Origin of the sequence: Aeromonas veronii (genome assembly GCF_040215105.1) — a bacterium.
GTDB classification, from domain to species: domain Bacteria; phylum Pseudomonadota; class Gammaproteobacteria; order Enterobacterales; family Aeromonadaceae; genus Aeromonas; species Aeromonas veronii_G.
The window spans coordinates 340,172-397,303 of the sequence record NZ_CP157875.1 but is presented as its reverse complement, the minus strand read 5'-3'; the positions used below and the strand labels follow the sequence as shown (position 1 = coordinate 397,303).

Here is a 57,132-nt window from a genome sequence, read left to right as displayed (position 1 = left end):
AGCGCGCCGTGTGGGACTCCTTGCAGCGACTCATCTCCTCCGGCGTGCCGGTGACCAGGATGCGGCCACCGCCAGAGCCCCCTTCCGGCCCCAGATCGACGATCCAGTCTGCGGTTTTTATCACGTCCAGATTGTGCTCGATGATGACGATGGTATTGCCTCTGTCCCGCAACTGGTGCAGCACCTTGAGCAGCTGCTGGATGTCGTGGAAGTGCAGGCCCGTGGTCGGCTCATCCAGGATGTAGAGGGTCTGGCCGGTGTCCCGCTTGGAAAGCTCCCGCGCCAGCTTGACCCGCTGCGCCTCGCCGCCCGAGAGCGTGGTGGCCGACTGGCCGAGGCGGATGTAGGAGAGGCCCACATCCATCAGGGTTTGCAGCTTGCGCGCCACCGCTGGTACCGGGTCGAAGAACTCGCGCGCGTCTTCCACCGTCATCTCCAGGATCTCGTGGATGTTCTTGCCCTTGTACTTCACCTCCAGAGTCTCGCGGTTGTAGCGCTTGCCCTTGCAGACATCGCAGGGCACATACACATCCGGCAGGAAGTGCATCTCCACCTTGATGACCCCGTCCCCCTGGCAGGCCTCGCAGCGCCCTCCCTTCACGTTGAAGGAGAAACGGCCCGGCTGATAGCCGCGGGAGCGCGCCTCCTGGGTGCCGGAGAGCAGCTCGCGGATGGGGGTGAACAGGCCGGTATAGGTCGCCGGGTTGGATCTCGGAGTACGGCCGATGGGGCTCTGATCGATGTCCACCACCTTGTCCAGATGTTCCAGCCCTTCCACGCTGCGATAAGGCGCCGGGGTCGACTCGGTGGCCTTGTTCAACTCCCGATGGGCGATGCGGAACAGGGTGTCGTTGATCAGGGTCGACTTGCCGGAACCGGAAACGCCGGTGACGCAGGTCATCACCCCGATGGGCAGATCCAGGTTGACGTTGCGCAGGTTGTTGCCGCTCGCCCCCTTCAATTTCAACCACTTGCCGGTGAGCGGGGTGCGCTCGGCAGGGATGGCGATCTGCTTGCGACCGGACAGGTAGTCACCGGTCAGGGACTCGGGATTCGCAATGATCTCTGCCGGCGTCCCCTGCGCGACAATGGCGCCGCCGTGCACCCCGGCGCCGGGGCCGATGTCGAGCACGTGGTCGGCGAGGCGAATGGCGTCCTCGTCGTGCTCCACCACGATCACCGTATTGCCGAGGTCGCGCAGATGGGTCAGGGTCTTGAGCAACCGCTCGTTGTCGCGCTGGTGCAGGCCGATGGAGGGCTCATCCAGCACATACATGACCCCCACCAGACCGGCGCCGATCTGGCTCGCCAGCCGGATCCGCTGGGCCTCACCGCCGGACAGCGTTTCGGCGCTGCGGGAGAGGCTCAGATAGTTGAGGCCCACGTTAACCAGGAAGCCGAGTCGCTCGACGATCTCTTTCAAGATCTTCTCGGCGATCTGGGCGCGCTGGCCGGTGAGGTTGATACCGGCAAAGAACGCCAGGGCATCGCCGATGGATTGCTCGGCGATGGCGGGCAGGTTGCGGTTGTCCACGAACACGTGGCGCGCTTCTTCCCGCAGCCGGCTACCACCGCAGCTGGTGCAGGACTTGTTGGCAATGTACTTGGAGAGCTCTTCCCGCACCGAGTTGGACTCGGTTTCCCGGTAGCGGCGCTCCATGTTGTGCAGGATCCCCTCGAACGGGTGCTTGCGCACCACCACATCACCGCGATCGTTCATGTAGCGGAACTCGATCTCGGCCTTGCCGGAACCCCGCAGGATCACCTCCTGGGTCTTGAGGGGCAGATCCTCCCAGGGGCTTTCCAGATCGAACTTGTAGTGTTCGGCGAGGGATTTGAGCATCTGGAAGTAGTAGAAGCTGCGCTTGTCCCAGCCTCGGATGGCGCCACCAGCCAGACTCTGGCCCGGATCGCTGATCACCTTGGCGGGATCGAAATATTGCTGTACCCCGAGGCCGTCACAGGTGGGGCAGGCGCCGGCCGGGTTGTTGAAGGAGAAGATCCGCGGCTCCAGCTCCGACATGGAGTAGCCACACTCTGGGCAGGCGAAGTTGGCGGAGAAGGTCATGGGTTCCACCCCTTCTTCACCGTCCATGGGGGCCACCAGCACGATGCCGCCGGAGAGCGTCAGCGCCGTCTCGAAGGATTCGGCCAGACGCAGAGCCAGGTCGTCGCGCACCTTGAAGCGGTCCACTACCACCTCGATGGTGTGCTTCTTGTGCAGCTCCAGGGTGGGGGGATCGGAGAGATCGCACACCTCGCCGTCGATGCGGGCACGGATGTAACCCTGGGCCGCCAGGTTCTCCAGCAGCTTGGTGTGCTCCCCCTTGCGGTTACGCACCACGGGGGCCAGCAACATCAGCTTGCTGCCTTCCGGCTGGGCCAGTACCTGATCCACCATCTGACTGATGGTCTGGGCGGTGAGCGGGATGGCGTGGGTCGGACAGCGGGGTTCACCTACCCGCGCAAACAGCAGACGCAGATAGTCGTAGATCTCGGTGATGGTGCCCACGGTGGATCGCGGGTTATGGGAGGTGGATTTCTGCTCGATGGAGATGGCTGGGGAGAGCCCCTCGATATGATCCACGTCCGGCTTCTCCATCAGGGAGAGGAACTGGCGGGCATAGGCGGAGAGAGACTCCACGTAACGGCGCTGCCCCTCGGCATAGAGAGTATCGAACGCCAGCGAAGACTTGCCGGATCCGGACAGACCCGTCACCACGATCAACTTGTCGCGGGGCAGGATCAGGTTGATGTTCTTGAGATTGTGGGTGCGGGCACCCCGAATCACGATTTTTTCCATCTTCTTGCACGCTCGATACACAAACCAGAGCGAACCAGTATGGCATAGAGACTACTGGATGAATAGACAGTTAGCAGCGGAAATCATGGGGTCGACCCGCACTGGAAGGGTCGCTCTGTTTCACTCAGCAATCGCTCCTCCTGCCACAGTTGCAGCCTGAACCTGACGTGATACGGGCAGCTCAAGCCGAGGGTCAGTCGCCCCAGTCCATGGGGGCGATCCGCCGCCAGCACGAGCCGTCCTCGTTGCTGTTGATGGCTCTGTCCGGCCCCGCTCTGGCTCCAGAGATCCAGTCGATAATAGAGGGTTTGCCCCTGCTGGCTCAGTAGCATGGGTGCCAGCGAGAGGCCATGTTTGTCCTGCAAGGCATTGAGAGTGACCTCGGGGGCCGGACCTTGCAGCGCGGCCTGCGCCGGCATCAGGGCACAGAGGCAGAGCAGGGCGCCCGCCCATCCGGCATGCCACCTCCGGCGCCGACCCACCCCCAACGAGAAAGGGGCCCGCAGGCCCCCGGATGCACACAGACTCATCAATTGCCGCCCTGATAGACATAGGCCGTGTTGTTGCTGCCATACACATCGACCTGGGCCGTGTTGTAGCTGGCGGTCTGGACCACGTCGACCAGGTTGCCACCACCATTCATGCCGGCGTTGACATAGACATCGGCTACATGGTGGTTGCCGGTCTGTCTGACGGTCAGCTCATTGTCGCTACCCAGGTAGGATTCGACGGAGGCGTTGTTCAGCTCGCCAGTCTGGGTCACGGTAACGGTCGACCCGGAGTGGGACGCATCGGCATAGGCCCAGTTGTCGTTGCCGGTCTGGGTCACGATCAGCTCGTTGTCCGAGCCCCAGGTCCAGGCGCCCTTGCCTTCCCCGTCACGGGCGGCCGCCACCTGGTTGCGATCCCCGGTCTGAACGATGGCGATCTGGTTGTTGCTGCCCGCTTCCTGCACCGCATTGGCGTAGTTGTCGTTACCCTGCTGATCGATGGCCACAACCCCATCCGTACTGCTCGCCAGCTGTTTGACCACAGCCTCGTTGCCCTCGCCCAGCTGATCCACCCGCGCCTGGTTGCCCGCGCCGCGCTGCTCGGTATTGGCCTCGTTGCCGTCCCCAACCTGAATGATGCTGGCCTGCTCGCCCAGACCGTTCTGATAGGTAATCGCCCGGTTGTCATCGCCCGACTGCAGGACGGTCAGCACGTCATCCTGTCCCGCCTGGTTGCTCTGGATGTCGTTGCGGTTGCCGGTCTGGGTCAGGGTTGCACTCTCGCCAATCCCGCCCTGAATGGCCGTCAGGGTATTGCCTTCACCGGCCGCCGAGCCGGATTGCGCCGTCTTCACATAGCCGTCGACGCCGCTCTGGGTGACATAGGCCTTGTTGTCGAGGTCACGCTGATCGACCACGGCCTCGTTGCCGCTGCCAGACTGGGTCACCTTGGCCAGGGTGCCTTCCGGGTAGGTGTAGCCATAGCTGCCAGTGGCCTGGGTGACGGTCGCCTTGTTCAGGTTGCCGCTCTGACTCACCTGGGCTTCCGCCCCGTCGGCGATCTGCTGGGAGACCCGGGCCTCATGGTCATTGCCGGTCTGGCTGATATTGGCAATGGCTTTATCGGACCAGTAGTTGTCGATATTGGCATCGTTGTTGTTGCCCACCTGGCTCACGATGGAGCTGGCACCATCACCGTTGTCCTGCTTCACATCGGCGACGTTGTGATTGCCGACCTGATTCACCGAGGCATGGGAGCCTTCGTTGAACACCTGCTGGGTCACGGTGGCGACGTTGAAGTTGCCCGTGCTCGCCACCTCGGCGAGGGATCCGGCGGTGCTGGACTCCTGCGTCACCAGGGCATCGTTGCCCGCGCCGGTCTGGGCCACCTTGGCGTCAGACTGGCTGGTGTTCTTCTGGACGGTTTTCGCCTGGTTGTCAGCCCCGATCTGGCTGATGCTGGCCTCGTTGTGGTTGCTGTTGTCGATCTGCTCGACCGTGGCCAGGTTGTTGCTGCCGGACTGGGCAACCGTAGCCTGGTTGTTGGCGGAAGCGGCCCAGACACTGGAAGTCGCCAGTAATACGGCAGAGGCGATAATGGTACGTTTGAACATGATTTCCCTCTCGTGCTTTGCGGTGAGCCGAAGCTCAGTTGGTTTGAACGATTTTCACTTGCTGGTTGGCGCCCGCCTGAATGACGGTGGCCGACAGACTGGTGCCGTTCTGCTCTATGCTGGCCAGGTTGCCATCACCGAGCTGCACGGCCCGCGCCCGATTGTCATATCCGCTCTGGCTGATCCAGGCCTGGTTATCCACTCCTTGCTGCCATAGCCAGATCTGGTTGCCGATGCCCGCCTGATACAGCTCGGCGCTGTTGCCCACGCCAAGCTGCACGGCCTCGACCCAGTGCTGATCGCCGACCTGATCCAGACTCAGGGACTGCTGTGAGCCCCGTTGCACCAGACGCAGCCGGTTGTCATTGCCCTGCTGGCCGAGTTGCAGCTCGTTGTCCGATCCGAGTTGCCAAAGCTGTGCCTGATTGGCGTCCCCACGCTGAACCAGCTCGAGCTCATTGCCCGTGTCGAGTTCATTCAGCGACGCCAGATCCTGCGCCAGCACGGGCAGGCCGAGCAGACTCAGGGTCAACAGGAAGCGTTGCAGGTATTTCATCATTGATTACCTTTTTGGAGTGCCGAACCAGTATCACCAGCCCCCTGAAAGGCGGCTATCAGGCACAAAGCTGATTCGAGAATGATTCTCAAGCGTTCACTTTCTGAGCAGAAAGTGTGAGCTCATGCTGAGTCCGTTGATGGGGCGGGTAGGGTTGCGGCCAAGAGGTATCGGGCATAAAAAAACAGACCCCTGAAGGTCTGTCATTCTCACGTCGACTTGCGCAGCGCACGCCGCGCATCCGGATCACAGGATGGGGGCGCTGTCTTGCAGATAGCCCTGCAGGATGGGGTTTTCCAGATCGCGATTGTCGGCAAGCTGCCAGAGGTTGTCTCGCACCCCGTTGGCGATGAGCCGGATCACCGCCGATTCGATGGCGGACATGACGCACATCTGTACCGGTTCATTGGTACTGAAGCCCGCCTCCGCCTCCAGCAGCCGCTTGTACTCGACGAAGCGGAACACCCCGGCCTGCACCTGCTGGGAGAGGATGGTCTTGGAGGTGGTCACGCTGTTGAGGATGCGGCCGGAGCGGATATCCACCGCCCTCAGGTTGACCGTGACCTGATCGACCCTGTACTCCCCGCTGGCACCGATGCCAAAGTACTTGGCCCCCGCCCCGCCGGTCCGCACATTGCTGTCATAGGCCACGATGCCCCCTTCGATCAGGATATTGGCCGCCACCAGCGAGGGAAGCTGCTGCTGGTTGTTGCCGGGCACGTTGGGCTTGTTCTGGGTAGCGCGCACTATCTTGCGCTCGGTCAGCAGGTTCTGCAGCCCTTCCCGCTCCAGCGGCACGAACCACTGGGAATCCCACAACGCCGTGCTCAGCATGGCGACACCGCCCTGGGTCACGGCCGTGGAGAAGTTGGAGGCGGGCGCCGGCAGGTATTGGCCGGTCTGGTCGCGAAAATCGTAGACCGCCGCCACTATCTTGCCCTTGGGCTTGGGCAGGCTGATGAGCTCCTTGTAGGAGATGGATCTTGGCATCAGGGTCGCCTTCTCCTCCGGCTCCGGGGAGCCGATATGGGTGGCACACCCCCCGAGGAGCAAGCTGGCGAGCACGGGCAAGGCCGCGCATAACTGTATCCTTGTCATGGCATCCTCAGTCGGCTATCAGGCCGTTGACTTCGATCAGGGTGGTTTCGTTCGTTGCCCTGTCCGTGATGGAGATGGCCAGGGTGCCATCCTGATCCAGCACATTGATCGCGAACTCGTCGGTGACCAGGCTGCCGCTTTGACTGCCATCCCTGCCGATATCGGCAAGCAGCTGACTCACCAGCCGCGACTGCAGGTTGGAGGTGAGCCTGTCCAGAGCCGAGGTTCCCCCCGAGCTGCTGCCGGCAGACGGGTCCTTGTAGTCGTTCTGGGCATTCGCCGTGCCCAGCAGATGGGCACTGTTGAGGGGGTTGCCACCAAAACTGGGGTTGATGGGCTTATACACAAGCTCCGAGGCAGAGGCCGTCATGCCGACCGTCAACGCCAGGAGCAGCAGGCGTGAGCACATATGTCATGTCCTTATAGTTCATCGTGTTCCAGATCGAAGGTATCCATGAACAGCATGGCCACCTTCTGCTGCTGTAAAACCGTCTTTACCTGCCCCCAGGCCTGCTGTGCGCTCTCTTCTCCCTGGCTACGCACCGGTGAGAGGCTAGTGCGAAACAGCACCTTGCGATTGGCGGTGATCCAGATAAGGCTGCCCCAGCGTGCCGTCGGCCGCTCGTGTATGGTGAGGTTATCCCGTCCGGCAGGATCTTCATCCTCTCGAAGCCGGCTGAAGTGGCGATAAAAACTCTGGCCAAAGCGTGTGAAAGTGCGATCTATCACCAACCCCCCGATCTCGATGCGATCGTTCTCCTGCTCGGGTTGCAGGGATTCCAGCGGGGCGTTGGCATCCTTGATCCCCCCTTCGCTGGCCAGCGCGGCACCGGACAGCAGCCAGAGGCACAGCCCCCAGGCCCGCATCAGTGGGAGCTCGTCATGTCGAGGTACTCTTTGGCCCAGCTCACCGCCTGCAGCCGGTTCTTGACGTTCAACTTCTTGAAGACGTTATAAAGGTGGGACTTGATGGTGTGCTCACTGACAAACAGGCTGTCGGCGATCTCGGTGTTGGAGGCTCCCGTCATCAGATAGCGGATGATCTCGCGCTCGCGCACCGTCAACAGGCTCTGGCTGCGCTGGGTCGGCTCGATCCCTTGACGGTAATAGCTGACCAGCTCGCACATCAGATGACGGGGGATCCAGAACTCCCCCTGCATCACCTTCTTGATGCCGGCGACCAGCCGATCCAGAGGATCCTGACGAAAGAAGAGACCGCTGGTGTTGGGCCACATCAGCAGCAGATCCCGGTCCGTGTTGGTCGGCGCATTGAGCAACACGGTATGGGCCGAATCGAAGGCGGCGATGTCCCGATGCCAGCCAAACTGCTGGCTTGACTTGAGGTAGTCCAGATCGACCAGAAACAGGCTGCAGTTCGTGATGGTCAGCAGTTGATCCGGATGGCTGATGAGGCATATGGGCTGACCCAGTTGAGCCATCAGATAGCTCGTAAAGGTACTTGCCTGAACGTTGCCTTCGGTCACGAGTACCAGCGGAGTCTCGGTCTTCATGGGGCTCTTCCTTGAACTGTGTGCCTGTCGGCTTGAATCGTCGTTTCATACGCCAGCTATGGTCGCAAGAGAGTAACAAGTCGAAGTTTTTACACAGCATTAAAAAAGCATTAGGCCTCGTTCGAACCGCAATAAAATCGTTTTTTTATCAGGCAATACAGTGAACTAGGAGATCCCCCCTATTTGGGGGGGCAAATGAGACATGATTGCACGAACTGTGATCACTCTCCTGATCCCCATAAAAATACCAGGACGTGAGCCAGCCCCCATGACCGCACTTGCCGGGATCGCGGCAACTGCGATAGCGTATTCCCATCCGCCAGGGCCCTGATTCAAACCGCTCCTGCGGCGCTAAAGATGTGCGAACCCGCACATCAACTGTTACTATGGCGAGCTAATCCGTAGGTCGATGACAGGGCCAGGCCCCATCAGCGACCCGCTGGCAATCCCGCGTCAGACAAGACGATGATGGACTTGTACGGCAGCAATATTGTGAGTGAACCCAGACCAGTCAGCTGGTCGGCATATAAAGGTGGAAGAGAGATTATGGCCAGTCGAGGCATCAACAAAGTCATTCTGATCGGTAACCTGGGGCAGGATCCTGAAGTGCGCTACATGCCGAGTGGCGGTGCCGTGACCAACATCACCATAGCCACCTCCGAGACCTGGCGTGACAAGCAGACCGGTGAGCAGAAAGAACGCACCGAGTGGCACCGCGTCGTGTTCATGGGTAAACTGGCCGAGGTCGCGGGTGAATACCTGAAGAAGGGTTCCCAGGTTTATGTCGAAGGCAAGCTGCAGACTCGCAAGTGGCAGGATCAGAGCGGCCAGGAGCGCTACACCACCGAAGTGCTGGTCGACAGCTTCACCGGCGTGATGCAGATGCTGGGTGGTCGCCCGCAAGGCGGTCAGGGCATGGGTGGTCAGCAATCCCAGGGCAACTGGGGCCAGCCACAGCAGACTCCCCAGCAGAACATGCAGCGCCCTGCCGCCGCACCGCAGCAGAACATGCAACAGCAACAGGGTGGCTATGGCCGTCCGCAGCAACAGCCGCAGTCCGCGCCGCCGGTCTACAACGAGCCGCCGATGGACTTCGACGACGACATTCCGTTCTAGGACACACAGGCCCTGACAATTCAGGGCCTTTTTTTGTCCGCTTCTGACGCAGCCAGCGTCCTGTTCTGCACGTTGGAGGGCTGCGCCTCTCCGTCTGGGCGTCATTGCCGTCTCTTGTGGCTACCATGAGGAAAAATCCCATCCGAGATCCCCGATGACCCGGTTCAACCATCTGCTGTACGGCATCCTGCTGCTTTATATGAGCCCGCTGCTGGCCGAACCATTGCGCGTTGGGGTCAGCTTTGCCATTCCCCCTTATGTGATACAGGAACAAGGCCGGGGCATAGAGCTGGATCTGCTGACGACCGCCTTCGCCGGCAGCGGCTATGAACCCAGGTTCATCTATTTACCGCTGGAGCGTACCTTTCGCATGCTGGCAGAAGGCAAGCTGGATGCCGTCATCAATGTCAGACCCGGCATGCTGACGCGAGTGCATCTCTCCCAACCGGTGATCACCTTTTACAACCGGGTGTTTACGCTGGACGAGGTCTCTGTGCGAACCCTGTCAGACCTGACCACCCTGAGGGTCAGCGCCTTTCAGCGAGCGCAGCAGATCCTGGGGGAGGAGTTTGCCCGCATCAGCACACTGAATGCGCGGTATGAAGAAGTGGCACGGCAAGAGAGTCAGGTGCAGAAGCTGCTGCTGGGGCGCACGGATGCGGTGATCCTGGAGCAGCGGGTGTTCTACTACTATCTGGCCCAACTCAATCGGGACAGGCGCAACCAGGGACTCTATCACCCCGGACGGGTACGCCAGCACGATCTGTTTCCTCCCACCCACTACCACTTCGCCTTTCGCGAGGCGGCGCAGCAACAGTGGTTCGATCGCCAGCTGGCCAGGATGAGGGAGGATGGTCGTTATGCCCGGATCTTCGCCACCTATGGCGCATCACCGAACGCTGAAAACATAAAAGCCAGCCCATGACAGGCTGGCTTGATACTGGCTCCAAAGGAACAACAGTGTAGGAGCGTTACTTCATCGCACCGCCATTTTTCAGATCGGCTTTCTGCCGCTTGGCTTCGCGTTTCTCTTTCAGTGACATCTGCGGTTTTTTCTTGGCATCTTTGCCGTGATGCTGTTCTTTGTTACTCATCATCAGACTCCAAAAATGTTACCCAGACAGTTGGAACCAGGGTTCCAGCATGCCATCCGAATCATAGACTTCAGTACGCTTGCAGTGACGATCCTGGATCGCACTCACCTCAGCATACCCCCAACCTCCCGACCGGATCCAGCCTCACGGCATGAGCTCGCAGGGCAGCCACCCAGCTGGTCATCTGCAACCCGTCAGACGCTGTCGGCATATTCATTTTTATGATGGAAATGGCGATTCCAGAAGAGATGCTTCACCCGACTGTGCTAGGGTGAACCATCCCTGCCAGAGGAGTGCCCCATGAAGAAACTCGAGATGAAGGATCTCACCGAGGCCGAAAAGGCCGAGATCACCTTGTTGCTGCAAAAAGCCCAGGCTAACGCGGATCACACCCTGAGCAACGGGGAGCGCAACAAGATCCGCGAAGAGGGGCGCCAGAAAATCGAGGCCGATCGCAACAAGGCCGCCAAGGCAGCCTCGGCCCAGGCAAGAGAGAAGGCCAAGGCACGGGCCAAGGAGCAATCGACGTCTGAAACTTTCAGTTGGTCAGACTCCGTCAGCAACAAATATCGAAGCAAACGCTAACCCCGCATGGCCTGTCCAGATAGGAATATGGCAATCTGGATATCAACTATCCTGCCACCGGAATGGCGGCCAGAAGCCGCCCCGATTCATGCGGTTGAACCCGGTTTTCGCCACATAAACCACTCCAAAGCGGACGAAGGCAGGCAGTTAACGCCGAGATAAAGATTGCCATGACGAGGTGTGCGTGTTCTAATCGATTCGATGGTTCGGTAGTTCAGACCTGATTATGTTAGGCAGTCATTTTAAAGCAGTGATTGGTGCATGAGCTCTTCATAGAAGATTCACGCCAAATAATTATCCTTCTTTAGTGCTCCCCATACGTATTGCTGACGAAAAATCATGGATTGCCACACCAGGTGGCGTTTCAATATCACTATTCAAGGAAATTATCATGTCCAACAAAATGACTGGTACCGTTAAGTTCTTCAACGCTGAGAAAGGTTTTGGCTTCATCTCCCCGGCTGACGGCAGCAAAGACGTGTTCGTACACTTCTCCGCCATCCAGTCCAACGGTTTCAAAACCCTGGAAGAAGGTCAGCGCGTTGAGTTCACCATCGAGCAAGGCCAGAAAGGCCCGGCTGCTGCCAACGTAGTTGGTCTGTAATTCAAGCCAGGAAGCCTTGCCGTTCATCGACAAGACCTTCTGCAAGAATTGAAAAAACCCGCTTCGGCGGGTTTTTTGTTGCCCGTTTCCTTACGCTTTTTCTCCCCGTCACCGCAACCAGAGCCCGCCCGGCTCAGCCCCTCTCCCCTATTTTCATCTGTCCCTTCCCTGAATTCCCACAACAATTAAATGATATTGATTATCATTTACATGCATTGAATGGATCTCTACAATGCCGCCGACGGATTAATTAGTTATCCGTTTGACGCTTATTTTTTGCGGCACACCGACCGCGGCGTCACCCTGCGGCACCGCCAAGAGCGCCGTTGTCTCTCACTCAAGAGTTCAGGCCAAGATGATAAAGATCCCCCCTCACAAGCTGACGCCTCTCCTGCTCGTCTCACTCGCCCCCCCTGCCTATGCGGACGAGCCGGAGGTCATGGTCGTGACCGCTTCCGGCTTCCAGCAGAAGATCGAGGACACGGCGGCGTCCATCTCCGTGGTGACCCGCGAGCAACTGGAGAAACGCGCTTATCGCGATGTCACCGATGCCTTGAAAGACGTGCCCGGTGTGGTGATCACCGGCGGTGGCAGCAGCAGCGACATCAGCATTCGCGGTATGGGGTCGAAATACACCCTGATGCTGGTCGACGGCAAACGGGTCGACAGCCGGGGCACCCGTCCCAACAGCGACGGCCCCGGCATCGAACAGGGCTGGCTGCCCCCGCTGCAGGCCATCGACCGCATCGAAGTGGTGCGCGGCCCCATGTCGTCCCGTTATGGCTCGGATGCCATGGGCGGGGTCATCAACGTCATCACCCGCAAGACCAGCGACATGAGCGCCTGGCAAGGCTCCCTGCATGCCGACTCCACCTTCCAGGAAAACAAGGCGTCAGGCGATATCTTCCAGACCGATGGCTACACCGCGGGCAACCTGGTGGACGGCTTGCTGGGGATGCGCCTGAACGGTCAACTCTCCCATCGGGGCGAGGATCAGTTCCAGAACGGTTTCGCCGAGCAGGAGACGAAGAGCGGCACCGCCGTGTTCAGCCTCACGCCGGATGAACACAACGGCTTCGACGTCGAACTCAGCCGCACCCTGCAGGACAGGGACAGAACCCCGGGCAACTCCCTGTCGGCCACGTCCAAGCCAAGCCTCAATACCTACGAGCGCACCAACTACGCCATCACCCACAACGGTCAATACGAATTTGGCGCCTCCAGCAGCTACCTGCAGCGGGAGGAGAACACCAATCCCGGCCGCCAGATGAAGATGATCAACAGCATTGCCGATACCCACACCCAGTTCATCCTGGGGGATCACTATCTGAGCGTGGGGGGCCAGTATCGCTATGAGGATCTGCAGGATCAGGGCAATCAGCTCAAGGCAGGCAATCGTGCTGATCAGCTGACACGCTGGAGCTGGGCCCTCTTCGTGGAGGATGAATGGTCTCTGACGGAATCCTTCGCCCTGACCGGCGGCGTTCGCATGGACAGGGACGAGAACTACGGCAGCCACTGGAGCCCGCGCCTGTACGGGGTCTGGCATCCCGCCGAGTTCTGGACCCTCAAGGGGGGCGTCTCCACCGGCTACCGCTCGCCGGATCTGCGCATGTCCGCCGCCAACTGGGGTCAGGCCAGCGGCGGTGGCACCCAGGATGGGATCATCATCGGCAACCCGGAGCTCAAGCCTGAAACCAGCGTCAGCGAAGAGATAGCCCTGCTATGGGATGGGCGTGAAGGGCTCAGCGCCAGCCTGACCCTGTTCAACACCGACTTTGAAGACATGCTCACCGAGATCCGCCGCTGTTCCAGCAAGAGCGACCCGGTCTGTACCTTCAACGGCCATACCTACGACTTCATCAGCGATCGCATCAACGTCGACAAAGCCAATATGCGCGGGGTGGAGAGCACGGCCAACTGGGCCATCAACCAGGACTGGTCCCTGGCCACCAGCTACACCTACACCCAGTCCGAGCAGAAGAGCGGCCCCATGGAAGGCCAGCCGCTGAACCAGATGCCACGCCACATGTTCAACGGCTCGGTCGACTGGCAGACCACCGACGAGGTCAGCCTCTGGTCCAGAGTCAACTTCCGCAGCAAGACCTCTGATTACCTGAGTCGCACCCGGATGGCCGAAGGCACCCCCTCCTACACCTTCTTCGACACCGGCCTGGTCTACAAGGCCAATGCGCAGCTCAATGTCACCGCCGGTGTCTACAACCTGTTCGACAAGACGGTAGACTATGGCAGCTACGGCACCGTGCTGGACGGGCGCCGCTACAACCTGGGCATGACCTTCCTGTTCTGACCAAGGGCTCACGATGCCATCGACAAGAAGGGCGCCATCGGCGCCCTTCTTCATTCACTCTTTTTCACAGTGGCAGGCTGATCCTCGCCTCCAGCCCCCCGCAGTCCCGGTTGTGCAGGGTCAGCTCCCCGCCGTGCTGATGCACCAGGGTGCGGGCGATGGCAAGCCCCAGCCCCACGCTGCCGGACTCCGTATTGCGGGCCCCGTCGAGGCGCACGAAGGGCTTGAACACCTCCTCCAGCTGACCCGGCTCTATGCCGGGCCCCCGATCGCAGACCCGGATCAGCAGTTCGCCATCGGTGCGCTCCAGGGAAACTTCGGCGCTGCCCGCATACTTGATGGCATTGCCGATGAGGTTTTGCAGCACCCGGCGCAGGGTGTTCGCACGGCAGGCATAGACCTCCTTGCCCTGTGCCAGGCAGGTGACCGGCTGGCCGGTATCCGCATAGTCGTCGCACAGGCTCTCCAGCAGGCTGACCAGATCCAGCTCCCGGGTCGCCTCCTGCAAGCCCTCCTCACGGGCGAAGCTGAGGGTGGCCGCCAGCATCTGCTCCATCTGTTGCAGGGTCTGCTGGAAGCGATCCTTGTCTTCCCCATCCGCCAGAAACTCGCTGCGCAGGCGCAGGCTGGTGATGGGGGTGCGCAGGTCGTGGGAGATGGCCGCCAGCATGCGGGTCCTGTCCTGCACGAAGCGATCGAGCCGGGTATGCATGCGGTTGAACGCCTGGATGGATTCACGGATCTCCGTCGGCCCGGCCTCCCGCAGGGGCTCTATGTCCTCCCCGCGTCCCAGCCGATCCGCGTTGGCCGCCAACTGCTTGAGCGGCTGGGTGGCACGGCGGAACAGCCAGATCATCAGGCCGATCACCAGGCTCGCCACCAGCAGCAGGTTGAGGGTGGTCTGCCAGGACCAGCTGGCCGACTCCTTGTCCACCAGGGAGCTGAACTGCAGCCAGCCCCCGTTTGGCAACTGGATGGAGCCATAGAGCCGCATGTCCTGGGGCGGCGGCATGCCGGCGCGATCCTTCATCATGCGGTTGTGGTGGCGCCAGGCCTGGCTGCGCTGGAACTCCTGCTTGAGCTCGGCACTGATCTCCACCGCCAGGTGGGGCGGGTAATCCAGCTTGGAGCGCACCAGCCGCTCGAAGCGGGGGCTGCGGTTGTCCGGCTGCAGCGGTTCATCGGAGAGGCGCAGCAACAGGGTCTCGCTGCGGCTCGCCTTGAGGATCTCGTGATAGAGAGAGGGAGGGGAGAGCGTCAGCAGGCGCACCACGGAGACGATGCGCTGCATGGCGTTGCGGCTGTTGACGTAGCCGAGCGCCTCCTCCCGATCCGTGCGGTAGATCTGGATGCTGAGCAGCTGGATCAACACCAGCCCGGCCAGGGCCACCAGCACTATCTGGCCGGTCAGCCCCTTGGGCCACAGCTTGGCAAAGAGTCGCTTGAAGGCAGTCACCGGCTCACTCCTGGGTCACGTCGGCGGCGAACAGGTAGCCACCACCCCAGATGGTCTTGATGAGTTCCGGGTTCTTGGGATCCCGCTCCAGCTTGCGCCGCAGCCGGCTCACCAGGGTATCGATGGCGCGATCGAAGGCCACCGCCTCCCGGCCACGGGCCAGATCCAGCAGTTGATCCCGGCTCAGCACCCGCTGGGGGCGCTCGAGGAAGACCTTCAGCAGATCGAATTCGGCGGTGGAGAGGCTCATCCCCACCCCTTCCTCATCCACCAGCTCCCGGCGATGGATGTCCAGCAGCCAGCGATCGAAGCGCAGATCCCGGGTCAGGGTCTCGGGCAGGGATTGGGGCTCGGCCTGGGTACGGCGCATCACCGCCTTGATCCGGGCCAGCAGCTCGCGGGGATTGAAGGGCTTGGCGAGGTAGTCGTCGGCCCCCATCTCCAGCCCGATGATGCGGTCGGTCTCCTCCCCCATGGCGGTGAGCATGATGATGGGCAGGCTGGATTTGACGCGCAGCTCGCGGCACAGGGTCAGGCCATCCTCCCCCGGCATCATCAGATCCAGCACCAGCAGGTCGAATTCCCGTTCCTCCAGCAGGCGTTTCATCTCCTTGCCATCGCGGGCACAGCTGACCCGCATCCCGTGCTGTTCCAGAAAGCGCTTGAGCAGATCGCGGATCTCGCTGTGGTCGTCCACCACCAGAATATGAGGGCTGCCTTGGTTCATCACTGTCTCTCCCGTTATCGAGCTGGGACGATTATACGAAAATCGGTCTTGGGGGTTATGTCAAAGTGTGCCAACGTGCCTGGATGCCACACTCTGCTACAAAATAGGCTTCAACTGGCAAATTTCAGACACTTCCTCGGTGTTTACTGAGTACCAAGGCGAACGAGCCGAATCCCGCATTCATCCGAAAGGAGTTACCTATGAAAAAGCTGACCAAGACCCTGTTGACCGCCACCCTGATCCTCGGCCTGCCGCTCGGCGCCTATGCCGCCAGTGAAGCCGTGAGCACGGCGCAGCCCGGTGCCCCCATGGCCGATTGTGCCATGAAGGATGGCAAGCATCATGGCGGTCGCCACGACAAGATGGCCCGCATGAAGAACATGACCCCGGAGCAGATCCAGGCCCACCTGCAGCAGCGCTACGACAAGATTGAAGATCCGGCCAAGAAGGCCGAGTTCGTCAAGAATCTGGAGCTGCGCGCCGACGGCATGACCAAGCATGCCGAAGTGATGAAGCAGTTTGCCGAAGCGAACAAGTAAGCGCTCCGACAACCCAAAGAGGGTGGCCATGGCCACCCTCTTTGTCATGGTGCCAAGGCAGAGCCCTGGCCATCGATAACAACAAGGGGCCCATGGTCCCTTGTTGTCTGGCTTATGCCTTGGCCTTGTCCGCCAGGCTCACCGTCTTGGCGGTCTCGCCGTCGAACTGGATGAGCACGTGCTTGTTCTCTATCTCGGTATCCTTGAACAGCACCTTGCTGGTCTCGGCCAGGGTGGGAGAGATCTTGTTCAGGGCAGTCAGGTCATAACGCCACACTTCCCGCCCCTCGACGGTCTCGGTGCTGGCCGGCGCCCCCAGCTTTGCCTTGATGGCATCCTTGCTGGAGCCCCCTTCCTTGATCTCCAGCGCCCGTTTGACCGCGGCATTGGCGGCGTCATCCATGGCCGTACCGGCCATCTCTTTGGCACTGTTGGTGAGGCTGCTGGTCATGGTATCGGTCAGGGAGTCCATCAGGCCGGCGTGGGCCATCAACGGCAGGGCGGTCAGGGCAATCAGGAGGCACTTCTTCATCAAGATATATCTCACAGGTATGAAAAGAGCGCGCATCAGACCAGTGAGCCGGGTTGGCGTCAAGCAGAGAGCGAGATCAAGCCGCATTCGGGGGAAGAGAGGCCCATGGCAGCCCCTCGGCCCGGCCCATGTCTAGCCACAGAGCTGGTCCTTGCCCGCCAGCTTGGCCCGGTAGAGCGCCCTGTCCACCCTCGCCATCAGCTGGGCCACCGCCTCCTCGGGCTGAGACTCCACCAGCCCGAAGCTCAGGGTGATGGGGTCCCGCTCCATCACCCGCAGATGCCCGAGTCGCAGGCGCAGCTTCTCGGCCACCAGCAGGGCATCCGCCAGCCGGGTGTTGGGCAGGATCAGCATGAACTCATCGCCTCCCCAGCGGGCGAGCAGATCGATCTCGCGGATCCCGCCCCGGGTCGCCTTGACGATGTCGATGAGGGTCTTGTCGCCCACCCCGTGACCATGGCTGTCATTGATCTGCTTGAAGTCATCCACATCCATGGCGATCACGGAAAAGGGCTCCTGGAAGCGCCGCGCCCGCTCGTGTTCCAGCCGGATCGCCTGTTCCAGCCGATACCGGCTGGCGGCACCGGTCAGCACATCCGTCTCCGCCAGGCGGCGGTTCTCCTCCACCTGATGCTGCAGCGCCCGGTTGAGGCACTCCAGCTCGGCCGTGCGCTCGGCGACCTGTTGCTCCAGGCTGCGGTTGTGCAGCTCCAGCCGCACATAGAGCTCGCGCTGGGCGTGAATATCGCGATGGGCCCCGATCATCCGGGCCACGGAACCATCGGGGTTGCGCGCTATGATGCGGCCGCTGTCCTCTATCCAGCGGTACTCCCCATTGCGGCAGCGACAACGGTACTCGGCCCTGTAGTCGGAGGCCTTGCCGTTCAGGCAGTCATCGAAACAGGCCATGACGTGGGCCAGATCGTCGGGGTGGATCACGCTCTCCCAGGTGAATACCGTGTTCTCCAGGGAGTGGGGATCGTAACCCAGCATCAGATACCAGCCGGCATTGCGGTAAACGAACCCCGTGTTGGCATTCCAGTCCCAGATCCCTTCGCTGATCACCTCGAGGATGCCGTGCACCACTGCCTCATTGAGATCGGAGATCCTGATCCCGTCCGTCTCTTGTTCCATCGCAGCTCATCCTTGTCCTCTCGCGGCCCGCATCCTCTTGCGGGCCTGGCATTGAGTGTAGAAGCCACTTCTGCGGCAATCCCTATTGACCTTCTTTTGATAGGGGAATGGCTCATCAATAGCCCCATTTGAGCTGAATTTATATCGTTCAGGTCGCCCGCCAGCAAGGGAAGTCGGCGGGATGCGCCCTGCTTGCACTCGGAAACACGTATAAGCGGCAAACGGGCGACGTGATCAGGGCAGTGGAAAGCACTGTTTATCTTATTTTTCACAAATAAAAACCGGGCAAAAACCCGGTTTAACATACTTATTTCACTGCCACGAATTCACTGGTTGGTCGCGGGTTCCAGCTTGATCTGGACGTTGTCAAAGCCCAGCGCGGAGAGCTCGCCGGCATCCAGGGGGATCTCCAGGCGCAGCCCGCCAGCCTGGCTGTCGACACTGCGGGCACGGCGCACCTTGCTGTCACCCCCGATGGGAACGGGCGCACCGATCTCGATATTGCCGGCAAACTGGCTCTCGGCGTGGAAGTCACCCGTGATGCTGGCGCGCACCGGACGCAGCACCCTGGCCAGGGCATGCTTCATGGTATCGGCACCGTTCTGCTGTATGGTCCAGTTCCAGTCCCACCACTTCACCTCACCCGGGATGTAACGCTTGTCCCACTGGTAGCGGATGCTGCTCGCCTTGTCCTTGAACGGGCCCATGACGAAGCTGTGGTTCCAGGTCGGGCGGTTGTCCGGATGGGTGTGCCAGGCGTTGCCGCCCCAGCGCAGGAAGCCGTTCAGGGCGAGATCGTAGCTGACGTCCGCCTTGAACTCGTAGGGGTAGGAGATGTTCGCCTTGTAGAGCTCGATCTTCACCGGGATCCTGGAGTGGGCGGGCACGGTCGGGCGCGCCGACTGGGACAGAGAGGTGGTGGTCGCGCCCCCGTTCTGGGAGGCCCAGGACTGGCTCGCGGCGATCTCGATGGAGAGCTCAGTCTCCCCCACCAGGGGCCACTTGAACTTGTTCTTGGTGGAGACCTTCTCGCTCAGACCGTAGGTGTTGGTCTTGGACCAGTTGGTGGCCGTGTCGTAGCGCAGGGTCACGTCATAGCCGGACTGGGGGGTGTCGCTGTCGTTGACGGCCCACCCTACGACCGTCTTGATCAGGGTGCGATCGGACTGGGTCACCTCGCCGTGACTGAAGCTCTCGGGATCCAGGGTGTAGGCGAAGTTGCTGACCCGGATGCTGGTTTTCTCGCCGCAGCGATAGCCGTCGCAACCGCCGCTGTTGTTGCCGCGGATGAGCCAGCTGTCGCCATCCTGGCTCACGTCCATGTCCTCACCCACATAGGGGCTGTGGTCACCCCCCACCCAGGCATAGCCGAGATAATGGGCGAGGTAGCTGGCGGGTTTGATGAAATTGGCACTGTCATGCACCAGCCGCCATTGTACGTCCACCTCATCACCGTCTGGAATATTCAGCGCGGGCAATACGGGTATTTCACTGGTGACCGGATTGGTTGGATAACACCAGGTATCAGATGCGCTCCCGGGTTTTATTTCACCATTGTAGCCTGACCCCATAATAACCCAATTATTGGCCAGCCCGCTGATCTGCCATTGCCCCATCATGGCCACAATATTATTGCGGACACTCTGTGCTTCTTCCCGATTTACCGGGCGGTAATTATCCCCGCATACCCCGGCTCCGAGTGAAAAGAGGCGCAACTGATCAGGGTAGATGGGCTCAGCCCCATAGGCCTGGCTCATCAGCAGCGTCGAGATGGTCAACGCCAAACCGCTTGTTTTTAATTTATCCATAGCTCCCCCAATATTTAATGTTTGGCATGCAAATTACTTTTCTTGCTGCATGCAAGAGGGAAAATATCAGCGAAGAACAAAGCCAATTGCGATCGAGTCCACAGTTTGATTTATATAAATCGTGAATCCGGCAATTAACATTGCGCTTATTTAATAATGACAAGCTTGATATCAGAGCTATTACTTTATTATTTATTTTATGAATTTCGTGGTGTTTAAGTTTTTAATTACCGACGAGCCATGTGTGCTAGTTAATACGATTAAATAATACCCATCATATCTGAATATTATTTAGCCCTATTCAGGATCTTCTTCCGGGTTGGGGATCAATATGTCCGTCAGGTGCCCCTCTTCGTCACGGGTCAGCACCAGTTTGCGTCCCGATTGCAGATCCGCCGGGCTGCCATTCTGCCAGCGCGTGTTCCCATCGAACACCAGCACTCCCAGCTCCTGCAGCAACAGGGTCTGCCCCGCGGCGGCCAGCAGCCTGTCCTCTGCCCGTGACCACTGACTGCTCTGGGCCAGGGTCGGCGCCGAGGTGAGCAAGCGGATCTGCTCGGCGACGCCGTGGCGACTCTCGATGGCGAGACGCATGCCCGGCTGGAGGTCATCCGGCCCGTCGATCCCCACCAAATCGGCGCTGCCGAGTTCCAGCTCGGCCCCCTGAAACTGCAGGCGAATGCCATCGTTATGTTCCAGTTCCACCAGCCAGAGCTCGGGCTCCATGGCCAGGGCGCCGAAGGGCAGCAGACAGAGGATCAGTGGAGCGTTTGTCATGGGGACCTCGGGGTCGTGGCGACGCGAGGTTTAACTATGGGCCGGATCCGCTCTTTTTTCCGGCCCGCGGCCAAGGTGGCTCAATCTTCTTCCTGGCAACGACTCAGTCGCATGCCGTCAAACTTGCACTCCAGCTCCAGCCAGCGTCCTTCAAAAGGGGCCAGGCTGCCGTCCGAGGCGGCATAGCCCCAGACCCGCCCCTGCGCCACCGGCCCCTCCAGATCCATCTCGTCATCCTCTTCCAGCTCCTCCACTTTGTGGATCAGGCGGCGATCCCCTCGCATCTCCCCTTCCAGCTCGACCCAGGTTCCGCCGAGATCGTCCTCGTCCAGACCGTCCTTGAAGCGGGTATCTTCATCGATGACAAAGGGGATGCCGTTGACCATCAGCTGGCCAAGCTGCCAGCTGGTGCGGCCGATCAATTTGAACTCAGCCGCATGCGCCGCCCCAAAGGGCAGCAAAATCAATAGCAAGAGCGCGCAGAGGGGCTTCGTCATCGGGGATCCTCGGGGTTACACTGGCACACAGCATGCCTCATCCGGTGTGAAGCGGCCGTGAAATCGCGGCCACAACCAGGAGATCAGAACATGAAAATACTGGTGGTGGAAGACAATCCCCAGGTGGCGGAGACCATCATGGACTACCTGGAGCTCGCGGGGCACCAGCTGGACTGTGCCTACCACGGCCAGGCCGCCCTGCAGCTGCTGGCGGAGCAGCGCTTCGATGTCATCATCATGGACGTCATGATGCCGCGCCTCGACGGCCTGCGCACCGTGGAGCAGCTGAGGGCCGATGGCATCCCGACCCCGGTGCTGTTTCTCACCGCCCGCGACAGCCTGGACGACAAGCTGGCGGGCTTTCGCGCCGGCGGCGACGACTACCTGGTCAAGCCCTTCGCCATGGAGGAGCTGGAAGTCAGGTTGCAGGCTCTGGCCCTGCGCGGACCCAGAGGAGACATGGGAACCCTCAGCTTCGGCGAGCTGACGGTGGATCCTGCCAGCGGCCGTGCCCACCGCGCCGGGGTGGAGCTCAGGCTCGGCAAGATCCCGTTCCAGATCCTCAGCCTGCTGGTGAAACGGGCCCCCCAGCTGGTCACCCGTCAGGAGGTACTGAACACCGTCTGGGGAGATGAGGAGCCGGACTCCGACGCCCTGCGCAGCCACATCTATGCCCTGCGCAACGCCCTCGACAAGCCCTTTCCCACCCCCATGCTGGAAACCCTGCACGGTCAGGGCTACCGGCTGACCGCCTCGTCATGAACCGTGGCCACGAGGAGAGCGCCAGCAAGCTGCCCAGCCTGCGCAAACGGCTGATCCTGATACTGGGGGGGGCCGGGCTCCTGCTGCTGACCACCCTCAGCCTGCTGATGGTGGCGGCGGAGAGCAAGATGGAGGAGCTGAGCCTGCGCCACTGGCTGGAGGCCGAGGTCACCCGCTATGGCGATGACTGGCTGCGGCTGGGAGAGCTGGCCCCCGCCCCCAGCCCGCGCCAGTTCTCCAGCTACTGGACCCAGGCCGGGCGCCTTCCCGCCTGGCTGAGGCCCTACCAGACCCCGGGCTTTTATGAGCATCAGCTCGGCGAGGAGGACAAGCACTTCCTGGTGCGACCTCACCCCTCCGGCCAGGGCCTGCTCTACCTGGTCTTCAACGACGACGCCGACGACTACCTGGATCCTTACGAAGACAGGCTGCACCTGATCACCCGACTGATCGGCCTCACCCTGCTGCTCGGTTGCGTCGCCTTCGGCATCTGGCTGGTGCGTCACATCACCCGGCCGCTGGAGCGCTTGCGTCAGCGGGTTGCCCACCTCACCCCGGATCGGGCCGACTTCGTGCCGGACGCCCCCTGGCAGGAGCTGAGAGAAATCGAACAGGCGCTGCTGGCCGGCAAGCAGGAGGTCGCCGCCGTGTTCGCCAGGGAGCAGGAGTTCAGCCGCTTCGCGAGCCACGAGCTGCGCACCCCCAACATGGTGATCCAGGGCTCGGCGGCCCTGCTCGGCAAGGTCAGCGACCTGCCCGCCCCGGCGGCCCGGGCGGCGGGGCGCATCCGCACCGCCAGCGACGAGATGGCCCTGCTCACCGAAACCTTCCTGCTGCTGGGTCGCAAGGAGGCGGTGGAACGCCCGCCCCAGCTGGTCGCCCCGCTGATCCGCCGGGAGCTGGCCCGTCTCGCGCCTCTGCTGCAGCGGGAGAGCGTCGAGATCCGGCTCAATCTGGACGAACAGAGCGAGGTACAGGCCCCCCTCTCCCTGCTCGCCATCGCGCTCAGCAACCTGCTCAAGAATGCCCTCAGCTACGCCGACGGTCACATCGAGATTACCCTGAACCGGCAGACCCTCACCATCAGCAACCCCACGGCGGCGGCGCCGGATCAGATCCTGGGCTATGGCTGCGGCCTCACCATCATCCAGCGCATCTGCGAGAAGCTGGACTGGCACATCATCACCCGGCTGGAAGAGGGGGTGTTCAGCGCCAAGCTGGAGATGGGTCAGGGAGCCGTGATTGATGACGACTCGTCCCAAGCCGATGGGGCCGAGTCAGGCTTGTAACCGCCCCCTCATCCCCGGCCCTTCTCCCCGTTTCTTCAAAAAAGCGGGGGAAGGGCGCAAAACACCTGACTCACCTCTAGGTCCCCTCTCCCTTTGGGAGGGGCCAGGGTGAGGGGAGTGCGTCTCAACGGGGCGAGCAGAAACGACAAGGCGCCCTAAGGCGCCTTGTCATCTCCAACCATCGGCTTTGCCGTCACTCCGCCGGCTTGTGCTTGCGGCTCGCCTTGAGCTCCAGATACTCGATGATCTTGCCCGCCACATCCTTGCCGGAGGCGGCTTCCACCCCTTGCAGACCGGGAGAGGAGTTCACCTCCAGCACCAGAGGGCCGCGGGCGCTGCGAAGGATGTCCACCCCGGCCACGTCCAGCCCCATGATCTTGGCGGCCTGCACCGCGGTCGCCCGCTCCTCGGGGCTGATCTTGATCGCCTCGGCGGTGCCGCCACGGTGCAGGTTGGAGCGAAACTCACCGGGCTGGGCCTGGCGGCGCATGGCGGCCACCACCTTGCCGTTGACAACCAGGCAGCGGATGTCGGCACCGTTGGCCTCGCGGATATACTCCTGCACCAGGATGTTGTTGTTGGTCTGGATGAAGGCCTCGATCACGCTCTCGGCGGCCTTCTGGGTTTCGCACAGCACCACACCTATGCCCTGGGTTCCTTCCAGCAGCTTCACCACCAGGGGGGCGCCGCCCACCATGGTGATGAGATCCGGCACGTCATGGGTGCTGTGGGCATAACCGGTGATGGGCAGGCCGATGCCATGGCGGGAGAGCAGCTGCATGGCGCGCAGCTTGTCCCGGGAGCGGGAGATGGCCACCGAGCTGTTCAGGGCCATGGTGTTCATCATCTCGAACTGGCGCAGCACGGCGGTGCCGTAGAAGGTGATGCTGGCACCGATGCGCGGGATCACGGCGTCATAGCCCGCCAGTTCCCGGCCCTCGTAGTGGATGGAGGGGCTGTGGGAGGCGATGTTCATGTAGCAGCGCAGGGTGTCGAGCACTTCAACCTGATGACCACGGGCCCGGGCCACCTCGACCAGGCGGCGGGTGGAGTAGTTGTTGGGCTCACGGGATAAAATGGCAATATTCATGGAAATGGCAGACCTGATAATCGGACTGGAGAGTATAAGGTGCCATGAACGACTGGCAACGCCAATCCTTTCCCCTCACCATGCGCCGTTCTGCAAGAAGGGCCCAGGACAAAGAGCGCCGTCTTGCAAATGCCCTCTAAAGCCGTTTCAGTGCGGGCCGCGCAACTGCTGTTGCAGGCCGAGCAGCAGCCCCACCTCCTGCAGGCGGCGGGCGGTGACCCCGCCCCATCCCCCGACAGGGATTGGCGCCAGCAGGGTCTGGGCAATGCAGTGACGATAGAGGGATCCCTCCAACTGCCAACGTTGCTCCATCCCGTTTTCATGATGATGCAGCCAGGCCAGATTGCCGCTTCGCAGCAGCTCGATCACCCGGCCATCCTTGAGTGTCAGGCGTAATCCCTTCTTCTCCACACCAGGCCCCGCGTACTTGTCGAGCCAGAGGGTGACAGGCACCCCGGCCGCTTCCCCGCGCAGGCAGGCCCGTCCCTCCGCCGTACTCAGATCGCCCCGTGCGATGGGTCGTCCCAGCCGATCGCAGACCCCTTCCACCACCAGGTGCAGGCTGTCATCACCGCCGAGGGCCACCAGCAGTTCGTGGATCATAGCCAGTACATGGGTGCCGATATCGAGGATGACCCCATCCGGATGGCGGAAGGTCCGCTGATCCGGCTCGCCGGTGGCGAAGTTGAGGGCGAAGGGATGACCCTGTGCATCGATGCCGCAAGGCTCCAGCAAAAAGCCTTCCACTTCAGCCACATCCTTGAGGGTCGCGGGCCGAACGGCCGCCCCCTGAGGCTGCCAGCCGGCATCCAGTCCCTCGCCGAGCAGTTGCTGCGCGGCGCGGCGGGCCATCCAGTGATCCAGCGCCAGCACCCGACCCGCCACGGCGGGATCCGCCAGCAGGGCCAGCAGGCGCTCGTGCTGGGCCAGGCTGGCCACCACGGGTTTCTCGACAAGGATCAAGGGGATGGCGCTCGCCAGCGCTTGCTCCAGCACCGGCAGGTGCAGCAAAGAAGGGGTCGCGATGACCAGCCGATCCAGGGGCAGAGCCAGCAAGGCTGCCAGACTCGGGGCTGAGATCACTCCCGGCAGCGTCTGAGCCGGGTCAAACCCCCATATTTCAGCATCTTCTGCCAATGCAACGAGGGCAGGCAGATAGGCCGTCTGTACCACGGCCCCCAGGCCGACAAATCCAATCTTCATCATTACCTCGATACAGGGTCCGCAGACCCTGTCGATCAATGCAGGTTAGGCCCCAGCCAGCGCTCGGCTTCCACCAGGGTCATGCCCTTGCGCACGGCGTAGTCTTCCACCTGATCCTGCTGGATCTGCGCCACCGCGAAGTATTTGCTGTCGGGATGGGAGAAGTACCAGCCCGACACCGCCGCCCCCGGCCACATGGCATAGGACTCGGTGAGCTTCATGCCGATGGCCTGCTCCACCCCCAGCAGCTCCCAGATGCTCCCCTTCTCCGTGTGCTCGGGGCAGGCCGGGTAACCCGGCGCGGGGCGTATGCCCTGATAATTTTCGCGGATCAGCTCCTCGTTGGAGAGCGCCTCGTCCGCGGCATAGCCCCAGTGCACTTTGCGCACCTGCTCGTGCAGGTACTCGGCGAAGGCCTCGGCCAGACGGTCGCACACCGCCTGGATCAGGATGGCGTTGTAGTCGTCGTGCTCCGCTTTATAGGCGTTGGCGATGGCCTCTTCACCGATGCCGCCGGTGACGGCGAAGGCACCGATCCAGTCCGGTTTGCCGCTCTCTTTCGGTGCCACATAGTCCGCCAGACAGTAGTTCGGGAAACCCTGCTTCTCGCTCTGCTGGCGCAGGTGGTGCAGCACCTTGCGCACCTGGGTGCGCGACTCGTCGGTGTAGACCTCGATGCTGTCCCCCACGGCGTTGGCGGGGAAGAGGCCGACGATGCCGGCGCAGCGCACGCTGTGATCCTGCTCGAGTTTATCCAGCATGGCGTTGGCATCGGCAAACAGTTTGGTCGCCTCCTCGCCGATGATTTCATCTTCCAGGATGCGTGGATACTTGCCTGCCAGCTCCCAGCTCAGGAAGAACGGCGTCCAGTCGATGTAGGGACGCAGCACCGAAATGGACACGTTCTCGAATTTCTGCACCCCGGGCTCGCGGGGCGCGGGGGGCTCATAGCCGACCCAGTCCAGCTGATGACGGTTGGCGCGGGCATGGGCCAGACTGACCGGTTTGGAGCGGGGCTGCTTGCGGGCATGCTGCTCGCGGGCAATTTCGTACTCCTTGTCGATGCGGGCGACGAAAGCGGGCTTGAGCTCAGGGCTCAGCAGGCTCTGGGCCACCCCCACGGCGCGCGAGGCGTTCGACACATAGACCACGGGCTCCTTGTAGTTCTGCTCTATCTTGACCGCGGTATGAGCCTTGGAGGTGGTGGCGCCACCGATGAGCAGGGGCAGCTTGAAGCCCTGACGCTCCATCTCCTTGGCCACGTGCACCATCTCGTCCAGCGACGGGGTGATGAGGCCGGACAGGCCGATGATGTCGGCGTTCACCTCGCGAGCCGTCTTGAGGATGGTCTCGCAGGAGACCATGACCCCGAGATCCACGATCTCGAAGTTGTTGCACTGCAGCACCACCCCGACGATGTTCTTGCCGATGTCGTGCACATCCCCCTTCACGGTGGCGAGTACGATTTTGCCGTTGCTGTAGCCCCCCTGCTTCTCCGCCTCTATGTAGGGCTGCAGATAGGCCACCGCCCGCTTCATCACCCGGGCGGACTTCACCACCTGGGGCAGGAACATCTTGCCCGCGCCGAACAGGTCGCCGACCACGTTCATGCCGTCCATCAGGGGCCCCTCGATGACGTGCAGCGGCCGCTCGGCTCCGGCCCGCGCCTCTTCGGTATCCTCTTCGATGAAGTCGGTGAGTCCCTTGACCAGGGCGTGCTCGAGCCGCTTGCCCACGGGCCAGCTGCGCCACTCCTGATCCCGCGGATCCTCCGCCTGGGCACCGGCACCGCGATACTTCTCGGCGATGGCCAGCAGCGCCTCGGTGGCATCGGGGTTGAGGTTGAGCACCACGGCCTCGACCTTCTCTTTCAACTCAGCCGGGATGTCCTCATAGATGGCGAGCTGACCGGCGTTGACGATGCCCATGTCCATGCCGTTCTGGATGGCGTGGTAGAGGAAGACGGCGTGGATGGCTTCACGCACCGGCTCGTTGCCCCGGAAGGAGAAGGAGACGTTGGAGACGCCGCCGGAGATCATGGCGTGGGGCAGGTTGTCCTTGATGTCCTTCACCGCTTCGATGAAGTCCACCGCGTAGTTGTTGTGCTCGTCAATGCCGGTCGCCACCGCGAAGATGTTGGGGTCGAAGATGATGTCTTCCGGCGGGAAGCCCACCTGATCCACCAGGATGCGATAGGCGCGCTGGCAGATCTCGAACTTGCGGGCGCGGGTGTCCGCCTGGCCCACCTCGTCGAAGGCCATGACGATGACGGCGGCGCCGTAGCGACGCAGCAGCTTCGCCTGCTGGATGAATTTCTCCTCCCCCTCCTTCATGGAGATGGAGTTGACCACGGGCTTGCCCTGCACGCACTTGAGGCCGGCTTCCAGCACCTCCCACTTGGAGGAGTCGATCATCACCGGCACCCGGGCGATGTCCGGCTCGCCGGCGATGAGGTTGAGGAAACGCACCATGGCCGCCTCGGCGTCCAGCATGCCCTCGTCCATGTTGATGTCGATGATCTGGGCGCCGCTCTCCACCTGCTGCTTGGCCACATCCAGGGCCTCGTCATAGAGCCCCTCCTTGATGAGGCGCTTGAACCGCGCCGAGCCGGTGACGTTAGTGCGCTCCCCCACGTTCACGAACATGGATTCCGCCGTGATGATGAGGGGTTCGAGACCGGACAACCGGCAGGCCACCGGGATCTCTGGCAAGGCGCGGGGCTTGATGCCCGCCACGGCGTCCGCCATGGCGCGAATATGGGTCGGGGTGGTGCCGCAGCAGCCCCCCACCAGATTGAGGAAGCCGCTCGAAGCCCACTCGCGGATGTGTTCCGCCATCTCGACCGCGTCGAGATCGTACTCGCCAAACGCGTTGGGCAGGCCGGCGTTGGGGTGGGCGCTCACGCAGGATTCGCTGATGCGGGAGAGCTCTTCTACGTACTGGCGCAACTCGTCCGGACCGAGCGCACAGTTGAGGCCAAACGAGATGGGTTTGACGTGGCGCAGGGAATGGTAGAAGGCTTCCGTGGTCTGGCCGGACAGGGTGCGACCCGAGGCGTCCGTGATGGTGCCGGAGATCATCACCGGCAGGGCATGGCCCAGCGCCTCGAACACCCCTTCCACCGCGAAGGCGGCGGCCTTGGCGTTGAGGGTATCGAAAATGGTCTCGATAAGGATGATGTCGGCGCCCCCTTCGATGAGGGCGTGGGTCGATTCGGTGTAGGCGGCCACCAGCTCGTCATAGGTGACGTTGCGCTTGCCGGGATCGTTGACGTCCGGCGAGATGGAGGCGGTGCGGTTGGTGGGGCCCAGCACACCGGCCACGAAGCGCGGCTTGTGCGGCTCTTTCGCCGTCCACTCGTCCGCCACGGCCCGGGCCAGCCTGGCGGCTTCCCGGTTGATCTCGGCGGAGAGCTCTTCCATCTCGTAATCGGCCATGGCGATACGGGTGGCGTTGAAGGTATTGGTTTCGAGGATGTCGGCCCCGGCGGCACAGTATTGATCGTGGATCTCGCGGATCACCGCGGGCTTGCTCAGCACCAGCAGATCGTTGTTGCCCTTGATGTCCGTATGCCAGTCGGCGAAGCGCTCACCCCGGTAATCCGATTCACCGAGCTTGTAGCCCTGGATCATGGTGCCCATGGCCCCGTCGATGATCAGGATCCGTTCCCTGAGGCAGGCTTCCAGCTTCTTTTTTATGTTCGACACCACTCGTTCCTCTCACATCCATGCAACTACGTGGCCTCCATCCTAACAGCAAAAAAATCAAATGGAAATCTAGCCGTCTATCTGTCCGTAACCGACCACCATATACTCACAAATGGGTAATGAGTAAGATGTGTCCCGAGAGTACCCTATGCCCGTCCTTAATAGGGATACGTGCTTGCTGTCTACTAAAACGAGAAAAAATAACTATGAGCGTCTACTACACACTCTGTTTCTTGGCAGCGTTGGCGATCTTCATCGCCTTTGCCAACCAGTATGTTGTGAAGATCCAGACCACCATCGCCATCACCGCAGGATCCATGCTGATCTCCGCCCTGATGGTGCTGTTTGGTAAGTTGGGTTGGTTCAATCTGGAACCTCTGGCCGTCAAGACCATGGAGAGCATTGACTTCCAGAACTTCCTGCTGAAAGGGATCCTGGGCTTCCTGCTGTTCGCGGGCGGGCTCGGCATCAATCTGAAGGCGTTGCGCAGCCAGAAGTGGGAGATCACCATTCTCTCCATCATCGCGACCCTGCTCTCCACCTTCATCATCGGCTACGGCTTCTGGTTCATCTCCAGCCTGCTGGGCTGGGACGTCCCGCTGATCTACTGCATGCTGTTCGGTGCCCTGATCTCCCCCACCGACCCCATCGCCGTGCTGGCCATCGTCAAGAAGATGAAGGCGCCACCCCAGATCGCCATCCAGATCGAGGGGGAGTCCCTGTTCAACGACGGCGTCGGCCTCGTCATCTTCGCCACCGTCTTTGCCGTGGCCTTCGGTGGCGTCGAACCGACCTTCACCAGCGTGGCCGGTCTGTTCCTGCATGAAGCCCTCGGCGGCATCCTGTTCGGCGCCGTGCTGGGCCTCATCGCCCACGTGATGATCAGCGCCACCGACGACGGCTCCCTCGAGCTGCTGCTGACCCTGTGCATCCCGACCGCCGGCTTCGCCTTCGCCAACATGATCGGCGTCTCCGGCGCCCTGGCCATGGTGGTGACCGGCATCATGATCGGCAACTGGACCCGCCACTCCGGCTTCTCCGAGCAGAGCCGCCACCACCTGGATCACTTCTGGGAGTTGATGGATCAGTTCCTCAACGCCCTGCTGTTCCTGCTGATCGGTCTGGCGCTGGTGCTTCTGGATCTGGCCTGGCGTGACTGGATCCTGCTGGTCATCGCGGTGCCGCTCTGTCTGGCCGCCCGCTTCATCAGCGTGTCCCTGCCTTATGTGGCCTTCCGTCGCTTCCGCAGCTACAACACCTTCTCCATCCGCATCCTGACCTGGGGTGGCCTGCGCGGTGGCCTGGCCATGGCCATGGCCCTGGCGCTGCCCTCCGGCGTCATGATATTGCCGGAACACGGGGTCGACCTGCGGGAGGTCATCCTGGTGATGACCTACTCGGTGGTGATGTTCTCCATCGTGGTGCAGGGGATGACCATCACCCCCATGATCACCGCGGCCAAGAAGGCGAGCGGCGGCTACTAAGCTTGCCTCAAGCCATGATGGCCAACAGAGAGGGCTCCCGGTGGGAGCCCTTTTTCGTCTGATGCGGCAGTGAAAAAAGCGGGGGTGAAATGATGGCACCAAATATTTGTTTGCTTTTCAGGCAAATCGAGGAGAGAATGCGCGCCGGCTAGTTAATCAGCCCTGATTATGTTCGCAATGCTTCACCGTTAGATGAATCCTGCCAGTACACACATAACCTCCCTCTGATTTACTCGCCTCGAAAACCGTCAGGCTGTCTGCCTGCGTTGCCCGGTTTTCACGGCGCAGACCCGATCTGCCCACTTCCAAGTAGCATCATGCATCCGCGTGATCCTTGGCGCATTTCCTTGAAAAGTGCAGACGCCCCTGACAGGGCTGGGTATTCCTGCGTGGATCTGACCACGCCCATTGACCTGACATTTGCAAAAACAAGGAGCAAACACCTAATTGATATAGAGAAATACCATGATGAAAGCAGTACAAACACACAAACCCCTGCGTCGTAGCAAGCCCGTCAACCTGCCCCCGCAAGAGCAGGATTATGATGCCTTCCTGATCCAGTTCAGCACCCGTTTCAGCGGTGGCTTCGCCATCTCCTGTGACGGCATCCCCGGCGAGTTCTCCATCGAGGATCTCAACTGATCAGCACTGCCCCATGGCAGACCCGATGCAAACAGGCCGCAACTCACGGCGGCCTCCCTTGCCTCACGATAAAACGCACGGCTCCTTGTCCGATGCTTCCAGCAGCAGGCACTCCTCCTCACTGTCACCCAGTTTGACCAGCTTGCCCTGAGTGAGCCCCAACTTGGCCAGCAGCGCGACCGAACGCTCGTTGCCCGGAGTGACGATGGCGATGACCCGCTCGATGCCGAGGCGCTCACGCCCATCCCGGATCGCGGCCTGCGCCGCCTCAACCCCGTATCCCAGGCCACGGTAAGCCGGCAGGAAGGCGTAGCCGATGTCTTCGCACGGCAGGGTATCGCGCTTGATGAGACCGCAGATGCCTATCCTGGCGCCATCTTCCCGTCGGCTGACCAGATAGAGACCGTGCCCATACCGGGCATAGCTGACCGCCGGCCCCTGCTGGATATACTCTTCGGCATCGCTCAGGGTGCGCACGCCCCGATCGCCTATCCAGCGGTGGAAGTCGCCATCGTTGAGCAGTTCGAGGATGAAGGGGGCATCGGTGAGATTGAGCTCGCGCAGGGCGAGGCGCTCGGAGAGAATCATGGCAAGGCTCTTCTAGTCGGAAAACGGGAACGGGAGAAGCCAACAAGACTGCCCCCACCCTTTCCCCTTGGCAAGGGGGGCGGGTAAAAAGTGCCGCCTGACGCGGATACTTGGCACCGCGCTACCTAGGCCCGGGCCGGATGCGGCTATAATGCCCGCCCAATGACACTCCTACCCTTCGACTCAGGAACAAGACATGACAGAGAACACCGAATTTTTCGACGAACAGACCCTGCTGGAAATGGTGGATAACCAGCTCGCCGACGGCAACCCCCTGCAGGTGAAGGCGACCCTGATGCGTCTGGTGATGAAAGGCACCCCGCGGGAAGAGGCACTGCAATACATTGCCTGCGCCCTCGGCGCCGAGCTGATGGCGATGGAGGCGGATCAAGGCCCCTTCAACCTGACCCGCTACGCCGAATTCCTCGACAGCCTGCCCGAGATGCCCTGGGCCGAGTAAGGCCATCCGTTAGGCAAGGCACGCCCGCAGCCATTATCATTACTGCCACGACCAATCACGGGAGCAGGCAGACATGCGCTGGCAAAATCGTCGGGAGAGCAACAACGTAGAAGACAGGCGTCAGGATGGGGGCGGCAGCGGAGGTGGCGGCCTGCCCATCGGCGGCAAGGGACGCCTCATCCTGGTGGTCGTAGTGATGATCGCCGGTTACTATGGGGTGGATCTCAGCCCCCTGCTCAACGATCCCGCGCCGCAAACCCAGGCGCCGCGCCAGAATGTGTCTCAAACGGCCAACGATCCTCTGGCCAAATTCACCTCCGTCATGCTCGCCTCCACCGAGGATGCCTGGAGCGAGATCTTCACCCAGAGCGGCAGCCAGTATCAGCCCCCCAAGCTGGTGCTCTATCGCGGCGCCACCCGCACCGGCTGCGGTCAGGGTCAGTCGGTGATGGGCCCCTTCTACTGCCCGGCGGACAAGTCCGTCTACATCGATCTCTCCTTCTATCAGGACATGCGCGACAAGCTCGGGGCCGACGGTGACTTCGCCCAGGGCTATGTGGTCGCCCACGAGGTGGGCCATCACGTCCAGAACCTGCTCGGCATCTCCACCAAGGTGCGCCAGCAGCAACAGGGACTGAGCCAGGTCGCCCAGAACCGACTCTCGGTCAAGCTGGAGCTGCAGGCCGACTGCTTCGCCGGGGTCTGGGGCCACTACATGGAGCGGGAGCAGGTGCTGGAACACGGGGATATCGAAGAGGCCCTCAACGCCGCCCAGGCCATCGGCGACGACAGGTTGCAGCAGCAGGGACAGGGCCGGGTGGTGCCGGACAGCTTCACCCATGGCAGCTCGGCCCAACGTCTGGCCTGGTTCAAGAAGGGCTTCGACAGCGGCAAACCCGCCAGTTGCGATACCTTCGCCGCCCGCTAGCCACCGGCTGACGCCAACAAAAACGCCGACCCTGGGGTCGGCGTTTTGTTATCAGCCGTTTTATCTGGCTAGCTGACATCACCCTTGTCATTCATCTCGCCTGGTGGCCCGCAGGCAGCAGATCCGTAAAGACGAATCCGTCTCTTACCACGGTTTCCCCTGTCTCGATGGCCAGCGGCCGCGAGAACATGGGACCGTCATAGGCCAGGGTGTGAAACTCCCCGTTCTCGCCGCACGGATCCACCCCCTCCGGGAGGGCCGCCAGCAGAGCCTCGTCGAACTCGTGCCCCCCCAGGCTCATCTCCAGCCGCTTGGGGTCGAGGGTGCTGATCCGCGCCTTCAGCCCGGCCGCCATCATCTCTCCCGCCAGGGTGCGAGTATCGCTGCCCCAGAGCGGGAACAATGCCGAGATCCCGGTCCCCTCTAGCTGACGCTCCCGATAGGCGCGCACATCCTCGAGGAAGAGATCCCCGAACGCCATGTGCCGAATCCCCCGCGCCACCACCCCTTCAATGAAACCGGTCATGATGCGGCCGTAATCCTCGTTGCTGCAGGGCCAGGGTAGGTCGATGGTCTCTATCGGCAGTCCCACACACTCGGCCTGCTGCATCAGCAGCTGCTTGCGCACCCCGTGCATGGCGACCCGCTCGAACGCCTGATTGAGGGTGGTGAACAGCCCCACCACCTCGATGGCCGGGTCCTGGCGCAGCCGATGCAGTGCCCAGGCGCTGTCCTTGCCGCTGCTCCAGGAGAGCAGCACCTTGGTCTTCGTCATTCTCTATCCAACCCTCGTAGATGGGAGCCACGCAACCATCGCCGCCGCCACGGATCCGGGATCCACGGCCAGCCTATCTCCGGCCCGCTTGTGAGCTCGGTGTTGCAAGACTGTGTTGCGAATTGTGCGATTTACATTGCAGGATACAAAAGCATACCCTCGTGGGTGAGCGTATCCCCGCAGACGATGGGGAACAATAACTAAAAAAACGATGGGAAACATAAGGATATGACTACAGTCACCACACCGCGTGAGCATAATCGCCCCCTCAACCGACAGGATTACAAGACCCTGAGCCTGGCGGCCCTCGGCGGCGCCCTCGAGTTTTACGATTTTATCATCTTCGTCTTCTTCGCCGTGGTCATCGGCGCGCTGTTCTTCCCGGCCGATATCCCCGAGTGGCTGCGCCAGTTCCAGACCTTCGGCATCTTCGCCGCCGGTTATCTGGCCCGCCCCCTTGGCGGCATCATCATGGCCCACTTCGGCGATCTCATCGGCCGCAAGCGCATGTTCACCCTGAGCATCATCATGATGGCCCTGCCCACCCTGCTGATCGGCCTGCTGCCCACCTATGCGACCCTCGGCATCGCCGCTCCCCTGCTGCTGCTGCTGCTGCGGATCCTGCAAGGGGCCGCCATCGGTGGCGAGGTGCCGGGTGCCTGGGTGTTCGTGGCCGAACACGTGCCCGCCAAACGGGTCGGCGTCGCCTGCGGCACCCTCACCGCGGGGCTGACCGCCGGCATCCTGCTCGGCTCCCTGGTCGCCACCGCCATCAACCGCGGCATGAGCCCGGTCGAGGTGAGCGAGTGGGGCTGGCGCCTGGCCTTCGTGCTCGGCGGTGTCTTTGGCATCGTCGCCATGTATCTGCGCCGCTGGCTGCACGAGACCCCGGTGTTTGCCGAGATGCAGGCCAACAAGGCGCTGGCCGAGGAGCTGCCTCTCAAGACGGTGCTCCGTGAACACAAGGGCAGCGTCATCGTCTCCATGCTGCTGACCTGGCTGCTCTCCGCCGGCATCGTGGTGGTGATCCTGATGACCCCGACCTATCTGCAGAAGGCGCATGGCATCACCCCGACCGACGCCCTGACCGCCAACTCCCTGGCGATCCTGGCCCTGACCCTGGGTTGCATCTGCTATGGCCGCCTCATTGATGCCATCGGCAGCGGACCCACCTTCATGCTGGGCTCCCTGCTGCTGGCTGCCACGACCTATGCGTTCTATCACGGTCTGGCGGCGGGCATGGATCAGCTGATCCCCCTCTACGTCCTGGTCGGCTTCGCCGTCGGCATCGTCGGGGCCGTACCCTATGTGATGGTCAACGCCTTCCCGGCCGTGGTGCGCTTCTCCGGGTTGTCCTTCTCCTACAACGTGGCCTACGCCATCTTCGGCGGCCTGACCCCCATGCTGGTGACCCTGTGGATGAAGGAGGACATGCTGGCACCATCACACTATGTGGTCAGTCTGGCTGCCCTTGGCTTCGTTCTCGGCCTGATCTTCTGGCTCCGCCAGCGTAGCCAGCATCAGACCCGGCCACAGATAGCCTGAGCAACCCCAGGCCAGACGCGTCGCACTGGCCTGCCAGTTGCTGAGCCCTGATCCGATTCAGACAGCGAGCCCCGGTTTTCGGGGCTCGCTGTTATGCCTCCGTTCAGGCAGGCTCAGTAGAGTAACCTACCTCTTTCGCCAGAGCCGTGTCTGGCTCCCGTTTCAGCCAACTAACTTGAGGTGCAAGATGTTCTTCCAGGTCGTATTCATCGCCTTGCTGGCACTGCTGCCCATGGTCAACCCGCCCACCACCGCCACCCTGCTGCTGGGCCTGAGCAAAGGCATGTCACGCGAACATGTCCGGCGCCAGATCAATCTGGCCGCCCTCTATCTGTTCGCAACCCTCTGCGTCAGCTTCTTCATCGGCTCCTCCATCCTGGATCTGTTTGGTATCTCCATCCCCGGCCTGCGCCTGGCCGGTGGCCTCATCATCGCCTTCATCGGTTTTCGCATGCTGTTCCCGGTGCCGACGCAGGCTGCCGAGAATGACATCAACCAGAGCATCGCCTTCGTGCCCCTGACCATGCCCAGCATGTGCGGTCCCGGCACCATGGCGCTGGTGATCAGCGGCGCCGCCCAGATCGCCGAGCTGCCGGCTGACTACAACCGCTTCGTCATCTACTCCGGCATGGTCACCGCCTTCGCCCTGATGAGCCTGTTGAGCTGGGGTGTGCTCAAGCTGGCGGACCCGGTATGCAAGCTCCTCGGTGCCACCGGCATCGACGCCATGACCCGCATCATGGGCTTCCTGCTGGTGTGCATGGGCATGCAGTTCTGCATCAACGGCGTCAAGGAAGTGGCGCAGGACCCCGTGTTCCACGGCGCCCCGGCGGCCCAGGTCCAGCACCATATCCCCACCGGCGACAGACACATTGAACCCGGCCAGGTTGCCCCCAAATCCTGAACCCCATGAGGGCGCGGCAACCTTGCCGGATAGTTTGTTTTTTGTACATGACGGGTTCAGCTTGTGAAGCCTAGAGTGGTATTGCCCGATTAATGACCACCTGGGAGAGATGAGATGGATAACCTGCTGACCGAGATCCGTGGCTACAGTCTGTTTCATGAGTACCTGAACGTGGTGGGCGTCACCAGCCCCAACCCCGCGCAGATCGCACAGGACTGGGAGTACAAGAGCGCCAACCGGTTGATCGCCAGGATCAGCAAGGATCCTCAAGGCAATACCCATTACTACATCGACGCTCGCGCCATCTCGGTCAACTGACCCGACTCTGTCCAGCCCCGGCCTTCGCCGGGGCTTTTTATTGCCCGCCACGGCCCCCAACAAAAACCCCGGCCAAGGCCGGGGTTTGCAGGCAAGTCTGTCGACGGCGGACTTACTGGGTGCCGCCCACGGTCAGGCTGTCGAGTCTCAGGGTCGGCTGGCCGACCCCGACCGGGACGCTCTGCCCCTCCTTGCCGCAGATGCCGACACCGCGATCCAGTTGCAGATCCCGACCCACCATGGAGACCTGGCTCATGGCCTCCGGGCCGTTGCCGATGAGGGTAGCCCCCTTGATGGGAGCACCAATCTTGCCATCCTCGATGAGGTAGGCCTCGGAGGCGGAGAAGACGAACTTGCCGGAGGTGATGTCCACCTGACCGCCACCGAAATTGGGGGCATAGATCCCCTTCTTCACCGAGGCGATGATCTCCGCCGGATCGTACTGACCCGCCAGCATGTAGGTGTTGGTCATACGTGGCATCGGCAGGGCGGCATAGGATTCACGGCGGCCGTTGCCGGTCAGCGGCACCCCCATCAGCCGGGCATTCTGCTTGTCTTGCAGGTAACCCTTGAGGATCCCGTTTTCGATCAACACGTTGTAGCCACCCGGCGTCCCTTCGTCATCGATGGAGACGGAGCCACGTCGACCCGGCAGGGTGCCATCATCGACGATGGTGCAATGTTTGGAGGCGACCTGCTCGCCGATGCGACCGGCGAAGGCGGAGGAGCCCTTGCGGTTGAAGTCTCCCTCCAGCCCATGACCCACCGCCTCGTGCAGCAAGACCCCGGGCCAGCCTGCGCCGAGCACCACGGGTATGGCACCGGCCGGTGCATCGATGGCTTCCAGGTTCACCAGGGCCTGGCGCACGGCTTCCCGCACATAGCCGAAGGCGCGGCTCTCCAGACCATCCAGCTCGAGGAAATAGTCATAGCCGAAGCGGCCACCGCCACCGGCGCTGCCGCGCTCACGCTTGTCGCCCTTCTCGGCAATGACGGTCACCGACAACCGCACCAGGGGGCGCACGTCGGCGGCCAGGGTGCCGTCGGTAGCCGCCACCAGGATCTCTTCATAGACGCCGCTGATGGAGGCCATCACCTGATTGATGGCGGGATCCAGGCTGCGGGCAAACTTGTCCATCTGCTCGAGCAGGGCGATCTTCTGCTGCTTGTCGAGGGTCTGCAGGGGATCCATGGCCGGATAGAGCAGGTTCGCCTCCGTGCGGGCCCAGGCCTTCACCTTGCCCTGAGCTCCGGCCGCGGCGATGCCGCGGGCGGCGGTGACCGACTGCTGCAGGGCCAGCAGGCTCAGCTCGTCCGAGTAGGCGAAGCCGGTCTTCTCGCCGCTGACGGCGCGCACCCCGACCCCCTGATCGATGTTGTAGCTGCCATCCTTGACGATGCCGTCTTCCAGCATCCAGGACTCGTGCCAGCTGCGCTGGAAATAGAGGTCGCCGAATTCCACCTGGTGGCTCATCAGGCTGCCGAGCAGTTGTTGCAGGCGTCCCTCATCGAGATCGTTCGGGGCCAACAGGGAGGCACTAACCTGGCTCAATAGACTCAATCTTCTTCTCCAATCTCGATATGAGATGTCATGACGATTCATTCATGGGGACCACAAGGTCAATCAGCCCATGGGGATCACCGCAAGCGGGTGTGGCTCGGTACCGGCAGACAGTTGCGTTTCAATTCGCTTATATCCATCACAGCAGTCGGGCATGACTCAGCACCGGCATGGTGCGTTTCAGCTCCTCGACCAGTTCGCCATCCATCTGCGCCAGCACGGTGGCATTGCCCGATGGCTGGCAGGCCAGCACCCGGCCCCAGGGGTCGATCACCATGCTGTGGCCCCAAGTCTGGCGCCCCGTCTCATGGGTCCCCCCCTGATTGGCCGCCACCACGTAACACTGGTTCTCGATGGCGCGGGCCCGCAACAGTGGTTCCCAGTGCGCCTCGCCAGTCACGGCGGTGAAGGCGGCGGGCACCAGCAACACCCGGGCGCCGGCGAAGGCCAGCTGGCGATAGAGCTCGGGAAAACGCAGATCATAACAGATAGAGAGGCCGAGTGGACCAAAGGGGGAATCCACCAGGGCGGGCTCGTGGCCCGGGCTGAAGGTTTCCGACTCCCGGTATCGGCCGTGGTTATCCGCCACGTCCACGTCGAACAGATGGATCTTGTGGTAGTGCCCCTTGCACTCCCCATCGGGGGCAAACACCAGCGAGCTGGTATGGATATGGCTCGAACCCGGGATCCGGGTCGGCATGGCGCCGGCCACCAGCCAGATCCCGTGAGCTCTGGCCCAGTCGGCCAGCTGTCTTTGAATGGGGCCATCACCGAGGGACTCGGCACCGTCCAGATAACCCTGCCGCTCGCCAAAGAGGGCGAAGTTTTCCGGCAGCAGGGCCAGCAGAGGGCGCTGTGCCGGCAAGGCTGCCAGCTCGGCTTCGATCCGTGCCTGGTTGTCCTGCCAGTGACGGCCTGAAATCAACTGAATGGCGGCTAACCACATGACGTGCTCCTTGTCGTTGGGCAAGCCATGGGATGGGGCTCCCTATCGCTTGCCGGGGTCATTGCACTATGAGGGCTTTGGGGGCTTGGCGAAAGGGAAATACATGCTCGGCCCTTGAGACGTTGCTCAACGTTGACCCGAGCCCTGGTGCTTGGGATTGAGCAGGAAGGGGGTCACCTCTTGTGCTGGCAGACTGGGGGCCACCGCATCCACCGCCTCTTTCTGCTGCTGGTTGAGCTTGATGCGGGCGCGATCCCGCCCCGCCTCGATGAGTTTGGGATCGTCCAGCGGGCCCGAAACCCGAAAATCGATGCGGGTCACCACATCCACCACGGGCTCCAGCAGCTTGGAGAGCGCCAGCACATAGAGTCCGGTGATGGGGGTCAGGGAGAAGGCCGCCACCACCGGCAGGGTACCGCCGAGGTTGGGGGAGAAGCTCAGCTCGTAATCGAGGCGCCAGCGCACCAGATCGGCGATACCCTCCCCACGCAGGTTGCCCGCCGCCCCCTTCATGTAGAAGTCCTTGTTCTCGGCTACCCCCTGCTTGATCCGGGCCGAGGCGGACATGGACTCAAAATAGAAGCCCTTGTCGAACACATCACGAAAATCGAGGCGCAGCTTGCGCATCAGCGAGTCCAGACTGAGCAGGGAGAGCAGACGCGCTCCCTTGTCGTTGACCTCCCGCAATGTGCCCCCTTCCAGCTGATAGTCCGCCGTACCGGCCAGGCTCGGCAGGTTCAGGCGATAGGGCACGTCCTGCCAGTTCAGATCCAGCGCCAGCTTGCCCGGGGCGTCGCCGATGGGGGAGGTAAAGCCGAGGCGCTTGAGCAGCAGCTCGCTGTTCTGGGTGCTGATCCTGGCGCTGGCCCGTGTCTGCATCTGGCCGGATTGTGACAGCCACTGCGCATTGCCCTTGAGGGTGCTGCCGGCGAGCTTCATCTCCAGTCCCTTGAGCGACAGGCTGTTGGTGCCGGGAACCAGCTCTCCTTTGAGTTCCCCGAGGGGCAGTTTGCCGAAACGGCAATCCACGCAGCTGAAGCTGAGCCAGGGGATGGCATCCATGATGGCCTGATCCTGCCGGGGATCGGCCTTGGGGCTGAGATCTGACCCCTTGCCGGACCAATAGATGCGGGCAAACTTGGCATCGATGGGCTGCTTGTCGGTGACCGGCACCCGCACCACCCCCATCACGTCCGGGCTGTCGATCATCACCTCGGTGGCCTGGCTGACCGGCCCCACGGTAAAATGCACCGCCTTGAGGTTGGCACTGCCGATGTCGGCGCGGGCCAGCTGACCATCCACCCACCACTCTTCCGGCAGGAAAGAGGGGCCGACCACGGCGTTGCCGCCCGGGCCCTGCTCTGGCAGCCACTGATGGAGTCGCGCCACCCAGCCAGCCACGTCAGCCTGCTGCTGGTTGATGGCAAGCAGCATGGGCTTGTCTTGCAGCACCCTGGCCCCTGGCTGGCCGACATCCACCCGAACCCGGCTCAGGTAAGGGGCCCCCTCGCCGTACACCAGGCGGCTCTGCATGTCCAGGTCAGCCCCCAGCACGCCGCGGATGTCGGCGCTGCCGTCCCGTCCTCGTACCGAGACCTTGAGCGGCAACCGGCTGTCGGCGACCTTGGTCAGCGGAGACGGCAGATCCAGCCCCATACCCTGCAGGTTGGAGTCCAATGCCAGCTGGAAGCTGAACGGCTTGTCATGGGGCAATGTCAGCCCCAGGGTGCCGCTCCAGTTACTACGGCCCTTGAGCAGATCGAGGGCCGGAATATCCCGGCGCTGCCGGCTGCTGTCCCAGACCCCCTTGAGTTTGAGGTCGACCTGATAGTGGTTTGGCAGTTGCTTGCCCTGATAGTCCAGGGTCAGCGGCTGGTTCCAGAGGCTGGCCTTGAGATTGCTGAACCGGGTGTGTTCGTTGTCATACTCAAGCTTGCCCTCGACCCCCTCCAGCGGCATGTCCAGGGTGGCAATCCTGACCTTGTTGTTGTGGAAGCTGGCATCCCCGCTGGCCTTCACCTCCCCCTCGCCGTCGAGGGGAATATCCAGCTTGACGGTTCCCTTCATGGGCCCACGGATCTCTATCTCCCGCAAGGCCTGTCCGACCGAATCCTTCAGCGGGGAGTCTTGCAGATAATCGCTGATGGCCTTGCCCTCGCCCGCCACCTTGGCATCCACGTAGAGATGGGCACCGGGGGAGAGATCCGGGATCCAGGCATGCACCGAGTCCGAGCTCGCCTTGCCAAGGCGTGTGGAGCGGCTGTTCATGTCCAGCCCCGCATTCTGGAACAATAGGTCGATCTGCAGATCGGTGAGGGGTTGCCAACCGGGGAAGAACTCGTAAGTGGCCTTCTCGAGCGGCACCGCCACCTGGAAGACCCCCTGACCCTTGTCATAGGGGAAATCCCTGAACTCCCCGTACCAGAGCAGGTCTGCACTCTTTGCCTGCCCCCCCTTGATGGCGCCGCTCAGATAGTCCACCAAACCGTCGCTCATCACCGCCAGGGGGTAGTAGCGATCCGCATGGGCCGCCGTCTTGACGTCGATGCGACCGGTGAGAGCGAGGAAGGGATGCTCGAACAGCTCGAGCCGGAAGCGGCTGGCCAGATGCAGATCCGGGTTGTCCAGCACGATATCCTGGCCATAGAGCACCCAGCCCTGTGGCGCCTGCCACCAGTCGAGCCGAGCCCCCAGACTGTCTACCGGGATGGGTTCCTTGAAGTGGCGGGCGGGATCCACCACGCCCTTGCCGAGGGTCAGGCGAGTGCTGCCCCCCGTCGGTGTCAGCCAGAACTCGCCGTTCAAGTCCTGCAGACCCGGAACATCCTGCCAGGCCTGGGTACCCAGCCCGACGAAACGCCCGCTGAGGGAGAGTCCCTGCCAATCCCCGCCCGCCTGCAGCACCAGCTCCTGCAACTGGCCGGTGGGCTGGGTACGCTTGAGGGTCTCGGTCAGCTTGGGGTAGAGGCCGGAGACCAGCTGGCTCAGACTCGCCACCTGGTTGAGATCAATGGCAGGCACATAGCCCTGGATGCGATCCTTTACCCGCTCGAGCTGCAGCCGGCTGTGCAGCCAGGTCGTACCGTCGAGCTTGAAGATGACATCGTGACTGGCGAGCTGCCACCCCTCCCCCTCGCGGCGCAGCTGGATCTTGCCACCGCGCAGCTCGAGGCGATGGAGAGCCCCCTTACGCTCGTCCCGCCAGATGAGGTGATTGTCACCAAACGCCAGCAGGGAGTTGCCCAGCTGACCACCGGCAAATTCGCTCCAGAGCTGGAAGTCGAGCTGGCCGGCCACCTTGGGCGCACCGGCGTGGATCTTGGCCAGCATGGGGCTGATATCGAGCTCGCTGGCCCCCAGGTAGAGCTGTCCCTTCAATCTGTCGAGGCGCACCTCGGGGGCATCCACATCCAGGATGAGATCGATGGTGCTCTCGCCGATGCCGTTGATGAGGTAGGCCTTGCCCACCCCCTGATGACGCTTGCCCCGGTTCTGCCAACGGAGCTGGGCGATGTTGAGGGCTCGCACTTCTCCCAGCGCCGTGGTGATGCTGAGGCGAGTGTCGTGGATGTCGAAGGTGGAGAGCTGGGTCAGCAGGAAACGCAGCAGCGCCTCCTGCTGGTCCGGGTTCTTGTCGCTACTCGGCGTCGTCGGCCGGGTCAGATCCAGCGCCATGTCCCCATCGCTCAGCATCAGCTGGCCAAAGACGGGTTTCCATTCGTTGAGGGAGCGCCAGAAGTCGAGGTGGGCCCAGACCTTGCCAAGGCGAACGGAGAAGCGGCCGGAGTCCGGGGAGATGGCGAGCCCTTGCAGCTCAATGGCGGGCCCGCGCTGGGTCCAGTCCAGGCCGACATGCTCGACGCTGATGTCGAGCTGGCTGTTGCCGGTCAGGGTCGCAATGAGTGCCTGTCTGTGCTGGTTGAGCAAGGGGCCGCCAAGACGCACCACACTGACCAGGATGGCCAGCAGCACGAAGAAGACCCCGAGGGCTAACCAGCCCCGACTCAACCAGCGATAGACCAATTACATCATCACCACATCGAATTGTTCCTGCCCACAGAGCGGTTCACTCACCACCCTGACCTGTTTGCCGATGAAGACTTCCAGCTCGGCCAGACTGTGGGACTCCTCCCCTCGCAGGTAATCCGCCACGGACGGTGCCGCATAGACGGTGAACTGATCCGCATCGTAGGCGCGGTTGACGCGGATGATCTCCCGCAGGATCTCGAAGCAGACCGACTCCACTGTCTTGACCCGACCACGCCCCTTGCACTCGGGACACTCGGAGCAGAGCACATGTTCCAGGCTCTCGCGGGTGCGCTTGCGGGTCATCTCCACCAGGCCAAGCTGGGAGAAGCCATTGACGTTAGTCTTGGCCCTGTCTTTGGCGAGCGCCAGTTCCAGGCTGTGCAGTACCCGACGGCGGTGATCCTCGGACTGCATGTCGATGAAATCGATGATGATGATGCCGCCGAGATTGCGCAGCCGCAGGTGGCGGGCGATGGCGGCCGTCGCCTCGACGTTGGTGTTGAAGATGGTCTCTTCCAGATTGCGATGGCCGACGAAGGCCCCGGTGTTGATGTCCACCGTGGTCATGGCTTCGGTCTGATCGATGATGAGGTAGCCACCGGATTTCAGCTCCACCTTGCGCTCCAGCGCACGCTGGATCTCGTTCTCCACGTCGTAGAGATCGAAGATGGGGGAGTCGCCGAGATAATACTCCAGCTTGCCGGCGAGCTCCGGCACGTACTCCTCGGTGAAGCGCTTGAGCTGATCGAAGCTTTGGCGGGAGTCGACCCGGATCTTGTCGAGCTCGGTACCGACGAAGTCACGCACCACCCGAAACGCCAGACTGGGATCTTCGTAGAGGATCTTGCAGGGGGGATACTTCTGCTTGCGCTCCAGGATCTTGCGCCACAGGCGCTTCAAGAAGGCGGCGTCCTGCTCCAGCTCCTGCTCCCCCACCCCTTCGGCGGCGGTGCGGATGATGTAGCCACCGAGATCGTCCACGTAGCCGGCCACGGTGCGCTTCAACCGCTCACGCTCCGCTTCCGACTCGATGCGCTGGGAGACGCCGACGTGGGCACTGCCCGGCATGAAGACGAGATAACGGGACGGCAGGGTAATGTCGGTGGTGAGACGGGCCCCCTTGGTGCCCAGGGGATCTTTGACCACCTGCACCATGATGTCCTGACCCTGGCGCACCAGCTCGGCGATGTTGCCTGCCTGGAACTGCTCCTTCTCCTTGATCGCCACGCACTCGGTGTGGGGCACGATATCGGAGGCGTGCAAGAAGGCTGCCTTGTCCATGCCGATGTCGACGAAGGCGGCCTGCATGCCGGGCAGCACCCGGCTGATCTTGCCCTTGTAGATGTTGCCCACGATGCCGCGCTTGGCCTGGCGCTCCACATGCACTTCCTGCAGCAGGCCGTTCTCGACCAGGGCAACCCGGGTCTCCGAGGGGGTGACGTTCACCAGCAGTTCTACTGACATAAGTTACCTTGCCTTTCTAGTTTTGAATTCTGGCTGGCCATCTGGCACATGAATGCACGCAAGTGGTAACGCAGCAGGCGTCGCTGGACGGGTTATCGACCCTGTTCGAGCTGCTGGCGGATCAGCAGATCCGTCTCCAGCAGGGGCAGGCCGACCACGGCGCTGTAGCTCCCCTCGATCCGGCTGACAAACTTGCCGGCGATGCCCTGAATGGCGTAAGCGCCGGCCTTGTCGCAGGGCTCACCGGTGCGCCAATAGGCCTCGATCTCGGCCTCATCCAGCTTGCGAAACGCCACATTGGTGGTGACCAGCCGCACATCGCAACGCTCCGGGGTGGCCAGTGCCACCGCCGTCATCACCTGATGGATCCGGCCGGAGAGTGCCTCCAGCATGTCTTTCGCATCGAGCAGATCGGACGGCTTCTCAAGCACCCGCTCCCCCAGCACCACTATGGTGTCAGCGCCCAGCACGGGCAGCGCCGTCGGTGCCGCCGCCACACCAGCCATCGCCTTGTCACGGGCCAGACGGCAGACGTAGTCCTGGGGTTTCTCACCCTCGCCACGCTGCTCGGGCACATCCAGCCTGAGTACCTCGAAGCGGTAGCCCAGCTGGGTCAGCAGTTCGTGCCGACGGGGAGAACCCGAGGCGAGATAGAGTTGCAGTTCGTTGTGCTTGTTCATATTCGCTTAGATGAGATGAGATACGGTTACAATTTATTGTTTTTGCTCACATTCACTTGATATTGAAGTGACGGCGCACCTTGCGCAAGACCATAAAGATCCAGGGCCATATTAGCATCGTCGTCAACGTCGACCAAAAATAGGCGAAGTTGAGGCTGGCGCGGCTGAACAGGTGTTCGGCCCAGAACACGGTGATCTTCCCCACCAGGGAGAGCAGACCGATGATCAGCGCCTGTTGCCAGAGGGAGAAGTTGCGGATCTTCTGGAACTGGAAGGCCGCCAGATAGGTGGTGATGGCCATGGCCATGGCACGCACCCCGAGCGTGCTGCCAAGCAGCACATCCAGCAGCAGACCGGCTACCCAGGCGGTGCCGACGTTGGTTCGATGGGGCAACGCCAGCGCCCAGTAGATGAGCACCATGGCGAGCCAATCCGGCCGGAAGGGCTCGAACTGGAAAGGAAGCGGCAGGATGGAGAGGCACAGGGCCAGCAGGATCGAGACCCAGATCCAGATCCTGCCGCTGGCAGGTTGCAGCATCAGCGGGTCGCCCCCGCCGCCGAAGTGGCCGATGCGGCAGACGCTGCCGCGGGTGCATCCAGCGCCTCGTTGTCACGGACTTCCGGCTTCTTGTCGGTCCACAACAGCAGCAGATAACGCAGCCTGTCCAGTGCCACCAGCGGCTTGGCCTCGATCTGGGCGAAGGGTTTGCCCTCCACATAGTCGGATCGGGTCACGGTTGCCACCGGATAGCCTTCCGGGAAACGGCCGCCGAGGCCCGAGGTGACCAGCAGATCCCCTACCTGCACGTCGGTGTTGCGCGGCAGATTGCGCAGCTCCAGCTTGTCCAGCTCACCACTGCCGGAGGCGATGGCGCGCAGGTCATTGCGCAGCACCCGCACCGGGATACCGTGGCTGGAGTCGGTGATAAGCAGCACCCGGCTGGTGGTGGAACCCACGTGCAGCACCTGGCCGACCACCCCCTGATCGTTGATCACCGGCTGGCCGTTGTAGACGCCATCCAGCGCCCCCTTGTTGATCAGCACCTGATGGCTGAAGGGGTCGGAATCCACCGACAGCAGCTCGGCCACCATCTTGCGGGACTCCTTGTGAACCGGCGAACCCAGCAATTCACGCAGGCGCTGGTTCTCGTGCTCCAGCTGATCCAGCTTGAGCAGACGGGAACGCAGGGTAAACAGCTGTTGCTCCTGCAGCTTGGTCTGTTCGATCAGGCTGGAGCGGGTCTGCACCTGGGTCGACATGGTGTCGAGCAGGGTACCCGGCGCGTTGGCAATGTATTGCAGCGGACTGACGAGGGAGCTCAGATAGACGCGGACGTGCGTGAACACACCGAAGCGGGAATCCGCGACGATGGCAGCAACCGAGATGATGACGGCGAGAAACAACCGTAACTGAAGCGAAGGGCCTCTACCAAAGATGGGTTTCATGAGTCGTCAAAAAAGAGCCGGCGCTCGGCCGGCTTTGGGTCTTATTCGTAGTGGAACAGATCGCCACCGTGCATATCGATCAGCTCCAGCGCCTTGCCACCGCCACGGGCGACACAGGTGAGCGGATCCTCAGCCACGACGACCGGGATGCCGGTCTCTTCCATCAGCAGACGGTCGATATCTTTGAGCAGGGCGCCACCACCGGTCAGCACCATGCCGCGCTCGGAGATGTCGGAGGCCAGCTCGGGCGGGGACTGCTCCAGCGCCACCATGACGGCGGAGACGATACCGGACAGCGGCTCTTGCAGCGCTTCCAGGATCTCGTTGGAGTTCAGGGTGAAGCTGCGCGGCACCCCTTCTGCCAGGTTGCGACCACGCACTTCGATCTCGCGCACCTCTTCGCCCGGATAGGCGGAGCCGATCTCGTGCTTGATGCGCTCGGCGGTGGCTTCCCCGATCAGGCTGCCATAGTTGCGGCGCACGTAGCTGATGATGGCTTCGTCGAACTTGTCGCCACCGATACGCACGGACTGGGAGTAGACCACGCCGTTCAGGGAGATGATGGCCACTTCGGTAGTGCCACCACCGATGTCCACCACCATGGAACCGGTCGCTTCGGAGACCGGCAGGCCGGCACCGATGGCGGCGGCCATGGGCTCGTCGATCAGGTACACCTCGCGGGCGCCGGCACCCAGTGCGGACTCCTTGATGGCACGACGCTCAACCTGGGTGGAACCGCAGGGAACGCATACCAGCACACGGGGGCTCGGACGGAAATAGTTGTTGTCGTGAACCTGCTTGATGAAGTGCTGCAGCATCTTCTCGGTCACGTAGAAATCGGCGATGACGCCGTCTTTCATCGGACGAATGGCGGAGATGTTACCAGGGGTACGACCCAGCATCTGCTTGGCGGCATGACCGACAGCAGCGACCGATTTGGCGTTCCCGCGCTCTTGGCGAATGGCGACAACTGAGGGTTCGTTAAGGACGATCCCTTGATCTTTTACGTAGATCAGGGTGTTGGCAGTTCCCAAGTCGATCGACAGATCGTTGGAAAAGACGCCTCTGAGCTTTTTGAACATGGCTACGGGAAATCCTAAGAATTTGGAGGTGCAGAAAACCGGCTAACTTTACCAATGCCCACCCCAATCGGCAAGCGCTCAAACTGTCGCCAATCAATCAGGCGCGACAAAAATGCGAGTCATCACTCACCCGCACAGGCCGACAAAGACTAAGAAACAAGGAGATAAGTCGTCACTCAATATCAAACAGCCTCATTCCCCGTCAGACCCGTCCTATCAGGGCATCACTTCGCGGCGATAAATAATCCGATCATTGCCCCGATCCCGACCAAAAATCGCCTCCCCCTGCAGATGACCCGTCGTGGCGGGATCAGCCAACCAGACGGGTTGGGATGGCTGTTGCTCCAGCACGATCCGATAGGGAATGCGCACCGCCTGATTGGGCGGCGCGAAGTGGAACCGGGTCTCGCCTGCGTCGAAACCGACCTGAGTGCCACCCGGTGCCACATTGCCGAGACCAAGGCGAATGCGGGTACCGTCTTTGAGGATCAGATCCCCCGTCGCGGCGTCATAGCGTTGATCCGCATCGGTAAAGACGATGCCGCCACCCGCCAGGGAGATCTGGGTGCAGATATCTTGCGAATTGGCTCGCCACAGGCCCCCTTCGAAATATTGCACTTGCAGGGGCAGCGCCAGCGGGGCGCTGTCGACCCCCTGACGGGTGCTGGCAAGCAGCCGGCCGTAGTAGGCGATCATGGTATCGCCCGCCCCCTTCGGAATGGAGAGCTGTTTGGCGGTGCAATTCACCCCGCTCTGGCAGCTACCACTGACGGCCGGATTCATGTCGCGGTTGGCGAGGAAGCTGGTCTCGCTGGCCTCACCATCCCCTACCTTGAGCCCCAGCCTCAGCAGCCGCAGTGGCTCCTCCGGCGCGGTCAGGCTCGGAGTGAGTTCACGCAGGCGCACGAAACGGCTCTGGCCATCGAAGCTGGCCTGGCCGCTCGCCCAGCTGGTCGTCAGAGGATCCAGGCGGTTGGATCTGTCGACCCCGTCCTGATTGTTCGCAGCCACCAGAGAGATCACTCCCTTGGCAAAATCACCCCGGTAGTTCTGGGTGATCCCACCCTGCTTGTTGCGTGCCTGCACCGTCGTTTGCACTCCAAACGGCTGGCTCATATAGCTAAAGCCGCCGCAGGCCGGGGTGACAGTGCTGCTCATCAGGTAGAAGTCCCAGGGCACGAAACGCCCCACCGGCACGCTACTGGCGGCGGGGATGGTGTAGCCAAAGTAACCTGAGTTCGGTGGCGTTGCAGTCATCCGGAAGACCCCGACCTCGTTCACCGACTGGGTGACGGTGTTGAGGTTGTTACTGCCTTTCGCGTTGGAATGGTCATAACTCAGCTTGCTGACCACCGCCTCGACTCCGGGCTTGGGGGCCACCAGCTGGCTGCCGAGGGCAATATTGGCCAAGGCGAAGTTCGGGGTAGTCAAGTTGCCGCTGCAGAAATCGGTATCGTTATCGGCCTGCCAGGCCACGGCTGCTATGGTCAGCGAGAACTCTTCCCCCGTCTTCCTGAACACAGGGCAGCTGGCATTCCCCGCCGTGCAGGCCCCCTGGGTCGGAGTGATGCAGAGCCCGACCGGGCGGCTGACAAAGAGACCCGAGCCCGTCATCACCAGACCTGCGGTATCCCCGCTGCCATCGTGGCGGGCATTGAGCCGCATCTGGCCCGCATCCGGGTAATTCACCGTCAGGGTGGTCTCACCCTTGGCATCGAAGCTCAGATTGCTGGTCACCGCCCCCCCCTGCGAGGTGGCGATGGCGCTGCCGTTGACCGTTACCTTGCTGCCGAAGGCGTTGCTCGACGGACTGACATAGTCGCTCCAGAAGCTGACAGGCTTGCTCACACTGGCGAAACTCGGCACACACTGCTGGGTCACGTTGTCCTTCCGGACCGCCTTCATCACCACCCGTTGGGGCTTGTTGGCAATGGTGTCCAGCGCATCGGTATCCGGCACGTCGGTAGGCACATCGAACAAGAAGCCACTGTCCGCAAAGCTGAGGGTACAGGCCGCCGCGCTCAGGGCCCCGCTGCCCGACCGGCAGAGAGTGGTACTGAGCGGTTTGGTGGAGGGCGTCGAGCCACTCACCCCCACCGTCATGGCGCTCGCCAGATTGTTGCGAAGCTGCAATTTGGTGGTGCCGCCGCTGAAGGTCACGGTAGCTGTGTTGCCGTTATAGCTCAGCTGGTTGCTGGCCACCCAGCCGTTGCTGCCATTTTTAAGCGGCGTCAGGGTGGCGCTCACCTGCTCATTGACCAGCTGGCTGCAACTGGCATTGGCACAGGCGCGTATGGTCAGGGTTTCGGGGTTGCAGGTCAGGGCGTTGCCGCTGTGCTCGAACTCGAAGTGATCGATCTGGTTCCCCACCGGACTGGAGTTGAGGGCGCAGACCTGGAAGTTGTCTATCTGGTGCGCGTTGGTCGCGGCACCGGTAGATCCCGTCATGGAGAGCAGGAAGTTCTCCGGGATCGCCGCCTGACCGCTTTGGCTGAGCGCATTGAAACTGTCGATCAGGGTGCTGTAGCCGCTGCCGGTGTTGCGCTCCACCTTGACCAGAGACTGGCCACTGGTACGGGAATCCACGGTCAGGCGGTAACGATGGGGGCGGTTGCCGTCCGAGCCGCTGTCCACGGTCGGCGAGAGGCAGTTGCCATTGGTGCTGGTACTGCCGTTGTTGCAGGTACCCCTGAGGTAGTTGTAACCGCTGGTGCCCGAACCCGAACCCCGCACCGCCACGGACTGCTTACGCCGTCCCTTGTTGGTCGCCCCGCCTTCGCCGGAGAAGTTGCCATACTCGTCTATCCCCACCCCGAGCCAGCCGCCGGCAAAGCCGTTGTTGCCCGCCGTGAAGCCATAGCCCAGCGGCCCGCCCGCGGCCCCTGGCTGGGGCGTTATCTTGGCGTCCGAGAGCACCACCGCCATGCCATCCGCTCCGTTGCCGCCATAGGCGTAGTGGTCGAACTCAATAGTCACCAGGTTGTTGGCAGCGGGGAAGAGTCGCTGATAGGTCGTCGACGTGGCCTGGTAGGTACTGGCCTGGGTCATGCCGAGGCGACCATTGACGATGGAGGGCGTGAAGTTGCCGCTGCTGCGAGCCACGACCCAGTTGTTGCTGAGAGAACTGGCGGAGAAGTCGTCGTTGAAGCAGGCGAGCAGAGGCTCCCCGCCGTCATAGATGACCTTGCTGTTCCCCTTCAGATTGACGTTCTTGGCACTCAACTGGCCACGCAAGACCACCTGATTCTCGAAGGTGGCATCCCCTTCCGCATAGTAGGTGCCTGCCAGCTGGTCGCTACCGGTGAGTGTGATGTTGCCGACCACATAGGCCTTGAAACCGGAACCTGTCTGCAGTTGCGAGTCGTTGTGAGCTGCGATGCTGCCCTTGACATAAAACGAGGTCGTCCCGCTGCCGACCAGCTTGATGAGGCTGCCCCCGGTCAGGGTCAGATCCCCTTCGATGATATAGGTCTTGCCTGCGGTCAACGTCATAACGCCGCCGTTTTGCATGGTCAGGCTCTTGATGACATAGGTGCTGTAACTGTCCGAAAAGCTGACATTGCCTGAGCCATTGGAAGTGACGGTACCATCTATGGTCAGACTGCCCAGGTCCCAGCGACTGCTGCTGGCGGCCTTGCCGTAATTGGGGGTTGTTCCCAGTACGACGGTGGGGGTGGTCCAGTTGGCAACCGTATAGCTTGCGGAATCCGTCGTCCCCGGGAAAGTGGGCCGGGTCTGCTTCAAGCTGGCCACACCGGTGATCTGACACTTGCCCGCCCCACAGGCCTGCGTGCTCATTTCGTAGTCATAGCCGGTGACCTGCCTGAAGCAGACCTCCAGGCCATTGTAATTCTCCACCCGGGCACCGGACTGCATGTAAAGGGTGCCCGCCGAATCGTGACTCTGGATGGGGCCAGGGAAGATGCTGTTGCAGTCCAGTGCAGCCTGGGCAGGCAAGCCAACCAACAACAAGACAAGGGCAGCACAGAGGCGGCGGATCATGGGTTCACTCCATCGAAGGCTTGTGCCACCAGAGTGCGGCTGACGGCAAAGTCCGGATTCGGGCCGCTGTTGGTTCCCGGGTCACCGCAGCGCCCCTCGCTGCTGAAGTCATAGGCGGTCTGGGTGGTGCCAGCGGCACTCACCGACACCTTGCTGCAGGTGACGATGGCCTGGCAGCCCGTCAGTCCCGCATCGGTGAAACTGAGACTGGTGCTGGCGGCGCATTGCTGCCCTTGCCACTTGCCGTTGGGATAGAGTCGATAGAGGGCAATTTCCAGCCCACTCTGTGCCGCCATCAGGGCCCGCACTCCGCGCACCTCCGCAGTGTGCTTCTCAGCGCTGTCCACCAGGAAGCGGCCCATGGCCGCCGCCAGCAGGGCCATGATGACGATGACAAAGAGCGCGATCATGATGGCGCTGCCTCGCTGATACCTGACAGAGGCAAGTTTAAGGGACATTGAGCACCTCCAGCTTGTGGTTGAAGCTGACGCTCTCGCCGCGCTGCTCAAACACAATCCCTAGCCCCACTTCGCTCTGATTGAAGGCAGCGGGATCCCGATAGAAATAGCTGGTCGGTCGGATATGCTCGGCCATCAGGGCCGGGGAGCTCCAGAGGGCGCCAGTGCCGATGGCGGCGCTGGCCCAGGTCAGGGTCGTGCCCACCACGCAATAACGTACCTGCTGGTTGGCAAAATAGATGCGCTGGCCCGGGGAATCCTTGGTAACAGCGGCCGCCAGGGTCAGCGACAAGGCCCCGGAGGCAGGGCTCCCCACGGCAGTCACCCTGGCAGTGCAACGCCCCTGCAAACAACTAACATCCAGCGTATTGGTGTTGCCAATCGTGGCATCAGGCAGTGGATAGATGATGGCCAGGTCATTTTTGGCAGGCAATTTAGCTGGCGCGACAATGTTGAGGGCCGTGATCGCCGCCGGCCCCAGATAGCGACTGGTGGTGGCGATGGGCCAGAAGCGCAGGCAAGGCCCCTGCTCCTTCAAGCCGCCAGCGGCGTCCTCCACGCGCACAGAGCCGGGCACCGCATCGCGCAGCTCGCGGTTGAGCCGCTCCATGGCGAAGCGGGCATCACTCATCAGTTGCTCGCGGCTGCTGGCATCCCCGTAAATCTGGGTGCCGATGCCGATAAACTGGCTGGTGAAGGTCGCCATGACCCCGAGCAGCAGGATCACCATGACCAGCTCCACCAGAGTGAAACCCCGTGCCGCCCGCATCAGTAGTTCCCTCGATAGAGGGTAAAGGCCAGTTCGCTGCGATCCGGCAAGCGTACCCACAGCTCGACGCGCTTGCCGGTGAAGCAGGGGCCGCTGCAAGTGGGCAAGTCATTCTTGGTCAAGTCTGCCCCGCTCACCCGGATCCGGACCCCGAACTGGCGATACTCGCTCGCATCCAGACCAGCACCACTCCTGGCACCGAAGAAATTGGCCGGCACCCAGCCGCCGTCGCATCTGGCCAACCCCTTGGCGCAGATGGCGCTGGTCTGGTAATCATCCACGTCATTGAACTGGTAGGGACGCGTCTCGCCACTGTCCGGGCCATAGCTGGCGCTGTCGGTGCAGGCCGGGTAGGCCACCGCCGGGCTTCCGGCCGTCTCGCCGCAGCGAAAACGCCCGCCATTGTGATCGGAATGCTCATCGAAGGACTTCTCCAGCACCTCGCTTAAGATGCGCTGGGCCAGCTGGGCGGCCCGTACCTGCTGCACCGGATCCACTGCCTGGGGGGCCTGGTTGACAAGCAGCCCCAGGATGCCGGTGAGCGCCACCGCCAGCAGCACGATGCCGACGATGAACTCGATCAGAGTGAAGCCGCGGCGGGCATTAGGGAAGGGCATGAATATAGCCTTCGGGCTCGATACGCAGACGGGCACTCTCCCCACCATCGCTCACCATCAGGTTACAACCGCTGATGCAGGCTGACGGGGATAGGGGGCGGCCGCTGCGCTTGTCGAAAGAAAAGCTGCCCTGAGGCAGGGAGATACTGCCGGAAGCCTTGACCACTCGCCCACGGACCTGTTCATCCGCCTTCCAGTTATCGATGACGGACCCGGACGCACAACTGCCCGTCTGGGTCAGATGAGCGAAGCGATTGGTCTCCACCACCAGCTGGGTGCAGCGCGCCACCCCTTCCTGCATGTTCATGGTCTGCACCAACCGCAGCCGGGCCACCAGTTCATCGCGCAGGGTATGGGTTTCAAAGCCGCCTTTGCCCAGCCATTTGGGCACGGCAAAGGCGGCCAGAATCCCGAGTAACAGGATCACTATCACCAGTTCTATCAGGGTAAAACCGTCGTCCTGTTCCATCATGATGAACAACCCTAGAAAGAAGTAGAGAGAGGACAACCTCTCTCTACTTTGCTTATTGGTTTGGCTTATTTACAGGCGGTAACTTCAGAGGTCGGCTGAGAACCAGAGGCTGCTTGGGTATAGGTGACGAAGCAGTCAGTCGCTGTAGCGGCTGAAATACCTGCCGGGAAAATCTTGATGCTGCTGGACGCAGGAGTACCAAAGCTCCAATCGTTAGAGCTCAGTTGCAGCACATTTTCCAAGTCTGCCTGAGTAGCCTTCGGGTAACCGTAGGCAATTCCTACATTGACACCATTACCGATATCCAGCGTATCGGAATCATTAGTGTCCTTGCCCGCAATCACGGCTTTGCTATACACCATGGCACCGGCAGAATTCAGAGAACCCTCGACCCCTTTCAGAGTGGAAGTACGCGCATCATCCTGCAGATTCAGGAACTTGGGTGCGGCGGTGACCGCCAGAATGCCCAGAATGATGATGACGATCACCAGTTCGATCAGGGTAAAACCCGCTTGCTTCTTCATTGCATTTTCCTCGGTTAATCAATTGATATTGGTAATGACCTGGCCGGAGGCCGGGCGATAACTGAAACTCATGAACTCACTCGTGCTCCCTTGCGGGTCTTGATAGCGTCCATCACTGCCTTTGCTCAGGCTGTTGACCAGATAGTAACGGCAAACCGAATCCAGTCCGTTGCTGCTCACCGTTGCATAAAACTTCAGGTCATTGCCGCTACCGCGCACTTCATCGAAGCTGGCAGTCGCCTTGGGAGGATTTTGCAGCAATCCCTCCCAAATATAGAGACAGCGCTGGGCCGTCAGATTGGCCGGATTTACATCGGCATTGCCGCTCGCAGACGTGTCCATAGGATACCCCGGGGAGAGCTCGCCGTTATTGACCTGAGTGTCGGTTGGCGTCGTCAAATAGAAACGCGACCCGTCGTAGAGTACGGTATTGAGACCGTCCTGCTTGGCGCGTCCTTCCGCTTCCCACTGGGCCCGCACCAGCGACACCCCGGTCGCGAAACCGCCGGATACCCCCTCCACGCTGGCCTTCTTCGCCTCGTCGGTGACGTCGAGGAAACGGGGCAATGCGGTGACCGCCAGGATCCCCAGGATCACGATGACGATCACCAGTTCGATCAGGGAAAAACCCGCCATCTGGCCGGGTCCGCGGCCGGATATCACTCTTGTTGCTGCCATGCTGCCTCCGTCATTGTCCGCATTATTTCATGCGGTTAGAAAAAAATCATGTCACAGGTTAAGTGTCATCTGGCTCAGGGCAGCAGTTGCACCCGCCCATCCCCGAACCGGTAGTGCAGCCGTTGGGTTTCCCAGCCGTATTCACAGCCTCTCCCATCCCGGCTGACCAGGGCTTCCAGCGGCGGCAGGTTCTGCCCCCCATCACCGATCAGGGTCAACCACAGCTGACGACAATCATCAGATGGGGATTGCAGCGGCAATACCCCGAGGGGCCAGCCCCGCTCATCGAACTGCCAGGCGACCCCCTCGGCATGCAACACTTCGGGTCGTCGCTCATCGAGCCAGCGCCCGTGCAGACGCTGGACTCGCTCGGCAAATTGCTCCCCCAGCAGCGTCACGCTCACCGCCAGCGCCTGTTCCCTGTGGCTGCGATAGCTCATGGCCAGGGTGGCGATGATGACCAGCAGCAGGATCACGGCGGCCAGCCGCCGATACCCTCCCAGCCAGCGCTCATCCTGTTCGGACTGTCTGCTCATCCCTGCTCCTACCGACCTTGACCACCCTTAAAACCGCGAAGATGCTCGCTACTCATGACTGACCACGCACCGCCCGCATCATGTCCCACATGGGTGTGAAGATACCGAGCGCCAGCACCAGCACCATGACGGCGACGATGCCGATCAGGATGGGTTCGATGCGGGCGGTGAGGCTCTTGAGGTCGTAGTCCACCTCCCGCTCGTAGTATTCCGCCGCCTCGTGCAGCAGGTCGTCCACCTGACCCGTCTCCTCCCCCACCGCGATCATCTGCATCACCAATGGGGTAAACAGGCCGCTGCCACCGGCGGTGCGCAGCAGGCTCTCCCCCCGCTCGATCCCGGCACGCATGTCGCGGATCCGGTCCGCCATCCAGGCGTTGTCCACCGCATCCGCCACCAGGGTCAGCGCCTGGTTCAGCGGCACCCCGGCCTTGAGCATCATGGAGAAGCTGCGGGCGAAGCGCGCCAGCAGGGAGCGTTCTATGATGGTGCCGACGATGGGCAGTCGCAGCTGCCATCTGTGCCAGGTCAGCTTGCCCCGGGTCGTGGCGACCCAGCGCCGCCAGCCGATGACGGCGCCCGCCAGGATGGCGAGCAGCAGCCACCAGTAATGGACGAAGAAGTGGGAGGTGGCGAGCAGGATCCGGGTCGCCAACGGCAGTTCCACCCCGAACTTGGCAAACATGCCGGCAAACACCGGGATCACCATGATGTTGAGGATCACCATGGCGATGGCGATGGCAGCCATCACGAAGCTGGGATAGCGCATGGCGGTCTTGATCCGCTTGCGGGTCTCCAGCTCCAGATCGAAATAGTTGGCGAGCTGCAGGAAAGCCTCTTCCAGCTGACCCGTGTTCTCCCCCACGTGGATGATGGAGACAAACAGGTTGCTGAACACCTTGGGATGGGATTGCATGGCGC

53 protein-coding genes (2 of these 53 only partly in view) are annotated in these 57,132 nt (G+C 61.9%); 15 read left to right on the top strand and 38 right to left on the bottom strand.

Features of this window, described 5'->3' with window-relative positions:
• The 8 genes from uvrA to ABNP46_RS01875 form a co-directional block, all read right to left on the bottom strand.
• A protein-coding gene (gene uvrA / locus ABNP46_RS01910) for an excinuclease ABC subunit UvrA (RefSeq protein ID WP_349920750.1) crosses the window boundary here: on the bottom strand, window positions 1-2,803 show its 5' portion. 26 nt of this gene lie to the left of the window's left edge; only the first 2,803 of its 2,829 coding nucleotides appear in the window; it begins with the start codon at window positions 2,801-2,803; its stop codon lies beyond the left edge, outside the window.
• Between the two features lie 83 nt (window positions 2,804-2,886).
• Entirely contained in the window at window positions 2,887-3,222 is a 336-nt protein-coding gene (csgH, locus tag ABNP46_RS01905) for a curli-like amyloid fiber formation chaperone CsgH (RefSeq protein WP_349920749.1), read from the bottom strand.
• Between the two features lie 110 nt (window positions 3,223-3,332).
• Window positions 3,333-4,907 (bottom strand): curlin, encoded by a 1,575-nt coding sequence (locus ABNP46_RS01900; RefSeq protein ID WP_349920748.1) that lies wholly within the window; start codon window positions 4,905-4,907, stop codon window positions 3,333-3,335.
• A 34-nt stretch (window positions 4,908-4,941) separates the two neighbouring features.
• Window positions 4,942-5,463, bottom strand: coding sequence for a curlin (locus ABNP46_RS01895; RefSeq protein ID WP_349920747.1), 522 nt, complete (start codon window positions 5,461-5,463; stop codon window positions 4,942-4,944).
• A gap of 246 nt (window positions 5,464-5,709) precedes the next feature.
• Window positions 5,710-6,561: a CsgG/HfaB family protein gene (locus ABNP46_RS01890; RefSeq protein WP_349920746.1), complete on the bottom strand. Its 852-nt coding sequence runs from the start codon at window positions 6,559-6,561 to the stop codon at window positions 5,710-5,712.
• Window positions 6,562-6,568: 7 nt separating this feature from the next.
• Window positions 6,569-6,970 (bottom strand): curli assembly protein CsgF, encoded by a 402-nt coding sequence (locus tag ABNP46_RS01885; RefSeq protein WP_349920745.1) that lies wholly within the window; start codon window positions 6,968-6,970, stop codon window positions 6,569-6,571.
• 11 nt (window positions 6,971-6,981) lie between these two features.
• Window positions 6,982-7,428, bottom strand: a complete 447-nt coding sequence (locus ABNP46_RS01880; RefSeq protein ID WP_349920744.1) for a curli production assembly/transport protein CsgE — start codon at window positions 7,426-7,428, stop codon at window positions 6,982-6,984.
• Window positions 7,428-8,072, bottom strand: a complete 645-nt coding sequence (locus ABNP46_RS01875; protein WP_349920743.1) for a LuxR C-terminal-related transcriptional regulator — start codon at window positions 8,070-8,072, stop codon at window positions 7,428-7,430. The genes ABNP46_RS01880 and ABNP46_RS01875 overlap by 1 nt, the downstream gene beginning before the upstream one ends.
• A 546-nt stretch (window positions 8,073-8,618) precedes the next feature.
• On the opposite strand from ABNP46_RS01875, the gene ABNP46_RS01870 reads away from it, so the two are divergent.
• Together ABNP46_RS01870 and ABNP46_RS01865 are read left to right on the top strand one after the other, a co-directional pair.
• Window positions 8,619-9,188: a single-stranded DNA-binding protein gene (locus ABNP46_RS01870; RefSeq protein ID WP_349920742.1), complete on the top strand. Its 570-nt coding sequence runs from the start codon at window positions 8,619-8,621 to the stop codon at window positions 9,186-9,188.
• Window positions 9,189-9,342: 154 nt separating this feature from the next.
• Window positions 9,343-10,113, top strand: coding sequence for a substrate-binding periplasmic protein (locus ABNP46_RS01865; RefSeq protein ID WP_349920741.1), 771 nt, complete (start codon window positions 9,343-9,345; stop codon window positions 10,111-10,113).
• Window positions 10,114-10,159: 46 nt separating this feature from the next.
• Here ABNP46_RS01865 and ABNP46_RS01860 read toward each other — a convergent pair whose 3' ends face one another.
• The gene (locus ABNP46_RS01860; protein WP_080675244.1) at window positions 10,160-10,282 is read right to left on the bottom strand and encodes a hypothetical protein; all 123 of its coding nucleotides are present in this window, start codon (window positions 10,280-10,282) and stop codon (window positions 10,160-10,162) included.
• Between the two features lie 300 nt (window positions 10,283-10,582).
• Here ABNP46_RS01860 and yjbD point away from each other — a divergent pair, with 300 nt between their 5' ends.
• From yjbD to ABNP46_RS01845, 3 genes are all read left to right on the top strand, one after another.
• Entirely contained in the window at window positions 10,583-10,867 is a 285-nt protein-coding gene (yjbD, locus tag ABNP46_RS01855) for a DUF3811 domain-containing protein (RefSeq protein WP_349920740.1), read from the top strand.
• 391 nt (window positions 10,868-11,258) lie between these two features.
• Entirely contained in the window at window positions 11,259-11,471 is a 213-nt protein-coding gene (gene cspE / locus ABNP46_RS01850; RefSeq protein ID WP_349920739.1) for a transcription antiterminator/RNA stability regulator CspE, read from the top strand.
• 364 nt (window positions 11,472-11,835) lie between these two features.
• Window positions 11,836-13,782 carry a ligand-gated channel protein gene (locus tag ABNP46_RS01845; RefSeq protein ID WP_434476189.1) on the top strand — a complete coding sequence of 649 codons (1,947 nt, stop codon included), beginning with the start codon at window positions 11,836-11,838 and terminating at the stop codon, window positions 13,780-13,782.
• 64 nt (window positions 13,783-13,846) lie between these two features.
• On the opposite strand, the gene ABNP46_RS01840 is transcribed toward ABNP46_RS01845, so the two are convergent.
• Both ABNP46_RS01840 and ABNP46_RS01835 read right to left on the bottom strand, forming a co-directional pair.
• A complete protein-coding gene (locus ABNP46_RS01840; RefSeq protein WP_434476188.1) occupies window positions 13,847-15,208 on the bottom strand; it encodes an ATP-binding protein in 1,362 nt (453 codons plus the stop codon).
• Window positions 15,209-15,242: 34 nt separating this feature from the next.
• Window positions 15,243-15,965 carry a response regulator gene (locus tag ABNP46_RS01835; RefSeq protein WP_349920736.1) on the bottom strand — a complete coding sequence of 241 codons (723 nt, stop codon included), beginning with the start codon at window positions 15,963-15,965 and terminating at the stop codon, window positions 15,243-15,245.
• A 200-nt stretch (window positions 15,966-16,165) separates the two neighbouring features.
• Here ABNP46_RS01835 and ABNP46_RS01830 point away from each other — a divergent pair, with 200 nt between their 5' ends.
• Window positions 16,166-16,504, top strand: coding sequence for a hypothetical protein (locus ABNP46_RS01830; RefSeq protein WP_349920735.1), 339 nt, complete (start codon window positions 16,166-16,168; stop codon window positions 16,502-16,504).
• A 112-nt stretch (window positions 16,505-16,616) separates the two neighbouring features.
• Here the strand turns inward: ABNP46_RS01830 and ABNP46_RS01825 are convergent, their stop codons facing one another.
• From ABNP46_RS01825 to ABNP46_RS01805, 5 genes are all read right to left on the bottom strand, one after another.
• Entirely contained in the window at window positions 16,617-17,036 is a 420-nt protein-coding gene (locus ABNP46_RS01825) for a hypothetical protein (protein ID WP_349920734.1), read from the bottom strand.
• Window positions 17,037-17,168: 132 nt separating this feature from the next.
• Window positions 17,169-18,170 carry a sensor domain-containing diguanylate cyclase gene (locus ABNP46_RS01820; RefSeq protein ID WP_349920733.1) on the bottom strand — a complete coding sequence of 334 codons (1,002 nt, stop codon included), beginning with the start codon at window positions 18,168-18,170 and terminating at the stop codon, window positions 17,169-17,171.
• Between the two features lie 326 nt (window positions 18,171-18,496).
• The gene (locus ABNP46_RS01815) at window positions 18,497-19,978 is read right to left on the bottom strand and encodes an aerolysin family beta-barrel pore-forming toxin (RefSeq protein ID WP_349920732.1); all 1,482 of its coding nucleotides are present in this window, start codon (window positions 19,976-19,978) and stop codon (window positions 18,497-18,499) included.
• 297 nt (window positions 19,979-20,275) lie between these two features.
• Window positions 20,276-20,755, bottom strand: a complete 480-nt coding sequence (locus ABNP46_RS01810; RefSeq protein ID WP_349920731.1) for a hypothetical protein — start codon at window positions 20,753-20,755, stop codon at window positions 20,276-20,278.
• A gap of 80 nt (window positions 20,756-20,835) precedes the next feature.
• On the bottom strand, window positions 20,836-21,252 hold the full coding sequence (locus ABNP46_RS01805) for a DUF5666 domain-containing protein (protein WP_349920730.1): 417 nt from the start codon (window positions 21,250-21,252) through the stop codon (window positions 20,836-20,838).
• Window positions 21,253-21,342: 90 nt separating this feature from the next.
• On the opposite strand from ABNP46_RS01805, the gene ABNP46_RS01800 reads away from it, so the two are divergent.
• Window positions 21,343-22,014 carry a response regulator transcription factor gene (locus ABNP46_RS01800; RefSeq protein ID WP_349920729.1) on the top strand — a complete coding sequence of 224 codons (672 nt, stop codon included), beginning with the start codon at window positions 21,343-21,345 and terminating at the stop codon, window positions 22,012-22,014.
• Window positions 22,011-23,303, top strand: a complete 1,293-nt coding sequence (locus ABNP46_RS01795; protein WP_349920728.1) for a sensor histidine kinase — start codon at window positions 22,011-22,013, stop codon at window positions 23,301-23,303. Before ABNP46_RS01800 ends, ABNP46_RS01795 begins: the two co-directional genes overlap by 4 nt.
• 193 nt (window positions 23,304-23,496) lie before the next feature.
• On the opposite strand, the gene rimK is transcribed toward ABNP46_RS01795, so the two are convergent.
• The 3 genes from rimK to metH form a co-directional block, all read right to left on the bottom strand.
• Window positions 23,497-24,393 carry a 30S ribosomal protein S6--L-glutamate ligase gene (gene rimK / locus ABNP46_RS01790; protein ID WP_349920727.1) on the bottom strand — a complete coding sequence of 299 codons (897 nt, stop codon included), beginning with the start codon at window positions 24,391-24,393 and terminating at the stop codon, window positions 23,497-23,499.
• 147 nt (window positions 24,394-24,540) lie between these two features.
• Window positions 24,541-25,596, bottom strand: a complete 1,056-nt coding sequence (locus ABNP46_RS01785) for a Gfo/Idh/MocA family oxidoreductase (RefSeq protein WP_349920726.1) — start codon at window positions 25,594-25,596, stop codon at window positions 24,541-24,543.
• 35 nt (window positions 25,597-25,631) lie between these two features.
• On the bottom strand, window positions 25,632-29,303 hold the full coding sequence (metH, locus tag ABNP46_RS01780; protein ID WP_434476169.1) for a methionine synthase: 3,672 nt from the start codon (window positions 29,301-29,303) through the stop codon (window positions 25,632-25,634).
• A gap of 206 nt (window positions 29,304-29,509) precedes the next feature.
• On the opposite strand from metH, the gene ABNP46_RS01775 reads away from it, so the two are divergent.
• Window positions 29,510-30,787 (top strand): cation:proton antiporter, encoded by a 1,278-nt coding sequence (locus ABNP46_RS01775; protein ID WP_349920724.1) that lies wholly within the window; start codon window positions 29,510-29,512, stop codon window positions 30,785-30,787.
• Window positions 30,788-31,252: 465 nt separating this feature from the next.
• A complete protein-coding gene (locus ABNP46_RS01770) occupies window positions 31,253-31,429 on the top strand; it encodes a hypothetical protein (RefSeq protein ID WP_100858785.1) in 177 nt (58 codons plus the stop codon).
• 63 nt (window positions 31,430-31,492) lie between these two features.
• On the opposite strand, the gene ABNP46_RS01765 is transcribed toward ABNP46_RS01770, so the two are convergent.
• Window positions 31,493-32,017, bottom strand: coding sequence for a GNAT family N-acetyltransferase (locus tag ABNP46_RS01765; RefSeq protein WP_349920723.1), 525 nt, complete (start codon window positions 32,015-32,017; stop codon window positions 31,493-31,495).
• Window positions 32,018-32,213: 196 nt separating this feature from the next.
• On the opposite strand from ABNP46_RS01765, the gene ABNP46_RS01760 reads away from it, so the two are divergent.
• A complete protein-coding gene (locus ABNP46_RS01760; protein ID WP_349920722.1) occupies window positions 32,214-32,477 on the top strand; it encodes a hypothetical protein in 264 nt (87 codons plus the stop codon).
• A 73-nt stretch (window positions 32,478-32,550) separates the two neighbouring features.
• Complete coding sequence (ypfJ, locus tag ABNP46_RS01755; protein WP_349920721.1) at window positions 32,551-33,405, top strand: KPN_02809 family neutral zinc metallopeptidase; 855 nt, start codon at window positions 32,551-32,553, stop codon at window positions 33,403-33,405.
• 91 nt (window positions 33,406-33,496) lie between these two features.
• Here the strand turns inward: ypfJ and ABNP46_RS01750 are convergent, their stop codons facing one another.
• Entirely contained in the window at window positions 33,497-34,180 is a 684-nt protein-coding gene (locus ABNP46_RS01750) for an ATP-binding protein (protein ID WP_349920720.1), read from the bottom strand.
• Window positions 34,181-34,408: 228 nt separating this feature from the next.
• On the opposite strand from ABNP46_RS01750, the gene ABNP46_RS01745 reads away from it, so the two are divergent.
• The 3 genes from ABNP46_RS01745 to ABNP46_RS01735 all read left to right on the top strand — a co-directional run bounded on the left by ABNP46_RS01745 (window position 34,409) and on the right by ABNP46_RS01735 (window position 36,947).
• A complete protein-coding gene (locus tag ABNP46_RS01745; protein ID WP_349920719.1) occupies window positions 34,409-35,725 on the top strand; it encodes an MFS transporter in 1,317 nt (438 codons plus the stop codon).
• A gap of 187 nt (window positions 35,726-35,912) precedes the next feature.
• Window positions 35,913-36,629, top strand: a complete 717-nt coding sequence (locus ABNP46_RS01740) for a MarC family NAAT transporter (protein ID WP_349920718.1) — start codon at window positions 35,913-35,915, stop codon at window positions 36,627-36,629.
• 114 nt (window positions 36,630-36,743) lie between these two features.
• Window positions 36,744-36,947 carry a hypothetical protein gene (locus ABNP46_RS01735; protein WP_349920717.1) on the top strand — a complete coding sequence of 68 codons (204 nt, stop codon included), beginning with the start codon at window positions 36,744-36,746 and terminating at the stop codon, window positions 36,945-36,947.
• A gap of 112 nt (window positions 36,948-37,059) precedes the next feature.
• Here ABNP46_RS01735 and tldD read toward each other — a convergent pair whose 3' ends face one another.
• From tldD to ABNP46_RS01650, 17 genes are all read right to left on the bottom strand, one after another.
• Window positions 37,060-38,508 carry a metalloprotease TldD gene (tldD, locus tag ABNP46_RS01730; RefSeq protein WP_349920716.1) on the bottom strand — a complete coding sequence of 483 codons (1,449 nt, stop codon included), beginning with the start codon at window positions 38,506-38,508 and terminating at the stop codon, window positions 37,060-37,062.
• Window positions 38,509-38,647: 139 nt separating this feature from the next.
• A complete protein-coding gene (locus ABNP46_RS01725; RefSeq protein WP_349920715.1) occupies window positions 38,648-39,454 on the bottom strand; it encodes a carbon-nitrogen hydrolase family protein in 807 nt (268 codons plus the stop codon).
• Between the two features lie 126 nt (window positions 39,455-39,580).
• Window positions 39,581-43,477 (bottom strand): YhdP family protein, encoded by a 3,897-nt coding sequence (locus tag ABNP46_RS01720; RefSeq protein ID WP_349920714.1) that lies wholly within the window; start codon window positions 43,475-43,477, stop codon window positions 39,581-39,583.
• Window positions 43,478-44,947 carry a ribonuclease G gene (gene rng, locus ABNP46_RS01715; RefSeq protein WP_349920713.1) on the bottom strand — a complete coding sequence of 490 codons (1,470 nt, stop codon included), beginning with the start codon at window positions 44,945-44,947 and terminating at the stop codon, window positions 43,478-43,480.
• A 92-nt stretch (window positions 44,948-45,039) separates the two neighbouring features.
• Entirely contained in the window at window positions 45,040-45,627 is a 588-nt protein-coding gene (locus ABNP46_RS01710; RefSeq protein WP_349920712.1) for a Maf family protein, read from the bottom strand.
• A 52-nt stretch (window positions 45,628-45,679) separates the two neighbouring features.
• Window positions 45,680-46,165 carry a rod shape-determining protein MreD gene (gene mreD, locus ABNP46_RS01705; RefSeq protein ID WP_332503961.1) on the bottom strand — a complete coding sequence of 162 codons (486 nt, stop codon included), beginning with the start codon at window positions 46,163-46,165 and terminating at the stop codon, window positions 45,680-45,682.
• Entirely contained in the window at window positions 46,165-47,073 is a 909-nt protein-coding gene (gene mreC / locus ABNP46_RS01700) for a rod shape-determining protein MreC (RefSeq protein WP_349920711.1), read from the bottom strand. The genes mreD and mreC overlap by 1 nt, the downstream gene beginning before the upstream one ends.
• Window positions 47,074-47,114: 41 nt before the next feature.
• Window positions 47,115-48,155 carry a rod shape-determining protein gene (locus ABNP46_RS01695; RefSeq protein ID WP_005308111.1) on the bottom strand — a complete coding sequence of 347 codons (1,041 nt, stop codon included), beginning with the start codon at window positions 48,153-48,155 and terminating at the stop codon, window positions 47,115-47,117.
• Window positions 48,156-48,371: 216 nt separating this feature from the next.
• The gene (locus tag ABNP46_RS01690) at window positions 48,372-52,157 is read right to left on the bottom strand and encodes a DUF6701 domain-containing protein (RefSeq protein ID WP_349920710.1); all 3,786 of its coding nucleotides are present in this window, start codon (window positions 52,155-52,157) and stop codon (window positions 48,372-48,374) included.
• Window positions 52,154-52,567 carry an MSHA biogenesis protein MshP gene (locus ABNP46_RS01685; protein ID WP_434476187.1) on the bottom strand — a complete coding sequence of 138 codons (414 nt, stop codon included), beginning with the start codon at window positions 52,565-52,567 and terminating at the stop codon, window positions 52,154-52,156. Before ABNP46_RS01685 ends, ABNP46_RS01690 begins: the two co-directional genes overlap by 4 nt.
• A 37-nt stretch (window positions 52,568-52,604) precedes the next feature.
• Complete coding sequence (locus ABNP46_RS01680; protein WP_349920708.1) at window positions 52,605-53,384, bottom strand: PilW family protein; 780 nt, start codon at window positions 53,382-53,384, stop codon at window positions 52,605-52,607.
• Entirely contained in the window at window positions 53,384-54,001 is a 618-nt protein-coding gene (locus tag ABNP46_RS01675) for a prepilin-type N-terminal cleavage/methylation domain-containing protein (protein ID WP_349920707.1), read from the bottom strand. The genes ABNP46_RS01680 and ABNP46_RS01675 overlap by 1 nt, the downstream gene beginning before the upstream one ends.
• On the bottom strand, window positions 53,988-54,473 hold the full coding sequence (locus tag ABNP46_RS01670) for a prepilin-type N-terminal cleavage/methylation domain-containing protein (RefSeq protein WP_349920706.1): 486 nt from the start codon (window positions 54,471-54,473) through the stop codon (window positions 53,988-53,990). Before ABNP46_RS01670 ends, ABNP46_RS01675 begins: the two co-directional genes overlap by 14 nt.
• Before the next feature lie 65 nt (window positions 54,474-54,538).
• Window positions 54,539-54,997, bottom strand: coding sequence for a prepilin-type N-terminal cleavage/methylation domain-containing protein (locus ABNP46_RS01665; protein WP_349920705.1), 459 nt, complete (start codon window positions 54,995-54,997; stop codon window positions 54,539-54,541).
• A gap of 18 nt (window positions 54,998-55,015) precedes the next feature.
• The gene (locus tag ABNP46_RS01660; protein ID WP_349920704.1) at window positions 55,016-55,675 is read right to left on the bottom strand and encodes a type II secretion system protein; all 660 of its coding nucleotides are present in this window, start codon (window positions 55,673-55,675) and stop codon (window positions 55,016-55,018) included.
• Window positions 55,676-55,749: 74 nt separating this feature from the next.
• Entirely contained in the window at window positions 55,750-56,211 is a 462-nt protein-coding gene (locus ABNP46_RS01655; RefSeq protein ID WP_349920703.1) for a hypothetical protein, read from the bottom strand.
• A gap of 52 nt (window positions 56,212-56,263) precedes the next feature.
• Window positions 56,264-57,132 carry the 3' portion of a type II secretion system F family protein gene (locus tag ABNP46_RS01650; RefSeq protein WP_349920702.1) on the bottom strand. Its footprint extends 355 nt past the window's final position, so 869 of the gene's 1,224 nt are visible here — the last part of the coding sequence; the start codon falls outside the window, past its right edge; the stop codon is at window positions 56,264-56,266.

Coding starts and splice junctions, on each gene's coding strand:
- ABNP46_RS01835 (WP_349920736.1), bottom strand. CDS start 15,965: ATGAACCAAGGCAGCCCTCATATTCTGGTGGTGGACGACCACAGCGAG.
- ABNP46_RS01670 (WP_349920706.1), bottom strand. CDS start 54,473: ATGATGGAACAGGACGACGGTTTTACCCTGATAGAACTGGTGATAGTG.
- ABNP46_RS01765 (WP_349920723.1), bottom strand. CDS start 32,017: ATGATTCTCTCCGAGCGCCTCGCCCTGCGCGAGCTCAATCTCACCGAT.
- ABNP46_RS01710 (WP_349920712.1), bottom strand. CDS start 45,627: ATGAACAAGCACAACGAACTGCAACTCTATCTCGCCTCGGGTTCTCCC.
- ABNP46_RS01745 (WP_349920719.1), top strand. CDS start 34,409: ATGACTACAGTCACCACACCGCGTGAGCATAATCGCCCCCTCAACCGA.
- ABNP46_RS01785 (WP_349920726.1), bottom strand. CDS start 25,596: ATGAAGATTGGATTTGTCGGCCTGGGGGCCGTGGTACAGACGGCCTAT.
- ABNP46_RS01680 (WP_349920708.1), bottom strand. CDS start 53,384: ATGCGGGCGGCACGGGGTTTCACTCTGGTGGAGCTGGTCATGGTGATC.
- yjbD (WP_349920740.1), top strand. CDS start 10,583: ATGAAGAAACTCGAGATGAAGGATCTCACCGAGGCCGAAAAGGCCGAG.
- ABNP46_RS01750 (WP_349920720.1), bottom strand. CDS start 34,180: ATGACGAAGACCAAGGTGCTGCTCTCCTGGAGCAGCGGCAAGGACAGC.
- ABNP46_RS01895 (WP_349920747.1), bottom strand. CDS start 5,463: ATGAAATACCTGCAACGCTTCCTGTTGACCCTGAGTCTGCTCGGCCTG.
- ABNP46_RS01660 (WP_349920704.1), bottom strand. CDS start 55,675: ATGGCAGCAACAAGAGTGATATCCGGCCGCGGACCCGGCCAGATGGCG.
- ABNP46_RS01795 (WP_349920728.1), top strand. CDS start 22,011: ATGAACCGTGGCCACGAGGAGAGCGCCAGCAAGCTGCCCAGCCTGCGC.
- ABNP46_RS01820 (WP_349920733.1), bottom strand. CDS start 18,170: ATGGAACAAGAGACGGACGGGATCAGGATCTCCGATCTCAATGAGGCA.
- cspE (WP_349920739.1), top strand. CDS start 11,259: ATGTCCAACAAAATGACTGGTACCGTTAAGTTCTTCAACGCTGAGAAA.
- ABNP46_RS01740 (WP_349920718.1), top strand. CDS start 35,913: ATGTTCTTCCAGGTCGTATTCATCGCCTTGCTGGCACTGCTGCCCATG.
- mreC (WP_349920711.1), bottom strand. CDS start 47,073: ATGAAACCCATCTTTGGTAGAGGCCCTTCGCTTCAGTTACGGTTGTTT.
- ABNP46_RS01770 (WP_100858785.1), top strand. CDS start 31,253: ATGATGAAAGCAGTACAAACACACAAACCCCTGCGTCGTAGCAAGCCC.
- ABNP46_RS01880 (WP_349920744.1), bottom strand. CDS start 7,428: ATGCGGGCCTGGGGGCTGTGCCTCTGGCTGCTGTCCGGTGCCGCGCTG.
- ABNP46_RS01655 (WP_349920703.1), bottom strand. CDS start 56,211: ATGAGCAGACAGTCCGAACAGGATGAGCGCTGGCTGGGAGGGTATCGG.
- ABNP46_RS01685 (WP_434476187.1), bottom strand. CDS start 52,567: ATGATCGCGCTCTTTGTCATCGTCATCATGGCCCTGCTGGCGGCGGCC.
- ABNP46_RS01690 (WP_349920710.1), bottom strand. CDS start 52,157: ATGATCCGCCGCCTCTGTGCTGCCCTTGTCTTGTTGTTGGTTGGCTTG.
- ABNP46_RS01735 (WP_349920717.1), top strand. CDS start 36,744: ATGGATAACCTGCTGACCGAGATCCGTGGCTACAGTCTGTTTCATGAG.
- ABNP46_RS01885 (WP_349920745.1), bottom strand. CDS start 6,970: ATGTGCTCACGCCTGCTGCTCCTGGCGTTGACGGTCGGCATGACGGCC.
- ABNP46_RS01860 (WP_080675244.1), bottom strand. CDS start 10,282: ATGAGTAACAAAGAACAGCATCACGGCAAAGATGCCAAGAAAAAACCG.
- ABNP46_RS01815 (WP_349920732.1), bottom strand. CDS start 19,978: ATGGATAAATTAAAAACAAGCGGTTTGGCGTTGACCATCTCGACGCTG.
- ABNP46_RS01870 (WP_349920742.1), top strand. CDS start 8,619: ATGGCCAGTCGAGGCATCAACAAAGTCATTCTGATCGGTAACCTGGGG.
- ABNP46_RS01725 (WP_349920715.1), bottom strand. CDS start 39,454: ATGTGGTTAGCCGCCATTCAGTTGATTTCAGGCCGTCACTGGCAGGAC.
- rng (WP_349920713.1), bottom strand. CDS start 44,947: ATGTCAGTAGAACTGCTGGTGAACGTCACCCCCTCGGAGACCCGGGTT.
- ABNP46_RS01900 (WP_349920748.1), bottom strand. CDS start 4,907: ATGTTCAAACGTACCATTATCGCCTCTGCCGTATTACTGGCGACTTCC.
- mreD (WP_332503961.1), bottom strand. CDS start 46,165: ATGCTGCAACCTGCCAGCGGCAGGATCTGGATCTGGGTCTCGATCCTG.
- ABNP46_RS01805 (WP_349920730.1), bottom strand. CDS start 21,252: ATGACGAAGCCCCTCTGCGCGCTCTTGCTATTGATTTTGCTGCCCTTT.
- ABNP46_RS01825 (WP_349920734.1), bottom strand. CDS start 17,036: ATGAAGAAGTGCCTCCTGATTGCCCTGACCGCCCTGCCGTTGATGGCC.
- ABNP46_RS01830 (WP_349920735.1), top strand. CDS start 16,166: ATGAAAAAGCTGACCAAGACCCTGTTGACCGCCACCCTGATCCTCGGC.
- ABNP46_RS01810 (WP_349920731.1), bottom strand. CDS start 20,755: ATGACAAACGCTCCACTGATCCTCTGTCTGCTGCCCTTCGGCGCCCTG.
- ABNP46_RS01760 (WP_349920722.1), top strand. CDS start 32,214: ATGACAGAGAACACCGAATTTTTCGACGAACAGACCCTGCTGGAAATG.
- ypfJ (WP_349920721.1), top strand. CDS start 32,551: ATGCGCTGGCAAAATCGTCGGGAGAGCAACAACGTAGAAGACAGGCGT.
- csgH (WP_349920749.1), bottom strand. CDS start 3,222: ATGCCGGCGCAGGCCGCGCTGCAAGGTCCGGCCCCCGAGGTCACTCTC.
- ABNP46_RS01875 (WP_349920743.1), bottom strand. CDS start 8,072: ATGAAGACCGAGACTCCGCTGGTACTCGTGACCGAAGGCAACGTTCAG.
- ABNP46_RS01665 (WP_349920705.1), bottom strand. CDS start 54,997: ATGAAGAAGCAAGCGGGTTTTACCCTGATCGAACTGGTGATCGTCATC.
- ABNP46_RS01675 (WP_349920707.1), bottom strand. CDS start 54,001: ATGCCCTTCCCTAATGCCCGCCGCGGCTTCACTCTGATCGAGTTCATC.
- ABNP46_RS01890 (WP_349920746.1), bottom strand. CDS start 6,561: ATGACAAGGATACAGTTATGCGCGGCCTTGCCCGTGCTCGCCAGCTTG.
- ABNP46_RS01800 (WP_349920729.1), top strand. CDS start 21,343: ATGAAAATACTGGTGGTGGAAGACAATCCCCAGGTGGCGGAGACCATC.
- rimK (WP_349920727.1), bottom strand. CDS start 24,393: ATGAATATTGCCATTTTATCCCGTGAGCCCAACAACTACTCCACCCGC.
- ABNP46_RS01695 (WP_005308111.1), bottom strand. CDS start 48,155: ATGTTCAAAAAGCTCAGAGGCGTCTTTTCCAACGATCTGTCGATCGAC.
- ABNP46_RS01775 (WP_349920724.1), top strand. CDS start 29,510: ATGAGCGTCTACTACACACTCTGTTTCTTGGCAGCGTTGGCGATCTTC.
- ABNP46_RS01865 (WP_349920741.1), top strand. CDS start 9,343: ATGACCCGGTTCAACCATCTGCTGTACGGCATCCTGCTGCTTTATATG.